We start from the raw sequence: 57,671 nt of genomic DNA on the forward strand, positions 1-57,671 counted from the left end.
TTGCCTTGGGCGCCTACCTCGTGTTCGGCACCCTGCTGGCCGTTCCGGATGCCGCCATCGCCGGGTTCGTGCCCACGCTGGATTCTCTCCGCACGCTCCTGCTGGGTGTGGTGTTCGCCTGGAAGGACATGCTCACCGTGGGCGTCCCGGTAGGGTCCGCCAACGGCGTGCTGATTGTTCCGTTCCTGAGCTCGATGATCATGGCCCTCGTGGCAGCCGTGCTGACTTGGCGCGTGCGCAGCCCCTACCTCCCTCTGATCCCGGTGCTGCTCCTCTTCGTCACGGGTATAGCGTTCAGCACCAACGCCGCCTTCCTCACGGTTGAGCGCGGCATTGGCCTGACGGTGCTGGGCATCGCCTGGGCAACCTTCCGCCGCGATGCCCTTCGCAGGTCCTCCACCCGGCGGGTCGCCGTCAACAATCCGCAGGCTGACACGGCCACGGCCAGGAAAGCCTCGCTGCGGCGCCTGGGCATGGCCGCCGGCGTGATCGCGGTCAGCGTGGGTGTCACCGCCCTGTCCGCGCCGCTGGTGACTGCCGGAGACGAACGCAAAGTCCTCCGCAACGTGGTGGTTCCGCCGTTCGATCCCAAGGACTACGTCACCCCGCTGGCCAGCTTCCGCACCTACGTCAAGGACAAGAAGGACGACACCCTGTTCGTCGTCAAGGGCCTTCCGCGGGACGGCAGGGTTCGGCTGGGGGCCCTGGACGCCTTCAACGGGACCAACTACAACATGGACCCCAACGGCTCGGGCAACTTCAGCAAAGTGGGCGACGCCGAGTCCATCAACACGCTGGCGGACACCTCGAGCGTGGTCCCCACGAACGATTACTCCATCGACATCAGCATCGAGGACTATCAGGGATACTTCGTCCCCGGCGGCCGGAAGACCACCGGCATCAGCTTCGACCAGGGCGGCTCCCAGGCGGCGTCCGGCCTGTACTTCAATTCCGGCACGGATACCGCCGTTACCACCAACGGACTGAACCGGGGCGACTCCTACAGCGTGCAGGTCTCGGATCCCGTGAAGCTGGAGCATGGCCAGCTGACGCAGTACGACTTTGCGCAGCTCTCGCTTCCTGACCCGCTGGAAGTTCCTCCGGTGGTGGGTTCGCAGGCCAACGACCTGTCAGCCGACGCTCCGACCGCCATCGACCGGGTCCGCCAGATCGAAGCCCACTTCCAGAAGACCGGTGCGTTCAGCAACGGGCTGGTCAGCGAAGGCCAGCTCCCCAGTGTCTCCGGCCACGGCTCGGCGCGCATCCGCAACCTGCTGACAGCCAAGCAGATGCTGGGTGACGACGAACAGTACGCCGTGGCCATGTCCCTGATGCTGCGCCACCTGGGCATCCCGTCCAGGGTGGTGATGGGCTTCTATCCCGATCCCACGAGCCCCGAAAACGGTGCCGGCGAGGTCAAGATCACCGGCAAGAACGTCCACGCCTGGGTGGAAGTCGCGTTCGAACGCGTTGGCTGGGTCAGCTTCGACCCCACTCCGCCCAAGGACAACGTTCCCATCCCGCCGGACCCGGAGAACAAGTCCAAGCCCAAGCCGCAGGTGCTGCAGCCGCCGCCCCCGCCGCAGGAACCGGCGGACCTTCCGCCGGACTCCTCGCCGGACGCGCTGGATGCGGACCAGAAGAAGGACAACCCCTGGCTCTTCTGGGGTGCACTGCTCAGTGCCCTGGGTGTGGCGCTGATCCCGCTGGCCATCCTCGCGTTGCCGCTGCTGCTGGTCGCGCTGTTGAAATCACGGCGCCGGAAGTCGCGATTCAGCGCCGGTGACCCTGCCCAGCGGGTGGGCGGGGGTTGGAGTGAAGTGGTCAGCCTGGCCACCGACATGGGTGCCGCGGTGGACACGAGGGCCACGCGCCGGGAAAGCGCTGCGGTCCTGGCCGAGGCGTTCCCGGGCAGCCAGTCCGCCACCACCACGTTGGCGCGGCGCGCGGACGCCTCGATCTTCGGCGCCGGGCAGCCCAGCGAGGACGAGGTGCGTGAGTACTGGACCATCGTGGACGGGTCGCTGAAGGAAATGACGGCCACGGTGGGCTTCTGGCGCCGCCAGCAAGCACGGTTCTCGCCGCGGTCGCTCCTCTCCGACGCACGGACCGCCTTGAACACGAAGGACAGCGCCGGCAACGGCGGACGCCGGTTCAGACTTCCGGCACTGCCGTTCGGGAACGCCGCGGGCCGCCGTCGTCCGCCTGCCGGGCCGCCTACGGACGGACCCGGCGCGCCACCGGCCGGCACCAGCGCACCTGCACCTGAAGAACCCCCAACGCAAGGACCCAAACCAGAGTGACCCCCAATGCCGAGCGATGCCCGCGCTGCCAGCAGAACATCCGCACGGGCGCCGCTTTCTGCACCTCCTGCGGGGCGCCGCTGCCCAACCGGTCGGCCCGGAGCCTCCGCAACCAGGAGCCGGCACCCGGAACCGGTGCCGGTCCTAACCCCGGCCCCGGCACCTCGCCGTACCCGGAAGCGGAGGTCCGGGCGGCGCCCGTCGCCGCGCACCGGCCGCCGATTCCCGGTACTATCCCGGTAGTACAAATGCCCCAGGCAACTTCTGCCGCGGGCATCGCGAACGCGGCATCGGCGCAGGGGAGAATCGCGGGTCCGGCAGGGGCGTCCGCGCCAGGGGGAGGAACAGGAATGGCAGGAAACCTTCAGCTTGTCCCGGCAACCGCGGGCAAGCGGCTCGGGGCTGCCGTCGTTGACTGGCTGTTCCCGCTGGCAGTCCTGGTGGTGACCTTCGCCATTGGCTTTGCGGGGATCACCCGCACCCGCAGCGGCGGCTTCATTATTTACGACACCGCCTCCCTGGTGCTGTTCGGCGGCATCGGACTGGGCATCACCCTGCTCTACGCTGCGGTGCTGGCAGGCCTCGAAGCCCGGAGGGGCAAAACACCCGGCAACCTCCTGATGGGGATCCGCAGCACCGACAATGACGGCTACGCGCCCGGGGCCGGCGGGGTCTTCGTGCGCGGACTGCTGACCGGTGCCGGCATCCTGCTGACCATCATCGGAGCCGTCCTGGTGGTGGTTTTCAAGTGGTTCGACGCCGCCTTCTTCATCCTGGGGCCGCTGCTCCTGGTGGCGGCCGTCTGGGCCGTTCTCGTAGTGGTCTCCAACACCTGGGACAAGGACGGGCGCCTGCGCGGCTGGCACGACAACGCTGCCAAGACGCTGGTTTTCGACGTCAAGGCCGGCCGTGATCCGATCACCACGGGCGGCATCCAAGGCCCGTACAGCTTCGCGCCGCTGGACCTGCCGCCCGTGCAGCCGGTGCTCTCGCCGGTCGCGGGTGCCCGCGCGCCCCAGGTCATCGCCCCGCAGGCGCCGCCCGGAGCGGCACAGCAGGCACAGGTGCCGACCGCGCCTGGTCAGCAGCCCGCCCAGCACACGCCCGCGGCGCCCGCTGCAGCGCCGGTCCAGCCCCACCCGGCACCGGCCATCCCGCCTGACGGCCGGACCATCCCGGCGCAGACCGTGTCCTACACCTCGCCGTCGTCCTTTGCGCCGCCGGGTACTCCGGCGCCGGACGCGGCTCCCGCACCGTCCGCGGCATGGCAGTCCGGGCAGCCGGGCACGGGACAGCCGTTCGCCGCGCAGCAGTTTCCGGGACAGCCGCACGTTGACGACGACGTCGAACGCACCCAGGTGCGCCCCGGCACCGCCGGCCCGGCGCCTGTCGCCGTGCTGCGGATCAGGCTGGACGACGGCCGCGACTTCCAGCTCGACCGCAGCGTCCTGGTGGGCCGCAACCCCGTGGGCTCCGCGGGTGAACAGCACGCCCAGCTCCTCGCCGTCGACGACCCCGGACGGTCCATCTCGAAGACCCACCTGCACGTCCTGACTGACGGGGCGGGCATCTGGGTGACTGACCGGAACTCCACCAACGGCAGTGCCGTGACCACGCCCGACGGACTCCGCACACCCCTTGCGGCAGGGGTCCCGACTTTCGTTTCCCCAGGTTCCAGCGTCCACTTTGGCGACCGGACCTTTTACCTAGGACAGGCATGAACCAACAGCCCGCCAGTGTTCCCCCCACCACGCAGCCGGGCCCGGGCCTGAGCCTCAACTGCGGCTACGGAACGGACCGGGGACTCCGCCGCGAGCTGAATGAGGATTCCTTCATCGCGTCGGACCCGGTCTTCGCCGTTGCCGACGGCATGGGCGGCCATGAGGCCGGCGAGATTGCCAGCGGCATGTGCGTCAGGACCCTGGCAGCGATTCCGCAGCTGTCCACGGGGGACCGGAGCGTCACGGCCGCGGTCCTGCAGCAGTACCTGCTGCGCGCGGACAACTCCATCAGGGAAGCCACGGGTGCCCGGGCGGGAACCACGCTGACCGGAGCGGTAGTGGTGGAACAGATGGGCATGCCGTACTGGCTGGTCATGAACATCGGCGACTCCCGGACCTACCGCCTCAGCCAGGGCCGGTTCGAGCAGATCAGCGTGGACCACTCGGAAGTCCAGGAACTCGTGGACGCCGGCGAAATCACGCCCCAGCAGGCCACCGTGCATCCCCGCCGCCATGTGGTCACCAGGGCGCTGGGCACCGGGGACGAAACCGAAGCGGACTACTGGCTGCTTCCGGTGGAGGAGGGGGACCGGGTGATGGTCTGCTCCGATGGCCTCACCTCCGAACTGACGGACGAGCACATCCACCGCATCCTCAGCACGGCCGGCCACCCGCAGGACGCCGTTGATGCCCTCATCCAGGCTGCGCTGCGCAGCGGCGGGCGGGACAACATCACGGTGATTGTGGTGGACGCCCGCAACGTCCTGAACGACGCCGGCGCCGCCACTACGGCTCCACGGCGCGACCCGTCCGCTGAAGACGAGGACACATTGCCCCGCGGACAGGCACCGCAGGCCACAACCCAGCCTCTTCCGCAACAGCAGGACAACTCTGAGCAGGAAAACCCTGCGGTGCAGGAAACCCCTGCAGGGCAGGAGAAAGCGGGGCACGAACCCGCTGCAGGCCAGGATCCCGACGACGGCACGGAGGCCCCGCGATGACCGGCACCAGCTACGTCCCCGGCACCTGGCTGGGTATCGTCCGCTCCCATACGGCGGTCATCCTCGGACCCGATACGCCGCCCGCCCTCGCCGATTCCGTGTGGAACCTCATTGCCGGGAAGACCGAAGTCTACGAAGTCCTGCAGGCCATCACCGGCAGCGCGGGCGGCAACCTGTCCCGGATTCCGCCGTTCGCCATCCTGGACTTCGCCGGACCCCTGCGGGTGTTCCTTCGGGGCGGGCTCGAACTCTCTGTCGAAACACCGGAGGGTCCTGCGGAGCTGAACGGCCGCGACGTCACCACCTGGAGCGAACGCAGTTTTGCCGTTCCCGGTGCCTGCACCCTGATGATCCCGGGTGCGGGCGAAACCGGACAGTCCGAGCTCCGGCTGGGGGAGGGCATGGTGCTGCTGCAGGCGATCCGCCTGGGCGCTGATGCCGGGCAGGGCGCGCTGGAAGCTCCAGGTGCTGCTGAGGGTGGGACTGTCCCCGCTGGCGCGGCGGCCGACGCGGCAGCAGTCCTTGCGCCTGAAACCCTGACCGACCCGGACACTGCGGCCGATCCTGCCGTTGCGGACGCCCCGTTGACGGCTGTTGCCGTCGACTCGTCGGGTACTGCTGAAGTCCTTCCAGAGGCTTCCAGTGCCAAGGATGCCGCTGCCGGCCCGGCCGCTGATCCCGGCGCTCCGGACGCCGGAGCTGCGGCACTGCCCGAAACGGCCATCGCGCCGGGCCGTGCGGAGGTTTCCGTCGAGACTGTGTACGCGGTGCTGGACGAGGACGGCGAATATTCCGGTCACTCCGGCGCCCAGCACGCAGGCGCAGGCGATGAGTCGGGCCGCACTGACAATGATCCTGCCGAAAATGATGCGGCAGGCGATGATCCTGCCGCGCACGGCTCCGTTGAAGGCGGGGCAGCGGACAACGTCTCCGGTAACAACGGCAGCCCGGAAGCGGCAGCCGACGGACCGGACCTGGACGGCGACGCGGACAACGCTTCCGGGGCGGCAGTTCCCGCGGCCGCTGACCTGCCTGCGGCCATCGACCTGACCAGCTCCTACGACCACCTGTGGGAGCGTACGGTCATGCGGAACATCGAGGACGCTGCGGTCCGCGAAGAACCGGCCGAGGACGATCACGGGGCAGCGCCGGCCATTGAGGCCGCAGCCCCGCAGGCTGCCATCGATGCCGAATCTGAAGAACAGCAGGCACTGGAACAACCGCTGCTGCACGACGGAGCCGGCACCCCTGAAGTCCAGGACGGTGCAGGCCTTCCTCCGGCCGCAGCACCCAAACCGGCCACCGGCCTGCTCATCGAGTCGGTGCCGTGGCGGACCGGGGGAGCGGGGAACGCGCAAGCACCTGCCCCGGAGCCGTTCACCCCGGCACCAGCTTCGACCGTGACTCCGCCTGCAGCGCCACCGGCGTTCGGAGCGCCCACCCCGGCACCGCAGCCGGGAACCGCCAGCTACCCTGCGGCGCCCGGGGCGGGGCCATCGGCCAGCGACTTTGACGATGACCATGACGGCCAGACGGTCATGAAAAGCAGCCTCCCCACCGGCCAGCAGGCAGCCGCCACGCCGGGCGGGCCGGCCACGGACGGTCCAGCTCCGGTCAGCGGTCCGCTGGTGTTGGCCCGGGTGTGCCCGCAGGGCCACGCCAACCCGCCCATCCGCTCGGCCTGCACCGAGTGCGGGGCGTCCCTGCCCCAGGACGCCGTCCAGGTGGGCCGCCCCCGCCTGGGCCGGATGCGCCTGTCCACCGGAGAACTGCTGGACCTTGACCAATCCCTGGTGATCGGCCGGCAGCCATCGGTGTCCCGGGTCCAGGGCGGCGGCATGCCACGCCTGGTCCAGGTGCCCAGCCCCGGCGGCGACATCTCAAGGTCCCACGTGGAGGTCCGGCTGGAAGGCTGGCACGTCATGCTCTGCGACCTTAAGGCAACCAACGGCACAGTCCTGGTGCGGGAGGGGCAGCCCCCGCGGCGCCTGGCCCAGAACGAGATGGCCATCCTGCTGGACGGTGACATCGCCGAGCTGGGCGACAACATCTCGCTGCGTTTTGAGGAGATTCCTTGAGTTCCAAACGGCCCGTAGCGCCGCCGCCCCGCATCCCGGGGTTCACTTACATCAGCCTGCTCGGTTCCGGCGGGTTCTCCGACGTCTACCTTTACGAGCAGGACCGGCCGCGCCGGAAAGTCGCCGTCAAGGTGCTGCTCTCGGACCTGAAGACCGAGGGCGCCCGCCGCCGCTTCGAGTCCGAAGCCAACCTGATGGCCCAGCTGTCCTCCCACCCCTACATCGTCACCATCTTCGAAGCGGAAGTGACGGAGGGCGGGCACTCGTACCTGGCCATGGAATACTGCTCACGGCCCAGCCTGGACGTGCGGTACCGCCGCCAGCGGTTCAGCGTGGACGAGGTGCTGGCCGTCGGCATCCAGGTGGCTTCCGCCGTCGAAACGGCGCACCGGGCCGGCATCGCCCACCGCGACATCAAGCCCGCCAACATCCTGGTGACGGACTACAACCGCCCTGCCCTGACCGACTTCGGCATCTCCGGCACCCTCGCCGGTGACGGCGACGACGACTCCGGCATGTCCATCCCGTGGTCGCCGCCCGAACAGTTCCGGGACGGCAGCGTGGACGGCGTCATGGTGGACGTGTGGGCGCTCGGTGCCACGCTCTACACGCTCCTGGCCGGCCGCTCACCCTTCGTGATGCCCGGCGCGGACAACTCCCAGCGCGAGCTGATCAACCGCATCAGCAACACCGCGCTGCCGCGCCTGGGCCGCGCGGACGTACCCGAATCCCTGGAGCTGGCCCTTGCCACCGCCATGGCCAAATCGCCCCAGTCACGGTATTCCTCCGCCCACGCGTTCGCCCTTGCCCTGCAGCGCATCCAAGCGGAGCTGAACCTGTCCGTCACCCCCTTCGAGGTCCTCGAAGAACCGCAGCAGGATGAGAACCACCCGGACGAGGGAACCGAGGAGACCCGGGTCCGGAGTATCGCGTCGATCGACCCGGAGCGCACCGGCAGCGCCCCCACCTTCCCGGCACGCACGTGGCCGCAGGCTCCTGGCTCCGGGGCAGGAGGCGCCGGTACCGGAAACACAACGGCGGGGCCGGGCAGCCAAACCGGTGCGCCGCCGTCGCGCTTCACCGCCCCTGCCGCCGGAACCTGGCCGCCCGCCACCGCGGAAGGACGGAATGCGGCCACGCAGGCCCGCCTCCCCGGGAGCAACTTCGGCAAGGCGGCAACGGACGACGACGGCCCGCACGAATGGTCCCAGTCCACCGTCCTGCGCGGCAGCGGCGGCGGCCAGCCCAATTACGGGGCGCCGGTCCACGGCGCCGAGGACGCACACACCAGTTCCGCCGACGCCACCGTGCACCGGCCCGCGCCTGGTGACCGGCCGGCCGAAGGGCCCGGGGAAGCACCGGAACAGGACCACGGCAAACGGAACCTGTGGCTCGCCATAGCCGGCGGCACCATCCTGGCCCTTGCCGCGGTGGTGGGGATCGTGGCGGCCAACTCCGGCGGCGGGACGCCCAAGGCAGTGGAAACCCAGCAGGCGTCCAAGCCGCCTGCGGACGCCCTGGATAACGGAACCGTCCCCGACGTCGAGGGGCTGGCCGGGGCTGCCGGCAGTGACGGCAACGTGGCGTTCACCTGGAAGAACCCGCAGCCCAAGGACGGCGACAGCTACAAATGGCGCGTCTACACCATCGGCGGTGGCGGCGAGTTCCAGTCAGTGGCGCAGCCGCCGGTCCAGGTCAAGGCAAACCCCTCCGGGCAGACCTGCGTCCAGGTGATGATTGTCCGCACCGACGGCGCGTTCTCCCCGCTGGAACAGGGTTCCATCGCCTGCACGGGCTCATGACGGCCGGCACGCTTGCCTGCCCGTCCGTTCTGCCGGCGGGCACGCCGGCCGTATTAATACTTACGCTCTTGAGGAGGCACAGAATATGGGGGATCTAGCAATAGATTTCTGTGGTGAATGGTACGAGCCCTCGGATGAGGACGTCTTCAACATCGGCCGCGAGGGCGACCTTGAAGTGGACGACAATCCGTACCTGCACCGGCAGTTCCTGCAGGTCGCCCGCTACGACGGCATCTGGTGGCTCAGCAACGTGGGCGGCATGCTGTCCGCCACGGTGGCGGACGCGTCCGGCGGGATGCAGGCCTGGCTGGCGCCGGGCGCCCGGATCCCGCTGGTCTTCAGCCACACCAACATCATCTTCACGGCCGGGCCCACCACCTACGAGTTCGCCGTCCACCTGAGGACCCCGTCCTTCCGGCAGGAAGCCAGGGACGGTGACAGCAGTGGCGACACCACCATCGGCCCGGTGGTGTTCACCGACTCCCAGAAGGCACTGATCGTGGCCCTGGCGGAGCCCATGCTGCGGCGCGAGGGCACGGGCTTCAGCGCCATCCCGTCGTCCGCTGCCGCCGCAAAGACCCTGGGCTGGGCGCTGACCAGGTTCAACCGCAAACTTGACAACGTCTGCGACAAGCTCGACCGCGTGGGCGTGGTGGGCCTGCGCGGCGGCGGCGGCAAGCTCGCCACCAACCGGCGTGCCCGCTTGGTGGAGCACGCCGTCACCTCCCACCTGGTGACCCCCGATGACCTGTACCTGCTGGAAAAGATGAGGGGTGTGGACGAAGGATGAGGATCCGGCTGACACTCCGCCGGGACCCGGCGGAAACCAAGGACCTGGCCGTCACCGTGGACGGGCTGGCCACAGTGGCGGACATTGCCACGGTCCTGTGGGCCGCGGACCCGGACCGGAAGGGACGCCCCGCACCGGACAACCTGTCCCTCCGTATCGATGAGGCCTTCGTTGGCGGCGGCATCAGCGGCAACGTCCTGGCCAGGGAAGACAACCTCCTGGAGTCAGGCCTGCGGCCTGGTTCGGTGGTTTCGCTGGCCCAGGTCAGCGAGCAGTTCCATGAGGCCGGTGCCGGGCGCGGTCCTGCCGCGGCCACCCTTCGGGTGTTGTCCGGGCCCGACGTCGGCAAGGAATTTTCGCTGCCCACCGGCACCAGCTACATCGGCCGGGACCGGGACGTGGACATCCGGCTGACCGACCCCCTGACCTCCAAGCGGCATGCCCGCATCACCGTGGCCGAGGGCGTCGAAATCGTGGACACCAACTCCGCCAACGGCCTGCTCATGGATGGCCTGCCGGTGACCCGTGCACGGCTTAACTCGTCCGACACCGTCACCCTGGGCGACACCACCGTCACGGTGGTGCCGCTGGGCCACAACCGGGCGGCAGCACCGACGTCGCCCCTGGTGGACTTCAACCGTTCACCCCGGGTGGTTCCGCGGTTCGAGGAACCCAAGCGGGTGGTCCCGTCCGGACCCAAGCGGCCCGAGGACCACCCCTTCCCCTACATCATGCTGATAGCGCCGCTGATGATGGGCGGGGTCATCTTTGCGGTCACCCGCAACCCGCTGTCCGTGATCTTCATGATGATGATGCCGCTGTTCATTATTGGCCACTACGTGGACCAGAAGATGCGCAACAGGAAGCAGCAGAAGGAAGGCCATAAGCACTTCCGTGCGTCGATGGCCGCCTTCCGCGAGGACATCACCGAGCTGCAGAAGGTGGAGCGTGCCGTCCGGCTGCAGGAGGCACCGTCCGTCAGTGACACCGTGGACGCCATCTACAAGCTCGGCCCGCTGTTGTGGACGCACCGCCCCGAGCACAAAACCTTCCTGGGGCTGCGGTTCGGGCTGGGCACCGCACCGTCCCGTGTCAGGCTCGAAGAACCGTCCAATAACGACACCGAGGTGCAGTACGCCCGCGAAATCCAGGACTGCCTGAAACAGTTCCGGGAAATCGAAGGCGTCCCCATCGTCTCGCAGCTGCGCACCTCCGGTTCCCTGGGCATCGCCGGCGCCCGTGGCCTGGTGGATGACGTGGCCCGCGGCATCGTCCTGCAGCTGGTGGGCCTCCACTCGCCCGCCGAAGTGGTCCTCACGGCCATCACTTCGGCGCAGTCACGGGAGCGTTGGGACTGGCTGCAGTGGCTGCCGCACGTCGGCTCCGGCCACAGCCCACTGTCCGGAGACCACCTGGCCGCAGGGTCCGCCGGCGGCTCCTCGCTGCTGGCCAGGCTTGAAGACCTGCTCGACGCGCGGGAGGCCGCCGTCAAGCGGCAGGCGCCCGAGCTGCGCCAGGAGATGGACCCCGCTAAGCACGAACTCGAAGCACCCGTGCTGCCCACGGTGCTGCTGATCGTTGAGGACGACGCGCCGGTGGACCGCGGGCGCCTCACCCGGCTCGCCGAACGGGGACCGGACTCGGGCGTACACGTCATGTGGGTGGCCACCGATATCCAGGCCCTCCCGGCTGCCTGCCGGGACTTCATGGTGGTGGACGGCGATCACGGCACCACCACCGGCCAGGTCCGCCTGGGCAGGCACACCTACCCTGTGAGCTGTGAAAGCGTCGACGCCGAGCTGGCCGGCCAGCTGGCCCGCATGCTCGCACCGGTGGTGGACGTGGGCAAGCCCGTCAACGATGACTCCGACCTTCCCCGCGCCGTTTCCTACGCCACGCTGATCGGCAAGGACTTCCTGGACAACCCGCAGGCGGTGGCCGAACGCTGGTCGGAGAACAACTCCGTGCACTCCTCCGCGGTGGCCAACCGCAAGGACAACGGCACGCTCCGCGCCCTGGTGGGATCCAAGGGCGTCGAGCCGCTGTACCTGGACCTGAAGAACGAAGGGCCGCACGCCCTGGTGGGCGGTACCACCGGTGCCGGTAAATCGGAGTTCCTGCAGTCCTGGGTGATGGGCATGGCATCCGCCTACAGCCCGGACCGGGTCAGCTTCCTGTTCGTGGACTACAAGGGCGGTGCAGCCTTCGCCGACTGCATCAACCTGCCGCACACCGTAGGTCTGGTCACGGACCTGTCCCCGCACCTGGTGCGGCGGGCCCTGACGTCGCTTCGCGCGGAACTCCACTACCGCGAGCAGCTGCTTAACCGGAAGAAGGCAAAGGACCTGCTGGCCCTGCAGCGCGAAGCCGATCCCGAGGCGCCGCCGTACCTCATCATCATCGTTGACGAATTCGCGGCGCTCGCCAACGAAGTTCCAGAGTTCGTTGACGGCGTGGTGGATGTGGCCGCCCGTGGCCGTTCCCTCGGCCTGCACCTCATCCTGGCCACCCAGCGCCCGGCCGGAGTCATCAAGGACAGCCTGCGCGCCAACACCAACCTGCGCGTGGCGCTGCGCATGGCGGACGAGGATGACGCCACGGACATCCTGGGAGTCCCGGACGCAGCGTATTTCGATCCGGGCATCCCGGGCCGCGGAGCCGCGAAGACCGGTCCCGGCAGGATCCAGGGTTTCCAGACCGGCTACGCCGGCGGATGGACCACCGAGAAGCCGCAGCGGCCGCAGATCGACATCGTGGAGATGGCCTTCGGATCGGGTTCAAGCTGGGAGGCGCCGGCGCCGGAAAAGCCTGTCGCGGCCGAACCTGCAGGTCCCAACGACATCGCCCGGATGACCGCCAACATCGTGCGGGCGGCAGACGTCCTTGCCATCGCCCCGCCCCGAAAGCCATGGCTGGACGAGCTTGCCAAGACCTACGATTTCTCCAAGCTGCCCAATCCCCGCACGGACGAGCAGCTGCTCCTGGGTGTGGCCGATGACCCTGCGCGCCAGGACCAGCCCACCGTGTTCTATGAACCGGACCGGGACGGCAACATGGCCATCTACGGTACGGGCGGCTCGGGCAAATCCGCCGCGCTGCGCGGTATTGCCATCGCCGCGGCGGTAACGCCCCGCGGCGGCCCCGTGCACGTGTATGGCATCGACTGCGGCTCGTCAGGCCTGCGGATGCTCGAAGAGCTGCCGCATGTGGGCGAGGTCATCAACGGCGACGACGTCGAACGGGTGGGGAGGCTTTTGCGCCTCCTGCGCGACATCGCCGAACAGCGTTCCGCCCGCTTCGCCGAGGTCCGGGCGTCCACCATCGTCGAGTACCGCAGGCTCGCCAACCGGCCGGACGAAAAGAGGATCTTCGTCCTGGTGGATGGCATGTCCGCGTTCCGCGAAGCCTACGAACACAGCCGCCTGTCCGGGCTGTGGGACATCTTCCTCCAGCTGGCCACCGACGGCCGGACCCTCGGAATCCACCTGGTGGTCTCCGGCGACCGCCCCAACGCCGTCCCGGCCTCGCTGCTCGCCTCCATCCAGCGGCGCCTGGTGCTGCGCATGTCCTCCGAGGACGACTACATCTCGATGGATGTTCCCCGGGACGTCCTCGGCGCCACGTCCCCGCCGGGACGCGGGCTGCTGGACGGACTGGAAGTCCAGCTTGCCGTACTGGGTGGGAACTCCAACCTGGCGCTGCAGGCACGCGAAGTCCACAAGCTCAGCGAAGCCATGCTCCGCCAGGGCCTGGACACCGCCCCCGGCATCGAGCGGCTCCCGGACCAGGTGGACCTGGACGTCCTTCCCGTCGGCAGTCCGGAACTGCCCGTCATCGGCGTCGACGATGAGACACTCCAGCCCGCCGAGATCATGGCCCGCGGACCGCTGCTGGTGGGCGGCCCTCCGGGCGCCGGCCGGACCGTGGCGTTGGTCACCCTCGCCTATGCCCTCCGCCGCTCCAACCCGGAGGCGGAACTGATCTACATCGGTGCCCGGCGTTCCGCCGTTGCCTCGCTGCCGCTGTGGAACCGCTCAGTGGTGGGTCCGGATGACCTGGCCGAAGTAGTGGAGGATCTGGTGGAGCATTCCTCCGGCAACCCCGGACGGCTGGCCATCTTCATCGAGGGCCTGACGGAGTTCACCGACACCATGGCCGAATCCGGCATGGCGCAGCTGGTCACGGCCTCCATCAAGGCTGATCAGTGGGTGGTGGGCGAATCCGAGTCGTCCACCTGGTCCTCGGCCTGGCAGCTCGCCCAGCCGTTCAAGTCCGGCCGCCGGGGCCTGCTGCTCAACCCCGGCGACATCGAAGGCGACAGCCTGCTCAACACCTCGCTTGGACGGATCAGCCCTGAATTCATCCCCGGCCGCGGGTACATTGTGGGCCGCGGAAAGGCCCGGAAAATCCAGGTGGCGCTGCCGCCGGAAAACCGGGACTGAAACACTTAGCACAGGAGGGCCGCACAATCGATGGATTTGCGGCCCTCCGGCGCGTTGTAGAAGACTGGACAGGCTCCAAAAAGCCGCAGTGGGGGGACTGCGGGCCCTGAAAGGTAACAATGCCCCCCTCTTCTCCGGCGCTCCGCGCAGTCCTCGCCACGGCGTCCGCAGCCGTCCTGGCCGCCTCGATAACCCTCCCCGCCGGAGGCGCCGCTTTGGCGGATTCACCTGAACCCACGGGATCGGCAACCGCCACCACGGCGCCCGGCTGTGAAGATGACTGCAGCCAGGAACCCACCAGCCCAGCCACAGAGCCCGTCCGGCCCACCAGGACGAAGCCGGCCGACCGGCCGGGCTCGCCCACGCCGGCTTCTCCCGCCCCGCAGCCGGTGCTGCCGACCACGCCTGCCCCCACCTCCACGGGTTCCGTTGCGCCGCCGCCGGCCACCAGCCGCCCCGCCGCAACAGGTGGCCCGGGTGCCGACGGCACGAACCCGGGCGGGCAGGCCTCCGAACCGGCAACGTCCGCAGGCCCTGGCGACGCAACCACCAGCCCGGGCGGCACCGCGCCCGCGTCCGGTGCGCCGTCGTCGGACTCCGGCTGGGACACGCCGGTGACCACATCCGTCAAGGCAACCCAGGCCGCAGCAGTGTCCCGCGCGGAGATGTCCGGGCGCGGCGGCCCGGACCTTCCCGCTGTGGCCGCGGGCGTCCTGCTGGTGGGTGCCGGCGGCGGTGCGTTCACCTGGTGGATCAGGAACCGGCCGCGCACCCACTGACACCGCTGGCTGCCTTACCGGTAGGGCAAGATAGGTCTGTGAGCACAGGAGAAGGCACCGCAGAACAGACCGCCACCGGGACCCCCGAGCAGAACGGACGTGGGAGCACCCCGTCCGATGCCATCCGGGAGGAATACGAGAACCTGTCGGACCTCATCAGGAAATACCGGTTCGCGTACTACCAGGACGACGCACCCCTGGTGTCCGACGCTGAGTTCGACACCCTGTTCCGCCGCCTGGAGGAGATCGAGGCGCTGCATCCGGAACTGGTGGCCAATGATTCGCCCACCCAGGAAGTGGGCGGCGAGGCCTCGGCAGCCTTCGCCGCCGTCGAACACCTCCAGCGGATGTACAGCCTTGAGGACGTCTTCTCCATCGAGGAACTCGAAGCCTGGCTCAACCGGGCCGAAGCCAGCATCGCCAAGTTGGGGGACGGCACCGCACAGGCTTCCTGGCTGACCGAACTCAAGATCGACGGACTCGCCGTCAACCTGCTTTACCGCGACGGAAAACTGGTCCGGGCCGCCACCCGCGGCGACGGCACCACGGGTGAGGACATCACCCACAACGTCCTCACCATCAAGGAGATCCCGCAGCAGCTGAGCGGGGAAGGCTACCCGGCGGAAGTGGAAGTCCGCGGCGAGGTGTTCATCCCCTCCAAGGCGTTCGCCGAATTCAACGAAGCCCTGATCGAAGCGGGCAAGGCCCCGCTGGCCAACCCCCGGAACGCAGCGGCAGGCTCGCTCCGGCAGAAGGACCCGGCAGAAACCGCCAAGCGGCCGCTGAAGATGTTCGTCCACGGCATCGGCGCCCGTGAAGGACTCGAAGCCCGCAGCCAGTCCGAAACCTACGCCCTGCTCAAGGAATGGGGCCTGCCCGTCAGCCCGTATTTCGAAGTGCTGGAGGCCCGCGCCGACGTCCTGGGGTTCATCAGCAAGTACGGCGAGCAGCGCCACAAACTGCTCCACGAAATCGACGGCATCGTCATCAAGGTGGACGACTTCGCCACCCAGCGGGCACTCGGCTACACCACCCGCGTGCCGCGCTGGGCTGTGGCGTACAAGTACCCGCCGGAGGAAGTGCACACCAAGCTGCTGGACATCCAGGTCAACGTGGGCCGCACCGGCAGGGTGACCCCCTTCGGCATGATGGAACCGGTCAAGGTGGCCGGCTCCACGGTGGAGATGGCCACCCTGCACAACCAGGATGTGGTCAAGGCCAAGGGCGTTAAGATCGGCGACATCGTGGTCCTCCGCAAGGCCGGTGACGTCATCCCCGAAATCGTGGGGCCCGTCCTGGCCCTGCGCGACCAGCAGGATCCGCCCGTCCGCGACTTCGTGATGCCCACCGAATGCCCCGCGTGCGGCACGCCGCTGGCGCCGGCCAAGGAAGGGGACGTGGACATCCGCTGCCCCAACGGGAAGTCCTGCCCGTCCCAGCTCCGTGAGCGGGTCTTCCACCTCGCCGGACGCGGCGGGTTCGACATTGAAGCGCTGGGCTGGGAAGCCGCGATCGCGCTGACGCAGCCCGCGGAGCCGGACGTGCCGCCGCTGACATCGGAGGCCGCCCTGTTCGATCTCACGCGGGAAGACCTTGCCGACGTGAAGATCCGGCGCGAGAAACGCTCCAAGGGGGTTGCCACCGGCGAGTACGAGCTGGTGCCCTACTTCTACAGCAAGGGCACGGCCAAGTCCCCGTCCAAGCCCACCGCCAGCACCGAGAAGCTGTTCAAGGAACTGGACAAGGCCAAGAGCCAGCCGCTGTGGCGGGTGCTGGTGGCACTGTCCATCCGCCATGTGGGACCCCGCGCCTCGCGCGCACTCGCCCAGGCCTTCGGCACCATGGACGGGATCCGGGCAGCCTCGGAGGAGGACCTGGCCCACGTGGACGGGGTGGGACCCACCATCGCTGCCGCGTTGAAGGAATGGTTCACCGAGGACTGGCACCGCGAGATCGTGGACCGCTGGGCTGCCGCCGGCGTCCGGATGGAGGATGAACGGGACGAGTCCACACCCCGCACCCTCGAAGGGCTCACCGTGGTGGTGACCGGCTCGCTGCCCAACTTCAGCCGCGACGAAGCCAAGGAAGCCATCCTGGTCCGCGGCGGCAAGGCCTCCGGGTCCGTCTCGAAGAACACCAGCTACGTGGTGGCCGGAGAAAGCGCCGGCACCAAGCTGGACAAAGCCGAACAGCTGGGTATCCGTGTGCTCGACGAGGACGGCTTCCGGCTGCTGCTCGACGGCGGCCCCGCCGCGGTGGGGGACACCGCGGAAGTCGACGGCGACGACGCCTCGGAGGAGAGCGCCGCGCCGGCGGAAGAAAACGCAGCAGCAGTGGAGGAGGAGGCATGACCGGGCCGGAGGAATTGCTGGACGTCGCGAAGGAGGCAGCCCGGGCAGGTGCCCGGGTCCTGTCCGGACGCAACGGCGAAACACTGGGCGTCAGCAACAAGGGGGCGGCCGGCGACTGGGTCACCGCCTTCGACCTTGCAGCAGAGAACGCTGTGCGTGAGGTCATCACGGCCGCCCGCCCGGGGGACAGCATCACCGGTGAAGAGCACGGGACTACGCGCCCTGCGAACCCCACCGGCTACCGCTGGTCCATCGACCCGCTGGACGGCACCACCAACTTCATCCGGAACATCGTCTACTACGCCACCTCCGTGGCAGTGGCCGATGCCGACGGCGCCTGGCTGGCCGGCGTCGTCAACGCACCCGCCCTGGGCCGCGTCTACTACGCTGCCCGCGGCGCCGGCGCCTGGCTGGAGGAAGGCGGCCGGACCACCCGGCTGGACGGTCCGGTGCCTGGCCGGAAGGGCCAGATCCTGGCCACGGGCTTCAGCTACGACCCCGCGGTCCGGTCCCAGCAGGCCACCCACTTCGCCGAACTGGCCGACGGCTTCGCCGACGTCCGCCGGCTCGGCTCGGCGGCGCTGGACCTCTGCATGGTGGCCGACGGGACGCACGACGCCTACGGCGAACGGGGCCTGAACGAGCACGACTTCTCGGCCGGCGCCCTCATCGCCGAGGAAGCCGGGTGCTGGGTACGGCGTCCGCGGCTCACCAGTCCGCTGGACGGCGGCCCTTCAGACCAGGAACGGCTGGACGCCTGGACCTGTGCTGCCGGCCTGGAGCTTTCGGGCAGGTTCCCGCTCTGACCGCGGCACCCGGTTCCGGCGGCATGCCCGGACTGGGCGGCATGCGCAGAGTGATAGATCAATCACGGAAAACGCTGTTTCAGTCCGCCGGCGCGCCCGGCAGCACTACCATTGACGGGTGCATCCGCAGATAACCATCCGCAGCGCCGTCGAATCCGATTACGACGCCGTTGCCCGCATCACCCGCGACTCCTACCTGGCCGCCGGCTACTTCGAGGACGCCGCACACCCTTACATGGTCAAGGTCCAGGACGTCGCGGACCGCGCCGGCCAGGCCACCATCTGGGTCGCCGAACGCGGGGGAGCGGTGGTGGGATCGGTAACCCTGGCGCTGGCCGGCGAGCCCTATGCGGACATCGCCCTGCAGGATGAGCTGGAATTCCGGATGTTGGTGGTGGACCCCGCCGTGCAGCGCAGCGGCGCCGGCCGGGCCATGGTGGAGGCCATCATCGAACACGCCCGGTCCCTCCCGGGCATCAACGCAGTAGCCCTCACCACGGGCCAGACCTGGGAAAGCGCCCACGGCCTCTACCGCACCACCGGCTTCCGCAGGGTCCCGGAACGTGACTGGCTGGTTCCCGGAACCGACATAAAGCTGCTGGTTTACCGGCTGGACCTTTAGCCGCCCTACAGTGGTGCCAGCCCGCATTCCATTGTTGAAAGGCACCACTATGCGCAAAACCTACGGCACCGGTTCCGTCTGGGAACAGTCACTTGGATACTCCCGCGCCGTCCAGGTGGACAACACCCTGTACATCTCGGCCACCGCGGCAAGCGGCGAGAACGGGATTGTGGGCGAAGACTTCTACACCCAGACGCAGTTCATCCTGCAGAAGCTGGGCGATGTCCTCGCCGATGCCGGGTTCGGTTATGAGGACGTGGTCCAGTCCAAGCTGTACCTGACGGACATCAGCCAGTGGGAAGACGCCGGCCGCGCCCACGGCGAGGTCTTCGGCGAGATCCGCCCCACCTTGTCCCTGGTGCACGTTCTGCCGTTCCTCGACCCCAAGATGCTGGTCGAAATCGAACTGGTGGCCCAGAAAAGCGCCTGAGCTGCCCTAACGGTCTGCCGGCGTCAGGCCGCCGGCAGACCGTAGCGGTGCTCCGGCCTGCCGGTGGTCCCGTACCGGAGCTGGATGTCGACTGCGCCATCGTCGGCAAGCGATGACAGGTACCGTTGCGCCGTGGCCCGCGAAACGCCCACCCGCGCCGCGACCTCCGCGGCGGAGTACTGCTGGCCCGGTTCCAGCGAATCCAGCACCGCCGCCTCGGTGGCGGAGCGCGGTTTTGCCGACGGTGTGACGTCGCCCGGGATGAGTGACCTCTTGGCCCGTTCTAAAGACTCCTGGTCCAGTGCCCCGGGCTGGGCGAGCAGCCGCCGGTACCTCGCGTAGGACCGGAGCTGCTGTGACAGCGCATCTGCCGTGAACGGCTTCAGCAGGTAACCCAGGGCGCCGCGGCGGAAGGCCACCCGGACGGATGCAGAGTCTGACGCAGCGCTGAGCATCACGGTGTCCACGTCCAGCTGCTGCAGCAGGTCCAGCCCTGAGGCGTCCGGCAAGTAGACGTCCAGCAACACCAGGTCCGGCCGGAGGCTGTGGATGGCCTGCAATGCCAATGATGCGGTCCCCACGGGGGCAAGCGCCAGGAACCCGGCCACCGAGTCCACGTAGGCGGCGTGCAGCTTGGCGACGTGGAAGTCGTCGTCCACGATCAGCACCCGGAAGTCGTCAGCCATTCTGGTCCTTTCCCTCATCGGAAGTCCGGGCGGCGGCGCCCGCTGTGGTGTGCGGCAGGGTTGCCATGAATACGGCGCCGGGGCCCCCGCTGCTGCCGCGGTCCAGCACCGTGACGTCCCCGCCCCGGCGGCGCGCCAGTTGCCGGGCGAGGGCCAGCCCGAAGCCCTGCCCGCCGCCGCTGCGGTTGTTCCTGTTGAGTGAGCCCGTGGCGGTGGTGAACCCTTCGGCGAACACCGCCTCCGTGTCCGTTCCCTCTGCCAGCCCGTCGCCCGAGTCGGCCACCACGACGTGCAGCGTGCCGCCGTCGTCGGCCGGCTCGTCCAGCACCTCAAGCTCCACCCATTTCTCCGCTGCGGCGCCGGCCACAGCCGCGTTTACCGCGTTGTCGATCAGGTTGCCCAGCACCGTGGTGACGTCCTGCGCCTCGGTCACCTGGCCCCGGACCAGGGTCTCCGGACCGATCCGCAGGGACACTCCCCGCTCGTCGGCCTCCACGCCCTTGGCGCCCACGAAGGCCTGCAGGTAGGGGTCCTGGAGCAGTTCGGCCTGCTCGACGGGGAACTTCAGCGGCCCGGTGGCGGCCAGGGTGGCGAGGTAGTCGCGGGCTTGCCGGTGCTGGCCGATGCTCATGAACCCGGCCAGCGTATGCAGCTGGTTGGCGAATTCGTGCCGCTGGGCGCGGAGCGCGGTGGACATGGTGCCTACGGCGTCCAGCTGCCGGGTGAGTTCCTGCAGTTCGGTGCGGTCCCGGAGCATCACCACCCAGCCCAGGTCCTCGCGCCCGTGCAGGGCCTTTCGGGCATTGGCCACCAGCACCCGTCCGCCGGCAACCAGCTCCACCGCATCGGCGGCCGGCCGGTCCGGGCTGGTCAGGGAGGCCAGCTGGTCCGGTACCGGGGCGTCTTCCCAGCGCGTGCCAGCCAGGTCCGGCAGCCCCAGCATGCGCTGCGCCGCGGCGTTGAAGACGCTCACCCGGCCGTCCGCGGAAACGCCGATGACGCCGTCGTCCACGCCCTGGAGCACGGCCACCTGGTCGTGGACCAGCGTGCTGATCTCCTCCGGTTCCAGCCCCAAGGTGAGCCGCTGCAGCCTCCGCCGCAACAGGAACGAGCCCAGGATGCCGGCCAGCAGTGCGCCGGCGGCGGTCAGCGCCACGGGTCCGATGTCCCGGGCCACGCTCTGGCCCACCGTTTCCATCGAGTAGCCGACGCTGACCTCGCCCACCACGGTGGAGTTGTCCGCAGCGTAGACCGGAACCTTAGCCCCTGCCGATGCCCCCAGAGTTCCGGTGTTTCGGGTGGTGACTTCCTGTCCGGCCAGGGCCTCGGACGGATCCGTGCTGACCTTCTCGCCGAGCCGCTGGGGGTCCGGATGGGCCAGGCGGATGCCCTCTTCATCGGTAATCACTACGAACAGCGCTCCGGTGCGGGTGCGCGCCGCTTCGGCGGAAAACTGCAGGGGACCGGACGCCAGCTCGGACGCCGGGGGAGTGCCCTGTTCACCGCTGATGGCCAACACATCTGCGCGCACCTCGGGGTCAGAGGCCACCGTGCGTGCCAGGGTCAGGGCCTGGTTTTCCGCCTCACTGCCCACCCGGTCGTAGGTGAGCCAGGTATGGACGGCGGCGCTGAGCAGAACCACCAAAAGCACCACACCCAGTTGCAGCAGGAGCGTCTGGGTGGAAAACCGCAGCGGCGGGCGCGGCACGGAGCGCTGCATGATCCTCCTTGACTGGCACGGGCCGGATGGCTTCCTGGTTACGGCGTCATCAGTGCGGGTCCTTCAGGGCGGGACCGCGTGAGCACAATGAGCAAAATGCTCCCAATAAGCAGTATGCCAATCAATTGAGCCAAAGGCACGGCCGTGACGTCCGCCACCCTACAGTCTGTAGCACGCATCACAACGCTGTGGTGCCGTTCACAAGAAGGAGCCGGCTGTGCTGGTAATACTTGGATTCGCCATGATCGCGGTGTTCATGGTGCTGATCATGACGAAGAAGTTGACGCCAGTACTGGCGCTGATCATCGTCCCCACCGTTTTTGGCCTTTTCGCGGGTGCCGGCCTCGGCATCGGTGACATGGTCCTGGACTCGATGAAGTCCATGACCTCCACAGCAGCCCTGCTGATGTTCGCCATCATCTACTTCGGCCTGATGATCGACGTCGGGCTGTTCGACCCGCTGGTGAAATTCATCCTTCGCAAGCTGGGCAACGACCCCGCCAAGGTTGTCTTGGGCACCGCCCTGCTGGCCGCCGCGGTATCCCTGGACGGTGACGGCTCCACCACCTTCATCCTCACCACCGCCGCCATGCTGCCGATCTACCTGCGCCTGAAGATGAGCCCCGTGGTCCTCACCTGCGTTGCCGGCCTCGCCAACGGCACCATGAACATCGTCCCCTGGGGCGGTCCCACGGCCCGCGCCGCCACCGCCCTGAAGATCGACGTCAACGATGTCTTCGTGCCCATGATCCCGTCGCTGATCGGCGGCATCGTTGTGGTCCTCGCCTTCGCCTGGATCCTTGGCCTGCAGGAGCGCAACCGCCTCCGCAGCACCCAGCCCGAGATCTGGGGCGTGCCCGATACCGCGGCAGAGTTCGACGGCGGCGCTCCCGCCGGCTCGGCTGCCGGTTCCGGCGCGGGCCGTGGACGCAAGGGCAACACCCCCGGCGGGGCGGCCCCCGCAGGTTCCGGCGACGGCTCGGTAGCTGTCCTCGAACGCACCGAAACCCTCGTGGACGACCACGACACCGCCATGGCAGACACCGCACTGGACCCCAACCGCAGCACCTTGCGCCCCAAGCTGTTCTGGTTCAACCTGGGCCTGACCGTGGCCGTCATGGCCATGCTCATCGCGGACCTCGTGCCGCTGCCTTACGTCTTCATGGTGGGCTCCGCCATTGCCCTCCTGGTCAACTTCCCCAAGGTCAAGGACCAGGGCGCCCAGCTCGTTGCACACTCTTCCTCGATCGTGGCCGTGGTCAGCATGGTCATGGCAGCATCCGTCCTCACCGGCGTGCTGACCGGCACCGGCATGGTGGAAGCCATGTCCGCGTGGCTGGTGCAGATCATCCCGTCCAGCATGGGCCCGCTGATGGCAGTCATCACCGGCCTGCTCAGCATCCCCATGACGTTCTTCATGAGCAACGACGCTTTCTACTTCGGCGTCCTGCCGGTCCTGAGCGAGACCGCCGCGCACTACGGCATCGGCGCCGCCGAAATGGCCCGGGCCTCCATCACCGGCCAGCCGTTCCACATGCAGAGCCCGCTGGTGCCGGCCATCCTGCTGCTGGTGTCCCTCGCCAAGGTTGACCTGGGCGACCACCACAAGAAGGTCCTGTGGCGTGCCGCCGTGGTGTCCCTGGTCATGCTGGGAATCGGCATGCTGACCGGAGCCATCGGGATCGGCTAGTCTGTTGCTGCCTGCGGCTGGCCCTCCGGGGCCGGCCAACGGCAGCGAAAGGTGCCCGTCTGACGCCCGCTGGGGGCCGTCAGACGGGCATCTGTGTTTCCCCACTAGAATGGATCGGAAACCAATCCGAACTTTGCAGGGGAGATCCATGGCTGCGATCAACCGTGACGATGTTGCGCACCTCGCGCGGCTCGCTCACATCGAGATGAGTGCCCAAGAGCTGGACAGGATGGCCGGAGAACTCGCCGTCATCGTTGATTCGGTCAAGTCCGTCAGCGAAGCCGCCGGAGACGACGTCCCGGCCACCTCGCACCCCATTCCGCTGACGAACGTCTTCCGCGAGGACGTAGTGGGGCACACGTTCAGCGCCGAGCAGGCACTGTCCGGAGCTCCGGACTCGGACGACAACCGTTTCAAGGTCCCGGCAATCCTGGATGAGGCATAAACCATGAGTGAACAGAACACCACTGCCGAAGGCCTGATCCGCCTGTCCGCAGCAGATCTTGCCGAGAAGCTCCGCGCCGGCGAGGTCACCGCCGTCGAGGTTACCCAGGCCCACCTGGACCGTATCGCTGCCGTGGACGGCGGCGAACGGGGCGTGAACGCGTACCTGCACGTTAACGCGGAGGAAGCGCTCGCCGTCGCTGCCGAGGTGGACGCCATCCGCGCCGCCGGTGGAGCTGAAGCCGAGGCCCTGCACTACCTGGCCGGCGTTCCCATCGCCGTTAAAGACCTGATCGTCACGGTCGGCCAACCCACCACTGCCGGTTCAAAGATCCTTGAGGGCTGGCACAGCCCCTATGACGCCACCGTCGTGGAGCGCCTGCGCGCCGCGAGGATGCCCATCCTGGGCAAGACCAACCTCGACGAGTTCGCCATGGGGTCCTCCACCGAGCACTCAGCCTACGGACCCACCCGCAACCCCTGGGACCTGGACCGGATCCCCGGCGGGTCGGGCGGCGGTTCCGCGGCCGCCGTTGCCGCGTTCGAAGCTCCGCTCGCCCTGGGCACGGACACCGGCGGCTCCATCCGCCAGCCCGGCGCCGTCACCGGCACGGTGGGCGTGAAGCCCACGTACGGCAGCGTCTCCCGCTACGGCGCCATCGCCATGGCGTCCTCGCTGGACCAGATCGGCCCCGTGACCCGCACCGTCCTGGACTCCGCCCTGCTGCACCAGGTCATCGGCGGCCACGATCCCCGCGACTCCACCTCGCTGCCCGAGCCCCTGGCGGACCTCGTGGCCGCCGCAAAGACCGGCAACGTCGAAGGCCTGCGGATCGGCATCATCAAGGAACTGCACGGCGAGGGTTACCAGGCCGGCGTCGAAAACCGCTTCAACGAATCCCTTCAGCTGCTCAAGGAAGCCGGCGCGGAAATCGTCGAGGTCTCCTGCCCCAACTTCCAGTACGCCCTGGGCGCCTACTACCTGATCATGCCGTCGGAGGCCTCCTCCAACCTGGCCAAGTTCGACGGCGTCCGGTACGGCCTGCGCGTCCTCCCCGAAGAGGGCCCCATGACCATCGAACGCGTCATGGGTGCCACCCGCGCCGCAGGCTTCGGCGACGAGGTCAAGCGCCGCATCATCCTGGGCACCTACGCCCTGTCCGCCGGCTACTACGACGCCTACTACGGTTCGGCCCAGAAGGTCCGCACCCTGGTCCAGCGCGATTTCGAGGCCGCGTTCGCCAAGGCAGACGTCCTCATCTCGCCCACGGCCCCCACCACGGCCTTCCGCCTTGGCGAAAAACTGGACGATCCCCTGGCCATGTACCTCAACGACGTCGCCACCATCCCGGCCAACCTGGCCGGCGTTCCCGGACTGTCCCTGCCGGGCGGCCTCGCGGACGAGGACGGACTGCCCGTAGGCATCCAGCTGCTGGCCCCGGCCCGCGAAGACGCCCGTCTCTACCGGGTGGGTGCCGTGCTGGAATCGCTGCTTGAAGCCAAGTGGGGCGGCCCGCTCCTGGCCCAGGCCCCCGACCTCGCCGCTGCGCAGGCCCTTGAAGCCCAGGAGGCAAAATAATGAGCACCGACACCATCCTGAGCTTCGAAGAGGCCATGGAGAAGTACGATCCCGTCCTGGGGTTTGAGGTCCACGTGGAGCTCAACACCAAGACCAAGATGTTCTCCTCGGCACCCAACGTCTTCGGTGACGAGCCGAACACCAACGTCAACGAGGTGGATCTGGGGATGCCCGGCGTCCTGCCGGTGGTCAACAAGACGGCCATCGAATCGTCCATCAAGATTGGCCTCGCGCTGAACTGCAAGATCGCCGAATACTGCCGCTTCTCCCGGAAGCAGTACTTCTACCCGGACACCCCCAAGAACTTCCAGACCTCGCAGTACGACGAACCCATCGCGTACGACGGCTACCTGGACGTGGAACTTGAGGACGGCACCGTCTTCCGGGTGGAAATTGAACGCGCCCACATGGAGGAGGACGCCGGCAAGCTGACCCACATGGGCGGTGCCACCGGCCGGATCCAGGGTGCCGATTTCTCCCTGGTGGACTACAACCGTGCCGGCGTGCCGCTGGTGGAGATCGTCACCAAGCCGATCGAGGGCGCCGGCTCCCGCGCACCGGAGCTGGCCAAGGCCTACGTTGCGGCCGTCCGCGAGATCGTGAAGAACCTCGGCGTGTCCGACGCAAAGATGGAACGCGGCAACGTCCGCTGCGACGCCAACGTCTCGCTCCGCCCGCACGGCCGCGAGCGCTTCGGCATCCGGTCCGAAACCAAGAACGTCAACTCGCTGCGCGCCGTCGAACACGCCGTCCGCTACGAGATCCAGCGCCACGCTGCCGTCCTGGACTCCGGTGAGCCCGTGATCCAGGAAACCCGGCACTGGCACGAGGACACCCGCACCACCACCTCCGGCCGCGCCAAGTCCGACGCCGACGACTACCGCTACTTCCCTGAGCCGGACCTGGTTCCTGTAGTCGCATCCCGCGAATGGGTGGAGGAACTCCGCGCCACCCTGCCCGAGCCGCCGGCCGAGCGCCGTAAGCGACTCAAGGCCGACTGGGGCTACTCGGACCTGGAATTCCGCGACGTCGTGAACGCCGGTGTCCTGGACGAGATCGAGGAGACCATCGCCGCCGGCGCCACGGCTTCCGTGGCCCGCAAGTGGTGGATGGGCGAGATCGTGGGCCGCGCCAAGGCGGCCGACGTCGATCCCGGCCAGCTCGGCGTCCAGCCCGCCACCATCGTGGAACTGAGCAAGATGGTGGAAGCGGGCAAGATCAACAACAAGATGGCTTCCCAGGTCCTCGACGGCGTGCTCGCCGGCGAAGGCACCCCGGAGGAGATCGTCGAGAAGCGCGGCCTCGCCGTCGTGTCCGACGACGGGGCCCTCCTGGAGGCCATCGACGCCGCCCTTGCAGCGCAGCCCGATGTCGCGGAGAAGATCCGCGGCGGCAAGGTGCAGGCCATCGGTGCGATCGTCGGCGGCGTTATGAAGGCCACCCGTGGCCAGGCCGACGCCGGCCGCGTCCGGGAGCTCATCCTGGAGAAGCTCGGCGTCACCGCCTGACACCCCCACCCAACTGGGTCGCAGTTAATGTCGTTTTGAGCCTTCAGAACGACATCTACTGCGACCCGGTTGGGCTTTAAGGACCTTCTCGGGGACCGCCGGAGAATGCCCATACCCACAGTCACCCAGTAGTCCTACACTGGAGCGGTCGGGGCACTGGCGTCCCGACCCGCAGGCGGAAGGACGTGGCGGCGATGGCAGCGCAATACCCGGGAACACGGAAAGCCCTGATCGTGGGTGCAGTGGCCCTGTCGCTGAGCGGGGCCGGTGCAGCGCTGGCCTGGTCCGCAGACCCGCCCTCAGCCACTCCATCGCCAACCCCGTCAGCCTCACCGTCAACGCCGGGCCAGGACGGCAGGCAGGCCAAACCCGACAAATCCCAACGCGCCCAGTTCCAGCACGGCGAGAGCATCGTGAAAAAGGCGGACGGAACCTTTCAGACGGTCATTGAGCAGCGGGGCACCGTGGAGGCCGTCAGCGGCACGTCCGTCACCGTCAGGAGCGAGGACGGCTTTACCCAGGCTTACACAATCAATGCGGACACCAGGGTCGCCAAAAACGGCACCATCGCGGACATCGCTGTCGGCGACGTGGTCCGGATCTCCGGGATCAAGGACGGCGGCCAGGTTACTGCCCAGCGGATCACCGAGGGCGGCGGCGACCGTCCGGGTCCAGGCCTGGGCCGCGGCCACGGACACGGCGGAAACGGCAACGGACACGGCAGGGGGCACGGCCAGGGCCAGGGAGCCCCATCTGGCTCGGGCGCCTGATCCGCGCCGCTGCGCCTGTCAGCCCTGCTTCACCAGGCCCGCCATGATGTCCTGCAGCGCCTCGCAGACCGTCATCACCGACCGCCGCTTCAGGTTTTCCGGGCGCGCCAGCAGGTCGATCCGCCTGCGGGTGCTGATTCCCTTCAGCGGACGCAGCACGATGTCCGGGTGCAGGACGGGGCCGGCGGTGTACCGGGGGAGCAGGCCAATCACGCCGCCGGCGGCCACCAGCGCCGCGACGGTGGAGTAGTCATTGATGCGGTGCACGATGTTCGGTTCCTGGCTGGAGACGGCCGCGACGGCGGACAGGACGTCGGCGGGGGAGTACCCGGAGTGGCTGGTCACCCAGGCCTCGCCGCCGACGTCGTCCGCTGTGACCGCGGCCTTGTCAGCAAGGGGATGCGCGGCCGGCAGGGCCACATCCAGGGGTTCGTGCAGCAGCGGCACCACCGTCACGCGTTCGGTGGGCCAGCCAGGGCTGTGGTCCATCCGATGTGCCAGGACGAGGTCGTACCGGGCGGTCAGTGCCAGAAAATCCTGCTGCGCCACGTCCTCGTCGGACAGTTCGAGCTGGGGCTGCCCCGGGCCTTCCAGGACCCGCGCGAGCGTGGCGAACACGGCCTGGCCGGCGCTGTGGAAGCCGCTGACGGTGACGCGGCCGCCGCTCGAACCGTGGTAGCTGCCGATCGCCGCCCGGGCGTCGGCCATGGCACTGACGACGGCGGCCCCGGCATCCGCGAGCACCTGGCCTGCGTCCGTCAGCACCAGGTTCCGCCCCTCCTTGCGCGTGAGTGGAACATCCACGGAACGCTGCAGGAGCGCCAATTGCTGGGAGACTGCGGACGGGGTGACCATGAGGGTATCGGCCACGGCCTTGACGCTGCCCAGGGCTCCGAGCTCGCGGAGGATTTCAAGCTGGTGGATCTCCATCCGATCAGTCTACGCATTAGTAATTGCTACATCGTCGATTGAGAAGATTCTCATTGTGCTAAAGCGTTGGCAGGGCTGTAATGGGGACAGGCAGGATCCTGCCGAGCACGTGACGAAGAAGCGAGGAAGCCGATGAAGGCTCTGTACAAGGCGGGCCCGCAGGCCGGCTTCGAGCTGGTTGACCGCCCCGAACCCGAAGCCGGGCCGGCCGATGTGAAGATCCGGGTGATGACCACGGGGATCTGCGGGACCGATCTACACATCCAGTCCTGGGACGCCTGGGCACAGGGCATGATCGAAGCCCCGCTCATTGCCGGGCACGAGTTCTATGGCGAAGTGGTGGAGGTGGGCGCCGACGTCCGCGACGTCAGGGTAGGGGACAGAGTCTCCGGCGAGGGCCACATCGTCTGCGGGATCTGCCGCAACTGCCGCGCCGGCCGCCGCCAGATGTGCATCCACACCGTCAGCGTCGGCGTGCAGCGTGACGGAGCCTTTGCCGAGTATGTCGTCATACCCGAGACCAACGTCTGGGTCCACCACGATCCTTCGGTCACCCCCGAACTCGGTGCGATCTTCGATCCCTTCGGCAACGCCGTGCACACCGCGCTCAGCTTCCCGCTGGTGGGCGAGGACGTCCTCATCACCGGAGCCGGGCCCATCGGACTCATGGCCATCGCCGTCGCCCGCCACGCCGGGGCCCGCAAGATCGCCATCACCGATGTCTCCAAGCCGCGCCTAGAACTGGCTGCCAAGCTAGGTGCGGACCTCACCATCGACGTTTCCGCCACCCGCGTCCGGGATGCCCAGCGCGAACTGGGAATGCGCGAAGGGTTCGACATCGGCATGGAAATGTCCGGCCACCCTTCCGCCCTCCCGGAAATGATCGACAACATGAACCACGGCGGCCGGATCGCCATGCTGGGCCTGCCCAGCCAGGACATCACCATCGACTGGGGCAAGGTGGTCACCCACATGCTGACGCTCAAGGGCATCTACGGCCGGGAGATGTACGAAACCTGGTACGCCATGAGCGCCATGCTGTCCTCCAACCCCGTCCTGCACGCCGGCATCTCCGCCGTGGTCACGGACACCCTCCCTGCCACAGACTGGGAGAAGGGCTTCGAAATCGCCCGCAGCGGCAGCGGCGGCAAAGTTGTCCTCGACTGGACCCGATTCTAAGGAAACCCATGTATACCTCCCTCAAGGACCAGCTCCGCGACGAACTGGAAGAGATCCGCACGGCAGGGCTTTTCAAGAACGAGCGCAGCATCAGCTCGCCCCAGTCCAGCCACATCACCGCAGGCAGGATCGGCGGCCCCGGCGCGGACGTCCTGAATTTCTGCGCCAACAACTACCTCGGCCTGGCGGACCACCCGGACATCATCGGCGCCGCCAAGCACGCCATGGATGAACGCGGCTTCGGCATGGCCAGCGTGCGCTTCATCTGCGGCACCCAGGACCTGCACCTGGAGCTTGAATCCCGCGTCTCGCGGTTCCTGGGCACCGAGGACACCATCCTGTTCTCCAGCTGCTTCGATGCCAACGGCGGGGTGTTCGAATCCCTCTTCGGCCCCGAGGACGCCATCATTTCCGATGCCCTGAACCACGCGTCGATCATCGACGGCATCCGGCTCTGCAAGGCGCAGCGGTACCGCTACGCCAACCAGGACATGGCGGACCTCGAGGCCAAGCTGGCGGAAGCGAAGGACGCCCGCCGCCGCATCATCGTCACCGACGGCGTGTTCTCCATGGACGGATTCCTCGCCCCGCTGGAAGCCATCTGCGACCTCGCCGAAAAGTACGGCGCGCTGGTGATGGTGGACGATTCGCACGCCGTGGGCTTCATGGGTGGCACCGGCGCCGGAACGCCCGAGCACGCCGGAGTCTCCCACCGGGTGGACATCTACACCGGGACTTTCGGCAAGGCGCTGGGCGGCGCGTCCGGCGGCTACGTGTCAGGCCGTTCCGAAATCGTGGCCATGCTCCGGCAGAAGGCCCGCCCCTACCTGTTCTCCAACTCCCTTGCCCCGGCCATCGTCGCCGCCACCATCAAGGCACTGGACCTGGTGGAAAACTCGGCGGACCTCCGGAGCAGGCTCTTCGAGAATGCTGCCCTCTTCCGCCGCCGGATGACCGAGGAAGGATTCGACCTCCTTCCGGGCGAGCACGCCATTGTCCCGGTCATGTTCGGCGACGCCGTCCTGGCCGCCAAGATGGCCGACCGGATGCTCCAGCACGGCGTCTTCGTCACCGCGTTCAGCTTCCCCGTGGTGCCGCGCGGCGCCGCGCGGATCAGGGTCCAGCTCTCGGCCGCACATTCAGCGGAGGACGTCGAAACGTGCGTCCGCGCGTTCGTCGCCAGCCGCGCGGAAACAGCCGGCTAAGGGCGCCTGCATCTACCGGCTACCGGACGGCGATATCTCTGCAAGGATGATGGCATGGCAGCTCATTACGATGTCCTGATCGTCGGCGGCGGCATCGCCGGCCTGTCCCTCGCTTCGGCGTTGGCAGGAAAGTGCAATGTGGCCCTGGTGGAGGCGGAGCAGGAATTGGCGTACCACACGTCCTCCCGCTCCGCCCGCCAGCTCATCCCCAGTTATGGCCCACCGGTGGTGCAGGAGCTGACCGCCCGGACCCTGGAGCTGATGGCCGCCCGCGACGCCGAACTGCCCGAGCCGGTCCTGACACCGCGCAGCTTCATGCTCATCGGCACTGAGGAGCAGGTGCAGGCGGAGGCCAGCGGCTCCATGCGGCCCATCACCCATGCCGAAGCGCTGCAGCTGTGCCCGGCACTGGTCCCCGAATCCTTTGCCGCGGCCGGGCTGGATGACGGATCCTTTGGCAGCAACGCACCGCTGCTGCTGGAGGACCACCGACGGCGGGCCGTGGAGGCCGGCGCGGACATCATTACCGGAGCCAGGGTGCATTCCGCCCAGCAACTCGGCTCAGGCTGGCAGGTAGGTGCCGGTGCCGAGGGTTTCGAAGCCAGGGTGCTGGTGAACGCGGCGGGAGCCTGGGCCGACGAACTCGCCGTTATCAGCGGCGTGGAGAAGCTCGGCCTCCAGCCGTACCGGCGCACCGCGGCGATTGCCGCCGTCGAGCGCCCCCTTCCGGAGGGCAGCCCCATGGTGGCGGCAGCGGACAATTCCTTCTACTTCCGGCGCGAAGGCGACGACGTACTCATCTCCCCGTCGGAACACGTGCCCAGCGGGCCGGAGGACGCCCGGCCCCGGCCGGGCGACGTGGAGCGGCTGGTGGAGCGGCTGAACGCGGTGACCACCCTGGGTATCACCGGCGTCCGCAAGGCCTGGACGGGGCTCCGTACCGAGGCGGCCGACGGCGTCCCGGTAGCAGGATTCGACGCAGAGGCACCCGGCTTCTACTGGCTGGCGGGGCAGGGCGGCTACGGCTTCCAGACCTCGGCCGCCATTGCCGAACTGGCCGCGGGCCAGATCCTGGGCGGTACGCCGGGTGGTCGGGCAGGCGCAAGTCCGGAATCCCGGACAGCGCAGGCGCTCGCGGCCACGCGCTGGTCCATCCGGCGTTGAAGAATGAGAGCATGAGCCTCCTAATCACCAACATCGCCGAGCTGATGACCCAGGACCTGGAGCGCCGGGTCCTGAAGGATGCCGCGGTGGTGATCGAGGGCGAACGCATTGCCTGGATTGGACCGGCGTTGAGCGCTCCAGCCGCTGACGACGCCGTCGACGCCGGGCGGCGCGCCCTGCTGCCCGGCTGGGTGGACTCCCATACGCACCTGCTGTTCGCAGGGGACCGGACGGCAGAGTTCGAGGCGCGGATGGCCGGGGAATCGTATTCGGCCGGCGGGATTGCGGTAACCGTGGACGCCACCCGGGACACCTCCGATTTCGATCTCACCCGGCTGGCCCTGGGCAGGGTGGCCGAGGCCGTATCCCAGGGCACCACGTACCTGGAAACCAAGACCGGCTACGGCCTCGACGTGGAGCAGGAGGCCCGCAGCGCCCGGATTGCCTCCACTGCCGCGGACCAGGCCACCTACCTCGGCGCCCACCTGGTACCTGCCGGCCAGGACGCCGACGAGTACACCGACCTGGTGTGCGGGCCGATGCTCTCGGCGGTCCGGCCGTATGTGCAGTGGGCGGACGTCTTCTGCGAAAAGGGCGCCTTTACCGAGGACCAGTCCCGCCGCGTGCTGCAGGCCTGCAGGGAAGCCGGGCTGGGCCTCCGGGTTCACGGCAACCAGCTCGGCGAAGGGCCGGGCGTCCGGTTGGCAGTTGAACTGGGTGCCGCGAGCGTGGACCACGTCAACTACCTCGCGGGCGCCGACGTCGAGGCCCTTGCCGGAACCTGGTCCGGCTGGGACCTGGCTTCCGGGACGGGGGTGCGCGGGACTGTGGCCACCTGCCTGCCGGCGTGCGACCTGTCCACCCGCCAGCCGCTGGCCCCCGCCCGCGCCCTCCTGGACGCCGGCGTCCAGGTGGCCCTTGCCTCCAACTGCAATCCTGGAACGTCCTACACCAGTTCCATGGCCTACTGCGTGGCCACCGCGGTGCTGCAGATGAAGCTCAGCGTGCACGAGGCCGTCCGTGCGGCCACTTATGGCGGCGCGCTGGCGCTGCACAAGGATCGCGGCACCGATGCCGACGGCCAGCGTGCCGTGGGTTCCATCGCCGTCGGACACCGGGCCGACCTGCACCTGCTGAACGCCCCCTCTGCCACCCATCTCGCATACCGCCCGGGCATGCCGTTGACGTACGCTGTGTGGCGGGCAGGGGTTCGGGAGCGGTAACCAGCTCACCCGCTTGCTGCATTTTGACGTTAGATGATCTTTTCTGGTCTGTTATGATCATAAAACGTCATCCGGAGTGGTGGCCGTTGTACTGAGAGGCCCCGCATGACCCGCACCGACCGCCTTACCGCCATCCTCGACTTGCTTGCCAGGACCGGCCAGGTGGAAGTGGATGAGATCGTCACTACGCTCGGAGTTTCGCCCGCCACTGCACGCCGGGACCTGGACAGCCTTGCCAAACGGCGGCTCCTGACCCGCACCCGCGGAGGCGCCACCACCGGTGCCCTTGCCTACGACCTGCCCGGCCGCTACAACCGGGACGACCACGCCGAGGCGAAGGAGCAGATTGCCCGTGCGGCGTCGGCCCTGATCCGGCCCGGAGCTGTCATAGGACTCTGCGGCGGCACCACCAGCACGGCGTTGGCCCAGATCCTGGCCACCCGCGAGGACCTGAATGCCCCGTCCAACCAGTCAACGTTGACCGTTGTCACCAATGCCATCAACATTGCCGGGCAGCTGGCGGTGCGGCCCAACATCAAGGTGATGGTGACCGGCGGCATCCTCAATCCGAGATCCTACGAGCTGGTGGGTCCGTACACGGACATCATCATGCAGAAGGTGGTCCTGGACATCGCCTTCATTGGCGTGAACGGCATCGACCCCGAGGTTGGCCCCACCAACACCGGGGAGGGCGAGGCCTCGGTGAATGCTCTGCTGGCCAGCCGGGCCCGGGTGTCCTACGTCATTGCCGACTCCTCCAAAGTGGGGGTGCGGGCCTTCGCCACGATGGACGGCTACGACTTCACCCGCCTGATTACGGACTCCGGCATCTCGCCGCGGGACAAGGCCGCCTTCGAAGCCAACGGCACCGAGGTCATCGTCGCGGAGGCGTAGCAGGGGTGCGCCGTTGCCGTGATCGGCTGCCTGCGGACCGGTTTTCGGGCCTGACGGGTTGCCGGCAGTCACACCTGCCACTGCCGCTGCCCGTAGCGCCGGGCACCCAGTGCTCCGGCCGCGCCAAGCAGTGGGCGCGCCAGAAGCTGCAGGGGACGGTGCCGCAGCGTGTTGATGATCCGGACGGGTCCCAGCGACTCCCGGATGGCCGAGCGCGCCCGGGGGACGATGGTGCGCTGGTAGGCCGCGAGCTCAGCTGAGAGGGGCCGGCCGCCGAGATGCCGGCGTAGGGCTGCTGCGAGGTCCGCGGCGTCGCAGATGGCGGTTGACGCGCCCCGGCCGCCGGTGGGCGGCATAGCGTGGACGGCGTCACCCAGCGCCGTCACCCGCCCGGGTGTCCATCCGGCCAACGGGCCCGAAGGATCGGCCGCCCGGAACCGGAACGCTTCGGTGAGGGCCGGGTCTGATGCTGCCACGTGCTGTTCCAGCCAGGGGGACCACCGTCCCAGAAGGCCCAGGGCCTGCTGGATGAATACCTCGGGTGGAGCATTCCTGGTGTCCGCCAGCCGGTCACTGCGGGCGATGGTTCCCCAAATGAGGGCGGGCCCGGACGGCACGGTGGCGGTGTGCGCACTGCTGACAGGCCGTGAGGGCGGTCCGTACAGCGAAAGGAAGACCCCGGTGCCGTCCGGCCCAAAAGCGAGTGCGGGCCCTGCGCCGAGATACGTGGGTGCGCCCGGTGACCCAAACCGGGACCCCAGCGGAGACCACCCGGCGATGCCGGTCAGCCCCAGGTCCCTGGCGGGTGGCTGGCCCGGCAGGGAAGCGACGACGGCCGAACCGGCACCGTCCGCTCCAACGACGAGGTCCCCTTCAATGACGCTGCCGTCGGCAACGGTGACCGCCGCGCCGTTCCCGTCTTCGGCCACGGTCCGGACCGTGGCGCCGAAGCGGACCAAGTGATGGAGGTCGCGGGCAAGGAGGACCCGAAGGACCTGGCGCTGCGCGAGGATCCGGTCCGTGCCCTCGGCTTCGGGGGCGACGGCGATGGGCCGCAGGCGCTGGTCGGCGACCGTGAACTGCCGGAACGCCTGTTCAGTGTCCGAAACCGATCGCAGTTCCTCTACGAGCGCTGTGGGAAGTATCCTCCCGAGAGCCCCGCAGGCCTCGTGATTGATGCTGATGCGGTAACCGGCTGTTGCCGCCGCATGGGCATCCTGCTCGAGCAGGACAACGTCGGCTTGCCCGCGCAGGGCATGTGCCAGCGTGAGGCCTCCGATGCCGGCACCGCAAATGATGATCCTCACAGCAGATGGTATCCATAGCGGAAGGCTTCCTGCCGTTTCGTCTGTGGCGCCATCAGCCCCGGCCCAGGAACTGCAGGCAAGATAGGAGCATGCTGGTTCCCTCCCGCCGCCGCCTGGCGTTCGAAGTCTGGATTGTCCTGGGCCTGTCCCTGGGCCAGTCTGCCGTGTATTCGGTAGTGCAGCTCCTGGACAAGATGACCCGGGCACCGCTGGCCGAGGGAACCTCTACGCTCAACCGGTCCCAGAGCACCCGCGAATACTTCGACCTGACCTATCAGCTCCTGGATATCATCTTTGCCCTCGTCCCGGTCCTGCTGGTGCTGTACTTCCTCTCGGGTCCCCGGCAGGCGGCCGCCGGGGAGCTGGGCGCGGGGTCCGGATCAGCCTTCAGGAAACTGGGCCTCAATTTTGCCCGTCCCGGCAAGGACCTGCTGCAGGGGGTGGGGCTGGCAGCGCTGATCGGCATCCCGTCATTGGGCCTTTACGCTGCCGGGCGGGCACTGGGAATCACCACCGCCATCATCCCCAGCGCCTTGGACGCGTATTGGTGGACCGTACCGGTGCTGGTCCTGTCCGCCATCCGGCATGGCATCGTGGAGGAAGTCATCGTGGTGGGCTACCTCATGAACCGCTTCGGCAAGTTCGGGTGGAGCGTGCCGCTGTCGATTGCCGTCAGTGCGGTCCTGCGCGGCAGCTACCACCTGTACCAGGGGTTCGGTCCCTTCATCGGGAACGTGGTGATGGGTATTGTCTTCGCCTGGATCTACACGCGGACCAGGCGCGTCATGCCGCTGGTCATCGCGCACGCCCTGCTGGACATCGTGGCGTTCGTTGGCTTCAGCCTCTTCGGCAAGGCTGTCGGCCTGGGGTAGGGCGGCCCTGGCCGGGAAATGGATTCGGCCGCCATGGGGTGGTGACGCCGTTGTCACCACCCCATGGCGGCCGAAGCTGGTGCGGGCAGGCGCCCGCGGTTGTGGTCCGGCATGGAACCGGACCACAGGTGGAGGGTCAGAGGGTGACGGCTCCGTTAGCGGTTTCGAACGTGACGGACAGGATGCCGGGGGTGCCGTGCGGGGCCACCCACTCGACAGCCACGTCTTCCAGCGGCTTCTCCACCGGCTCGCCCAGCCATTCGGTGACCCGCGAAGCGGAACCGGCGATGGTCAGGCAGCTCATCTTGAGGCTGCTGTCATAGGCGTTGGACGGGTGCAGCGACGGGTCGCCTTCCCACTTGAGCATGTACGGAACCTGGGGGTCCGCGATGAGTCCCAGGATGCCGATCTGCTTCCACACAAGCTCGCGGCCGTCCGGGAACTTGCGGTTGCCGTTGACGGCCGAGCGTCCGAGCCGCTCCTCGAAGGGGGCGAGGTCGTCAACTTCGACGCACCAGCCCATCCATCCGCCGCCGGCCGCGGAACGGGCACGAACGGCCTGTCCGAAGGGGGCCTTGTCCGAGGCGGGGTGGTCCAGGACCTCCACCACTTCGAGGTACTTATGGCCCGCGAGCGGGATGATCATATTCCGGGTTCCGAACCGGGGATGTACCCCGCCTTTGACTGCCTCAACGCCGAGGGCAGATGCAATTCGTTCGGTAGTGGCCGCGAGGCCATCGTGTTCACAGGCGTAAGAGACGTGATCCATGCGCATGCCAACATCTTGGCACTTTGTGATCGGGCTCTCAGCTTAGGCTTGCCTTACTCGAAATTTCCATTTTCTTGGGGATCAGTTTTCTGCCCTGCCGGCAGCCGCGGAGACCATGTTCGTCACAATCCTGTCCGCCGCCGCCAACGTGTTCCTACACTGGGCGCAGGTCATGAGTGCCAGCGCCAAGCCCCGGCTTGCTGGCCGGCAACCCTCCATCCGCGGTGGGGTGCCCCGGGTGAGGACCTGGTTGCCCGGCAACGGCCGGGCGGCAAGCGCGGCCCGTGGTGCTCACAGCATGCCGGGCCCACGTCAAAGGAGCCTTGAATGTCCAACGGTTGGTCCTTCGAAACCCGCCAGATCCACGCCGGCCAGGAGCCCGACGGCGCCACCGGCGCACGGGCCCTGCCCATCTACCAGACCACCTCGTTTGTGTTCCCCAGCGCCGAAAGCGCGGCCAACCGGTTCGCGCTGGCGGAACTGGCCCCCATTTACACCCGCATCGGCAACCCCACCCAAGAGGCCGTGGAGCAGCGCATCGCCAGCCTCGAAGGGGGACTCGGTGCACTGCTGCTCAGCTCCGGCCAGGCCGCTGAAACCTTCGCCATCCTGAACATCGCAGAGGCGGGCGACCACATAGTGGCCAGTCCCAGCCTGTACGGCGGTACCTACAACCTGTTCGCCCACACACTGAAGAAGTTCGGCATTACCGTGACGTTTGTAGCGGACCCGGACAACCTGGACCAGTGGCGGGACGCCGTGCAGCCCAACACCAAGCTGTTCTTCGGTGAGGTGGTCTCCAACCCGCGCCAGGACGTCCTGGACATCGAGGGTATTTCCGCGGTGGCGCACCAGGCCGGCGTGCCACTGATCGTGGACAACACACTGTCCACGCCCTACCTGGTCCGGCCGCTGGAGTGGGGCGCGGACATTGTGGTCCACTCGGCCACCAAGTACCTGGGCGGACACGGAGCGGCGATCGCCGGCGTCATCGTGGACTCGGGCAAGTTCGACTTCAGCAAGGACCCGGAGCGGTACCCGGGCTTCAACACCCCGGACCCCACCTACAACGGCCTGGTCTACGGCAGGGACCTCGGGGAGAACGGTCTCCTCGGCGCAAACCTGTCCTATATCCTCAAGGCGCGCGTCCAGCTCCTGAGGGACCTGGGCTCGGCCGTCTCGCCGTTCAACGCCTTCCTGATCGCCCAGGGCCTGGAAACGCTGAGCCTGCGTGTGGAACGCCACGTGGCCAATGCCACCGAGGTGGCCCGCTGGCTGGAAGGCCGGGACGACGTCGAATCCGTTGCCTACGCAGGCCTGCCGTCAAGCCCCTGGTACGAGCGCGGCCGCAAGTACGGGCCGAAGGGGACAGGCGCCGTCGTCGCGTTCAACCTTGCCGGGGGAGCCGAGGCGGGTCAGCGGTTCGTTGATGCCCTGGAGCTGCACTCCCACGTCGCCAACATCGGCGACGTCCGTTCCCTGGTGATCCACCCTGCGTCCACCACCCACAGCCAGCTGACCCCGGAACAGCAGGCGGTTGCGGGCGTGACGCCCGGCCTGGTGAGGCTGTCCGTGGGCATCGAGCACATCGATGACATCCTGGCGGACCTTGAGGCGGGTTTCCGGGCCGCCAAGGGCGCGCTTCACTAGGCCGCAGACGTACGACGGCGGGAGGCCGGCCGGGCGGCCGGCCTCCTTGCAGCCGGGCTGCTGTTTGGGGGAAAGCGGAGCCGGTAAGTCATAACCAGTCATATGCTTGGCGATCAGCGGGGGGTGTTTCGTACACTCGAAACAGGTCATGAGTGCCAGTGACAGCCCCGGCTTGCTGGCCGGCAACCCTCCTTCCGCGGCGGGGTGCCCCGGGTGAAGACCTGGCCTGCCGGTAAACGACGGCGGGCAAGCGCGTAGAAGAGGTCTTGCCATGACGGTTACCGTCGCACGTACAACCGCACCCGAACACGGAATTGTCCGCCATGCCGCCATCGGGGGCCTGCAGCTCGAGGGCGGCGGATACCTGCCGGACGTCACCCTCGCCTACGAAACATGGGGGACGCTGAACGCCGATGGCAGCAACGCCATCCTGGTGGAGCACGCCCTGACCGGCAGCACGCACGTGACCCGCGGGGATACCGATGAGGAAGGCTGGTGGGAGCACCTGGCCGGGCCAGGCGCCCCCGTGGACACGGACCGCTTCTTCGTGGTCTCCATCAACATCGTGGGCGGCTGTTACGGCTCAACCGGGCCCTCCTCGCCGGGCCCGGATGGAAAGCCGTGGGGCTCCCGGTTCCCCCTGGTAACCCTCCGGGACAGCACAGAGGCCGAAGCCCGCCTGGCGGACCAGCTGGGCATCAGAAGCTGGTATGCGGTGCTGGGCGGTTCCATGGGCGGAGCCCGGGCGCTGGAATGGGCCGTGACGTTCCCCGAGCGCGTGCAGCGCTGCGCCGTCATCGCGGTGGGAGCCGCCAGCACGGCCGAACAGATCGCCTTCGCCCAGGCCCAGACCCTGGCCATCCGCCAGGACCCGAACTTCAACGAAGGCGACTACTACGGCGGTCCCTGCCCCGAGGACGGCCTGGCGCTCGCCCGCCGCATCGCCCACATTACCTACCGGTCTGCTGCCGAGCTGGAGCACCGCTTCGGCCGCGAAGCCCAGGCTTCGGAGTCGCCGCTGCAGGGCGGGGTCCTTGCCGGCCGCGGCCGCTACCAGGTGGAGAGCTACCTGGACCACCAGGGCAGCAAGCTCGTCCGGCGCTTCGACGCCAACAGCTACATCGCCCTCACCGAGACACTCATGAGCCACGACGTCTGCCGTGGCCGCGGAAGCCTGGCCGACACCCTCGCCCGGACCAGCGCCCGGTTCTTCGTGGCAGCCGTGGAATCGGACCGGCTCTACTTTCCGTCCCAGTCCCACGAGCTGGCCCAGGCGCTGCCCGGCGACGTTGGCGTCCACCTCATCCAGGCGCCCATCGGCCACGACGGCTTCCTTACCGAAATCGGTCAGCTGGGAGCCCAGCTCCGCTCGGATTTCCTGGCCTAGCAGCGCACCCGGCTCATAAATAAGAGGCCTGTCCGCGGATCCGAACCCTCAAGGGCCGGGCTGAGCGAACAAGCCTCTGATTTTTGATCCCCCGGGACGTGACAACACTGGGGGGAAAGGGGAAGGGAACCCGCGGCCCTGGACTAGCCGTTCATGATTTCGCTGCGGCGGGCCATGTAATCCTCCATGGACATTTCGCCGTTGCTGTACTTCTGGTCCAGTTCCGCGAGCTTCCGCGCACGGAATCCCTGCGGGGCCGACGGCGGCGGGGGAGTGGCGGGCGCGGCCGGCTGTTCAGGTGCGGGGTACCCGGGCTGCTGCTGGCCGGACTGGGGCTGGTTGTAGGGAGACTGGCTGAACTGCTGCTCCCCATACGGCGGCTGACCGAAAGGCTGCCCGCCCTGGGCCTGGCCGAAGGGCTGCCCGCCCTGGCCGGGGACTGGCGGCTGGCCGTACTGGTAGGGGCCCGGCTGGGGGACGTTCGGCGCCTGCTGGCCGATCTGCCGGTATCCGCCGGAGAAGTAGTCCTGCTGGGTGTACCCGTCGCGCGGCTGCCTGCTCTGCGGCCCGGCTGAACCGGGGAACTGGCCACCCGGGTCCTGGCTCCCGGGGTATTGGCCGGCACCGGGGAACTGGTCCGGGTAGCGGCCCTGGAAGCTCTGGTCGTAGTTCCGCTTGGCCACCGACTTCCGGTACATGCGCATGGCCATCGGGATCACGAATGACAGGATGATGATCCAGAAAAACAGGTTACTCACGGTGCTGCGCCTCTCGAGTGGGTCTTTCCAGCTTAACGGTCACGGACCGGATGCCGTTCCGTCGCCCACCGGCAAGCTGTCGCAGGGCAGGGCAGAGCGGGCAGGCCTTGCTAGCGCCGCCCCGCGTCGGCCGTCCCCAGCGGACCTTCCCCCGAGCCCAGGGGGACGCCCGGCCCAAAGGCGGGGCCTGGCGTCGGGCGCTTGGCCGTGATACCGTCACCCGAGGACTGGTGGCGCAGGCGGCGCAGAACCCACGGCACAAAGTACTCGCGGGCCCAGACGAGGTCGCCCGAGCGGGCCTCCCGCCAGGTGCTCGGCGGCAGCGGCTTGGGGTGGCGGGGTTCGAGCGTGTGCTTCACGTTCAGGGACTCGAGCACCATGGCTGCGATGGTGTGGTGGCCCAGCGGGGAGAAGTGCAGGCGGTCCTGGTCCCACATCTGGGGATCGCTGAGCTGCCGCAGGGACCACATGTCCGCGATGACGGCGTCATGCCGCGCCGCTACGGTCCGCAGGTTCTCGTTGTAGATGGCCACCTTGCTGCGGATCCGCCCCAGCACGGAGGAACCGGTGTCAGGCCCGTTGAACAGGACCACGGTGGCTCCGCCCATGGACAGGATCTGCACCACGGAATCCAGCTTTTCGGCCAGGGCATCGGGGTCTCCGCCGGGGCGGATCAGGTCATTGCCGCCGGCGGACAGCGTCACCAGGTCGGGCTTGAGCGCCAGCGCCGGAGCGAGCTGCTGATCAACGATCTGCTGGAGCAGCCTGCCGCGGACTGCCAGGTTGGCGTAGGCGAAGTCGGGCAGTGTCCGGCCCAGTTCTTCGGCCACGCGGTCGGCCCAGCCGCGGTAGCCGCCGGGGCTTGAGGGTTCGGGGTCGCCGATGCCCTCGGTAAAGGAGTCGCCCATGGCCACGTACCGGGTCCAGGGGTGGGATCCGGTGTCCGTGATGGGGCCTTGGAGGGAGCTTGCGTCAGTCACGCGTCCTATCCTGCCTTCCGCCTCGCTGCCTACGCGAACGTAGGTTGTTACTTTCGGGTAACTGTAAGAATGGAAACCATGACTGAAGCCGAAGTATTTCCTGCCCCCGTCGTCCTGTGGTCACACCCTGAAGGGGAGCGGGACGGCAAACCCCTGCTGGTGCTCCTGCACGGGTACGGCGCCAACGAGCAGGACCTGCTGAGCCTCGCGGACCTTCTCCCCGGCGGGTTCGCCGTCGCCTCCGTCCGGGCCCCGATTGCCATGGGCCCGGGCTTTACGTGGTTCCCGCTGACGGCCTCGATCGATTATTCGCTGGACCGGGTCAAGGAGGCCTCGGCGTACGTCCTGGACTGGATCGACACCATCAAGGCAGGGCACCCCTCGGTGTCCCTGCTCGGCTTCTCCATGGGCATGGCCATGGCCACCACCCTCCTACGGCAGCGGCCCGCGGATTTCGCCGCCGTCGTCGGTCTTTCAGGGTTCGTGGTGGACGCCGGCGACGACCCCTCGTTCAAGGACGCCGAACTGGACGGCACCGTACCCATGTTCTGGGGCCGGGACCAGCAGGACCCGGTAATCACGGAGGACAAGATCGACTACACCATGGGCTGGGTGCGCAAGCACGTCAAGCTCACCAAGGTGCTCTATACGGGAATGTGGCACGGCATCAACCAGCAGGAGATCGGCCACGTGGGCGAATTCCTCACCCACGAGGTCCTGAAGAAATAGGGCGTACGACGGCGGGCGGCGGCCCGGGCGCCAAGTCCTGTCGCCGCGGATCGGGCGCAGCCGGGGTGCCGGGAGTGTCAGGCCTCCGGCGCGACCACCCGCACGGTCTGGCCGTTCACGGTGACGGTGTCGCCGTTGTGCAGCTGGCGGCCGCGGCGGTCGTCGATCTCGCCGTTGACCTTCACCAGCCCGTTCTTAATCAGCTCAGCGGCTTCCACGCCGTCCTCCACGAGGTTGGCGAGCTTCAGCAGCTGGCCCAGCCGGATCATGCTGTCGCGGATGGGGACGTCGTCAACGGGGATGCTCATAGAGCAATAATGCCTGACGTAAGGTGGATCCAATGACCTCCACCTCCCGCCTGCCCGTGCTCGCAGGCCTGCCGCTGGCGGTGGGCGCAGGCCTTGCCATTCCCGTCCAGGGCCGGATCAACGGGGCCCTGGGTGCCCGGCTGGACGACGGCATCAGCGCCGCGGTGGTGAGCTTCAGCACAGGACTGCTGGTCATGATCCTCATCTCACTGCTGCTGCCCCGCGGCCGGGCCGGCCTTGCCCGGATCATTCCCGCTGTCCGCAGCAGGGCGTTCCCGCCCGCCTACGTCCTGGCCGGCGGCATCGGTGCGTTGTTTGTGTTCGCGCAGACGTTCACCGTCGGCATCCTGGGCGTGGCGCTCTTCACCGTAGCCACCGTCACGGGGCAGACGGTCAGCGGCCTGCTGGTGGACCGGCTGGGCCTGGGCCCCGCCGGCAAGAAATCCGTCACCGGCATCCGCATTGTCGGCTGCATCCTCACCATCGCCGCTGTGGCCTGGGCCGTGTCCCCGCGCTTTGCCGCACCCGGCCCCGGAACGGAGTCCGGCGGCGGGGCTGCCGCGCTGCTGCTGCCCCTCCTGTTGCCCGTGGCGGCGGGCTTCCTCATGAGTTTCCAGCAGGCGATGAACGGCACCGCAACCGTTCACTACGGCACCCCGATCGCCGCCACGCTGGTCAACTTCATCGCCGGCTGCCTGGTCCTCTGGACCGTGCTGGGCATCAAGGTGCTGGTAGCGGGCCCCGGAAACCCGCTGCCGGGGGAGTGGTGGTACTACCTGGGCGGTCCCATGGGCTGTGTGTTCATCGGCCTGGGTGCCCTCCTGGTCCGAAGCCTCGGCGTCCTGGTCACCGGCCTGGGCATGATTGCCGGGCAGCTGCTGGGTTCACTGGCCCTGGACGTGCTCGTGCCGGCCCCGGGCAGCGTGGTGGCCCTTCCCACCGTCCTCGGCACCATCCTGACCCTGGCAGCCATCATCCTGGCAACACTGCCGTGGCCGCGGGGCGCGCTCCGCGGACGGCGGCCGGTAGGCTAGGAAACGCAGCTTTCACGCATCCCTTCACCCGCCCCGCCAGGGCACCGGACGTGCTCAACGTCCGCTGCCGTGCGTGGCCTGAAACCCGCGGACCGCACCCAGCGGCCCTGTAGAAATTGGAGTTACCCCCATGGCAGCAAAATCCGTCCTCGACCAGGTCATTTCCCTCTCCAAGCGGAGGGGCTTCGTGTTCCAGGCCGGTGAGATCTACGGAGGTTCGCGTTCAGCCTGGGACTACGGGCCCCTCGGCGCCGAACTGAAGGAAAACATCAAGCGCCAGTGGTGGCAGTCCATGGTCCGCGGCCGCGAGGACGTGGTGGGCCTGGACTCCTCGGTCATCCTCCCCAAACAGGTCTGGGAAGCGTCCGGCCACGTGGAAGTCTTCTCCGACCCCCTGGTGGAGTGCCTGTCCTGCCACAAGCGGTACCGCGCCGACCACCTCGAGGAAGAGTACGAGGAAAAGAAGGGCCGCCCGGCGGAAAACGGCCTGAAGGACATCGCCTGCGCCAACTGCGGCACCCGCGGCGAATGGACCGAACCGCAGGAATTCTCCGGCCTGCTCAAGACCTACCTGGGCCCCGTGGCCAGCGAGGAAGGGCTGCACTACCTTCGCCCGGAAACCGCGCAGGGCATCTTCGTGAACTTCAACAACGTCCTCACCACCTCGCGGAAGAAGCCACCGTTCGGCATCGGCCAGATCGGCAAGTCCTTCCGCAACGAAATCACCCCGGGCAACTTCATCTTCCGCACCCGCGAGTTCGAACAGATGGAAATGGAGTTCTTCGTCGAGCCCGGAACTGACGAAGAGTGGCACCAGTACTGGATGAAGGAGCGCATGGCCTGGTACACCGGCCTGGGCATCCGTGAGGAGAACCTCCGGTTCTTCGAGCACCCGCAGGAAAAGCTCAGCCACTACTCCAAGGGCACCACGGACATCGAGTACCGCTTCGGGTTCCAGGGTTCCGAGTGGGGCGAACTGGAGGGCGTGGCCAACCGCACGGACTTCGACCTCTCCACGCACGCCAAGGCTTCCGGCACGGACCTGAGCTACTTCAACCAGGCCACCAACGAGCGCTACACCCCCTACGTCATCGAACCCGCCGCCGGCCTGACCCGCTCCTTCATGGCGTTCCTCATCGACGCCTACACCGAGGATGAGGCACCCAACGCCAAGGGCGGCGTCGACGTCCGCACCGTGCTCAAGCTGGACCCGCGCCTGGCCCCGGTCAAGGCCGCCGTGCTGCCGCTGAGCCGCAACGAGGCCCTGTCTCCGAAGGCCAAGGACCTCGGTGCCCAGCTCCGCAAGAACTGGAACATCGACTTCGACGACGCCGGTGCCATCGGCCGCCGCTACCGCCGCCAGGATGAGATCGGCACCCCGTTCTGCATCACCGTGGACTTCGACACCCTTGAGGACCAGGCCGTGACCATCCGCGAACGCGACACCATGAGCCAGGAGCGGGTCTCCTTGGACAAGGTGGAGGGCTACCTGGCCGCACGGCTGATCGGCGCCTAGCCATGGCCATCGAATACCGCGAATGGCGGGACGGTGACGATCTCGCACTCCTGGAGATCTGGGGCGGCCCGGAAACAGCGCAGGCCCGGCAGTTCCGCGGCGCCCTGGCGCCGTCCTCCAATGGGACCGGCGGCATGCCGTGGCGGCGCTGCATCGTTGCCGAGGACGTGATCGACGGCGTCGGCATCCCCGTGGCCGCCGGCGTCGTCTATGAAGCGGCGCTGCACCCCGAACGCCTGTGGAGCTACATCGAGGTGGCCCGGGACCACCGGCGCGCCGGCATCGGTGCCACGCTCCTGGCCATGCTGCGCCGCGAAGCCGCCAATGCGCCGTCGGGCGTGGCCAAGCTCCGAGCCAAGGTGGAGCCCGGCACCCCGGGGGCCGCCTTCGCCTCCGCAGCCGGCCTCGCGCCCATCCAGCGCTCACGCCTGGTGGTTGTGCAGCCGGGCGCCCTGAAGCTGCCGGTCTTCCCGGACACGGATCATGGCGGCCGGCCGGTCAGCGGTGAGAACGCCGGCTCCGACGTGGTGATGGACCTGGCCACCGGATCGGTCGAACTGACCGACGTGGTGGGCCGGTACTACACCGCCATCCACAGCTGGGATTCGCCCGGAGTGCTGTCCGTTGGCCAGGTGCAGAAGCTGTTCCTGGACGAACTCACCGGAGCCCACGGCGCCATCGTCCTACGGGCCCAGCCCGAATCGGCGTTCGGCCAGGGTGTTGCCCCCAGCAAGAAGGGCCGCATCCGGGCATTCGCCGTCAGCTACGCCGCCCCGGCAACCCCGGAAGCGCCGGACGCCGGTGAGGGCCCCGGGGGCCAGGACGCTGCCGCGCCGGGAGCACCCACGGACGTGTTCGTCGGCCACGATCCGGCCTTGGCGGCCGATGATGCTGCCGAAGCCGTCCGGGACATGCTGTCCCTCATCGCGTACCAGCACCCGGTCATGCTGGAGCTCGACGATTCGATGTCAGCCCTGCGCGCCGCCGTCGAACCCCTGTTGGAGAACGGGAAGGCCCGGCTGGCCGCGGCGGAGACCCTGGTGGTCTCCGAGTAGGGAGTACCGGCCCGCAGCCCAACGTGATGGCGCCGGTTGCCGTTCTGCCCAGTCAGAACGGCAACCGGCGCCAGGTGCTTAAGGCGACAGCTGCAGCGGTTACTTCCTGCGGGGACCACGACGCCGGCCGCGGGCTTCGTCGTCGCTGTCCAGGATTTCCCGCTCGGCGTTGGTGGGTGCGCCGCCGCCCAGCTGCGCCGGCATCCACCATGCGCGGGGCTCCGGCTGCAGCGGAAAGTCGGCAATGCACCGCTCGATCCCGTCCTGGAGTGTGTCCCGCAGGGACGCCGTGGCTGCCTCGGCGTCCACATCCGGCGCGTAGGTCAACGCAGTGCCCACGTGGATCCGCACCGGTGCGTGCCAGGCCCGGCGCGGGGAGAATCCATGGCCGCGGGTCAACAGGCGGTGCGCACCCCAGACGGACACGGGAATCACCGGCACTCCGGCTTCGGCAGCCATCCTGACCGCGCCGGTCCTGCAGCCGCGCACCGTGAAGCTGCGGCTCACGCCCGCTTCCGGAAAGACGGCCAGGTACTCGCCGGCGCGCAGCTTCGCGACGGCCTCATCGTAGGCGCCGGTCCGGGCCGTGTAGCCCACCACCACGTGGCCGCTGGCGCTGACCGCCGGGCCCGCGAACCAGTGGTCGGCCGCACCCTGGTGGATCAGGAAGCGCAGCTGCGCCCGTGCGTGCTTCCAGAGCAGCAGTTCGGTGACCGCGAAGTCCAGGTATCCGAAGTGCGTCACGGCAAAGACCGCTCCGGTGCCGGGGACCACTGTGCGGGACACCCCGCTCCCCGGCCCCGCCGGAGGCAGGTGCCCGGTTCCGGTACTGATGACCCTGATCCGGAAAGCCCACCGGAGGAATAGCCCGGTGCGCACGATTAACCGGTAGAAACGGTCATTGGGCGCCGGTCGCCAGGGCATGGCTGCCTCCTTCCACGGGGCGTACAACGGATGGCAGGGAGGGCGCGTGCTCCGGCACCCTGACGTCGCTGCGGATCACAGGGTGACGTGCACTGACCCTTCGGGCAGCAGTTGGCCGAAGGCGCGGGCCGGCCGCACCGGAGCGCCGGTGCTTTCGGCAAATGCCCGGATAACGAATCCGGTGGCCAGGATGTGCCAGATCCTGACCTTGCGAAGCATGAAGTGGCCAACTCCCTTGAGTGAGACGTACTGCATGCTGGCTGCTTCTGCGGTGGCGCGGCGCGCGAACGCCAATGACTGCCGCGGGCTGGTCATGTGGTCAGTGGTCCCGTGCACGATCAGGACCTTACGGCCGGCAACCCGCTCGGCCGGCGCTTCCGGGCTCAGCCACGGGGCCAACGCCACTACTGCCGCCACCTGCGGGTGGTCCGCGGCGCAGACGGCTGTGAGTCCGCCCATGGAGTGCCCCACCAGGAAGACGGGAACCCCCGGGTGGCTTTCCTCGATTTGCTGCAGCGCCCACTTCGCATCCTGCAGGGGCGACATGTCGTTGCCGTTCCATCCGCGGACGCTGTTGCGGAGGGACCAGACGGCCAACCCGTGCTTCCGGCCCGCGCGGTGCAGGTGCCGGGCGAAGGGAACCATCCTGGCGGGACTCAGGTGGCGGGCCTCCACGGGTTCCCGGCTGCGGGCCTTGCCACCGTGCAGCACCAAAGCCACCGCCTTTGTTGGTCCGGACGCCTCGAGGACGCTCAGTACAGGCCGGTGCAGGGGAACGACTGGCCGCTGCCCGGTCTGCACCCCGCCGTTATCCTTCATGCCACGGTTGCCCACGCCGGTACCTCCAAGTCCGAATGGTCCATTTATCAACCCTATGGTGCCCCACGTAGAGTTCAACGTATGAGGTTCAACTGCTGATGGGCGCAGGACACTCCCACGCTTCCACAGACCATTCGGAGCCGACGGTCCAGGCGATGGCTGCCCGCAGGAAAGCCAACCGTATCCTCGCCGCCATCCTGATTCCCATCACCCTGCTCACCCTCGCCGGGATGGCCATGCTGTGGCCCTCCGGAAGCAAGGAGGGCATCTCGCTGGCCAACCCCTACTCCACGGCACCCGGGGTGACTTTCGATACCGGGACCATCAAGAACGTGGCCACGGAAAACTGCATGCAGGGCGTAGCCACCCAGGAGCAGGGGCAGGGCGGCCGGCCCCAGCAGGGATCGGGCCAGCAGCCCCAGGGGTCCAACTGCACGTTCGCGTTCACCGAACCGGACCTGGGCGGCAGCCCCGTCAAGGTGGTCATCAACCCGGACGTTGCCACCTCGCACGGGGTGAAGCCCGGCGACCGGATCCGCTACCTCAATCTCTCCAACGCCCAAGGGGCGGCCTCAACGCAGGGCTCGCCGGCCTACATCTTTGTGGACTTCGTCCGGACCCTCCCCATCGTCCTGCTGGCCATCCTGTACGCCTTCGTGGTCATCGCCGTCGCCCGCTGGCGTGGCCTCCGCGCCCTCATTGGCCTGGTGGGTGCCTACTTCGTGCTGGCCAGCTTCATGCTGCCGGGGCTGGTGGAGGGCAAACCGCCGCTGCTGCTGGCCCTGGTGGGATCCACTGTGATCATGATCGGGGTGCTCTACTTCGCCCACGGCTTCTCCGCCCGGACCTCCACCGCGTTGCTCGGGACGATGTTCGGGCTGGCGATCACCGCCCTCCTGGCGTGGTGGGCAACGAGCGCCGCCAACCTCGCCGGGGTAGGCAACCACGACGCCACCACCCTGATCAACACCTCAGCGAACATCTCCATTTCGGGGGTGATCCTGTGCGGGCTGATCATCTCCGGGCTGGGTGTCCTCAACGATGTGACCATCACCCAGTCCTCAGCAGTGTGGGAACTCTACGAGCTGGCGCCCAACAGCAGCGCACGCAAACTGTTTACGTCGGCCATGCGGATCGGCCGCGACCACATTGCCTCCACGGTTTACACCATCGCGTTCGCCTACGCCGGAGCGGCCCTGCCCATCCTCATCATCGTCATGCTGTACGACCGGCCGCTGGGGGAGACCCTCACCAGCGCCGAACTCTCCGAGGAAGTCATCCGTACCCTCGTCGGATCGATCGGCCTGGTGCTGGCCATCCCGGTGACCACCCTCATCGCCGTGCTGGTGGTCAAGGCCACCGGCATCCGGCAGGAAACTCCCGCCGTCGCTACCACTGCGCGCGCCAACGCTGAACCGGGCACGCCGCGGACTGCGCCGTCCGGATTCCGCCGGCGTGCAGCAACGGAATGGGCGGACGACGGCGGGGGGTCGCCTTCGGACGGAGTCGAGGACACGGGCGCGCTCGCCGCAGCGGCCCTCGAGGCACGGTCCCGCAGGGGTGCGGAACACCCTGGCGGCACCGCGGAAAGCGGCGGAGACGCAGACGGCCCTGACAGCTCTGACGGCTCCGGCGATGGCACCTTTCCCACCCGCAGGGGCCGCAGGGCCGGCCGCGGCTGACTGCCCCTGCTGGCAGTCGTCCTACTGGTAGTCGTCCTACTGGTAGTCGGCAAGCCAGAGGTCCGGGCCGAACACTTCGTACTGGATGTCCCTGGCCGGTACGCCCAGGCCCACCAGGGCGCTGCGCACCGACTGCATGAAGGCCACCGGGCCGCACAGGTAGTATTCGGCGTCGGACGGCAGTTCCACGTCGCGGACGTTCATGAAACCCGTGTGCACGTTGGCATCGGCCCCGGCACCGGCCCCGTTCAGGAACCAGGCATTGAGGGACGCGCCCGGAAGTGCGGCGATGTCCGCCGTGACTTGGTTCCGCAGCGCGAAGGACTCTGGGGAGTCGTCCGCATGGAGGAACGCCACCGTCCGCTGCGAGCCGGCCTTCACCAGGTGGGACAGCATCCCTGCCATGGGGGTGATGCCGATGCCGGCGCTCGCCAGCACCACCGGCCGGTCCGTGTATTCCAGGACTACATCGCCAAACGGGGCCGAGAGGGTCACCTCGTCGCCCACGTTGACGGAGTCGTGCAGGAGGGTGGACATCTCGCCATCCGGTATCCCGGCTGCTGTGCCGTCGCCGCGGACACGTTTGACCGCGAACCGCCGGTGCTGGCCGTCGTCGGCCTGGGTGAGGCTGTACTGGCGGGGCTGGAGGATGCCGTCGGGCATCTGCATCCGGATCGTCACGTACTGGCCGGGCAGCGAGGGTTTGACCTCACGTTCGTCGATGCGCTCAACGACGAAACTGACAACATCATCGGTCTCCTGGATTTTTTCGGCCACCCGCCAGGTGCGCCAGATGGTCTCCGGGCCCAGGCGGACCGCGTCATAGAGCCCGCGCTCCTTGTTGATGAGCATGTTGGCCATCAGCCAGTACACCTCGTCCCAGGCTGCCGCCACCTCAGGCGTGACGGCGTCGCCCAGGACATCCACGATGGCCCACATCAGGTTGTCGTGGACCACCTGGTACTGGTCAGGGGCCAGCCCCAGGGAGACGTGCTTGTGCGAGATTCGGGACAGCAAATGGTCCGGCAGGTGCGTGGGATCATTCACCAGGAACCCTGCGAAGGCGGCCACGGAGCCGGCCAGTGCCTGCTGCTGCCGCCCGTCCGCCTGGTTGCCGCGGTTGAACAAGCCGTCCAGCAGTTCCGGATGCTCCTGGAACATGTGGGTGTAAAAGCGTGACGCGATCTCCCGGATGTTCTCTCCGACGACGGGCAGCGTCGCCCTGACCACCGGCAGTGACGTGTCTGAGAGCATCGTTAATCCTCCTGATCAGCCAGGCCCGGGAGGACCCGTTCGGGGCCACGTTAACACCGGGTCCCGGCCGGCAACAGGACCGATCGGCACTGGTGCCGGCACCCGATTTGGCCGGATTTGCAACAATGGAACAGTGACTGTTGCAGCAACCCCACCCACCGCCCGGCTGGAACTCCCGCCCTTGAAGCTGGGTCCCCTCACCGTGGACACGCCGGTAATCCTGGCTCCCATGGCAGGGATCACCAATTCCGCTTTCCGTCGTTTGTGCCGTGAATACGGCGGCGGCATGTACGTGGCGGAAATGGTCACGTCCCGCGCGCTGGTGGAGCGGACCCCCGAGTCCCTCCGGATCATTTCGCACGACGACGACGAGAAAGTCCGCTCCGTCCAGCTCTACGGGGTGGATCCCGGCACAGTGGGCGCGGCCGTCCGGATGCTGGTGGAAGAAGATCGCGCGGACCACATCGACCTGAACTTCGGCTGCCCCGTACCCAAGGTGACCCGCCGCGGCGGCGGTTCCGCCCTGCCGTGGAAGATTGACCTCTTCACCTCCATCGTGCAGACCGCCGTCAGGGAAGCCTCCAAGGGCAACGTTCCGCTGACCATCAAGATGCGCAAGGGCATCGACGATGACCACCTCACGTACCTCGACGCCGGCCGGATCGCCCGCGATTCCGGTGTCGCCGCCGTCGCGCTCCACGGCCGCACCGCGGCGCAGTTTTACTCCGGCCAGGCGGACTGGTCGGCCATCGGCCGCCTCCGCGAGGCCCTGCCGGACATCCCGGTGCTGGGGAACGGCGACATCTGGTCCGCCGAAGACGCTGTCCGCATGGTCCGCGAAACCGGCGTGGACGGCGTGGTGGTGGGCCGCGGCTGCCAGGGCCGGCCGTGGCTCTTCGGCGACCTCCAGGCAGCGTTCGAAGGCAGCGACATCCGCCACCGGCCCAACCTCCGCCAGGTGGCAGAGGGCGTCTACCGGCACGCCGAACTGATGGTGGAAACCTTTGGTGACGAGGGGAAAGCGCTGCGGGAAATCCGCAAGCACATCGCCTGGTACTTCAAGGGCTACGTGGTAGGCGGCGAACTCCGCACCCGGCTGGCCCTGGTGACCAGCCTGGAGATCCTCCGCGACACCCTCGCCGAGCTGGACCTGGATTCGCCGTACCCCGGCGGCGACGCGGAAGGCCCGCGCGGACGTGCCGGGTCACCCAAACGGCCCGCGCTGCCCAAGGACTGGCTGGATTCGCGGGCGCTGAACGATGCACAGTCGCGGGACATCGCCGCGGCCGAACTGGACGTTTCCGGTGGCTGAGGTTCCCGTAGCCGAATCTCCGGCCAGCCTGGCCGTGGCCGGAGCGGCCTCCGGTTTTGGCAGCCGGGACTCCGCCCGCTGGGTGGAGGAGCCGCCCAAGAGCACCTACCGCTCGGACTTTGAGCGGGACCGGGCCAGGGTGCTGCACTCGTCGGCCCTGCGCCGGCTGGGGGCGAAGACCCAGGTGGTGGCGCCGGACACGGACGACTTCGTCCGGACCCGCCTCACCCACAGCCTCGAGGTGGCCCAGGTGGGCCGCGAACTGGGCCGCGCGCTGGGCTGCGACCCGGACGTCGTTGACACCGCCTGCCTCAGCCACGACCTCGGGCACCCGCCGTTCGGGCACAACGGCGAATCGGCCCTGAACGAGGTGGCACACGCCATCGGAGGGTTCGAAGGCAACGCCCAGACTCTCCGGCTCCTCACCCGGCTCGAACCCAAGGTGCTCACCGCCGGCGGCCATCCCGCCGGACTGAACCTCACCCGCGCCAGCCTGGACGCGGCGTCGAAATATCCCTGGTCCGCCCTCGAGGCACCGGTGATCCACGGCCGGCGCACCAGCAAGTTCGGTGCCTACGAGGATGACCTCCCCATCTTCAACTGGATCCGGGAGGGTGCGCCCGAGCGGCGCTCCTGCCTGGAAGCCCAGGTGATGGACCTGGCCGACGACATCTCCTACTCCGTGCACGACGTGGAGGACGCCATTGTTGCCGGGCACTTCCAACTGCGGTGGATGGACAACCCGGACCACCGCGCCCGCGTGGTGGGCTACGCCAAGCAGTGGTACCTGCCGCGCAACGACCCCGCCGCCATCGACGCCGCACTGGCCCGGCTCGAGGCCACCGACGTGTGGGTGCGGGAAGCGGACGGCAGCCGCAAGTCCATGGCCGCCCTGAAAAACATGACCAGCCAGCTCATCGGCCGGTTCTGCCAGAGCGCCCTCGAAACGACGCGCTCGGTGTATGGTCCGGGCCGGCTCACGCGCTATGGAGCCGAACTCATGGTTCCGGACGAGACGGTCATGGAGATCGCCGTCATGAAGGGCATGGCCACCACGTTCGTCATGACCACCGAGCACCGGCAACCCATCTATGAACGCCAGCGCGAGGTCCTGCACGCCCTGGTCACCGCCCTGAGCGCCACCGGAGACCGGCACCTGGAGCCGATGTTCGCCGCCGACTGGCGCGATGCCGGGGACGACGGTGCCCGGCTGCGCGTGGTGATCGACCAGGTGGCCTCACTGACCGACGGATCCGCCCTGGCCATGTACGAGCGCCTGGTGGGGAGCCTGCCCTCGCTGTGGTGAGCGGAATGACACGAGGGGCAGGGCTGTCTGTCCACGGGACTAGGATTACTCTGTGGCTGGCCTGATCAAACGTGAAGATATCGACGAAGTACGCCAGCGCACGGACATCAAGGAAGTGGTGGACGGCTACGTCACCCTCAAGGGTGCCGGGCTGGGGACCTTCAAAGGACTGTGCCCCTTCCACGACGAGCGCTCGCCGTCGTTCACCGTCCGCCCGCAGGTGGGCCGGTACCACTGCTTCGGCTGCGGCGAGGACGGCGACGTCATCGCCTTCGTGCAGAAGCAGGACCACAGTTCCTTCCACGAAGCAGTGGAAAAACTCGCCGCCCGCATCGGCTACGAGCTGCGCTATGAGGACGGCGGCACCGGGCCCAGCCGCGAGGAAGTGGGGCGGCGCCAGCGGCTGCTGGACGCCCACAAGATTGCCGATGAATTCTTCCGGGCCCAGCTGCTGACCCCCGGTGCCGGCGAGGCGCGGAACTTCCTCTTCGGCCGCGGATTCGACCGCGCTGCCGCCGAGCACTTTGGCTGCGGTTACGCGCCGCAGGGTTGGGACGCGCTGCTCAAGCACCTGCGCGGCCGCGGCTTTACTGATGCCGAGCTGAAGCTTACGGGCATGTTTTCTGAAGGGAACCGCGGGATCTACGACCGGTTCCGGGGACGCCTCATCTGGCCCATCAAGGACATCGCCGGCGACACCATCGGCTTCGGTGCCCGCAAGCTCTATGAGGACGACCAGGGCCCCAAATACCTGAACACGCCCGAAACCACGCTCTACAAGAAGTCCCAGGTCCTCTACGGCATCGACCTCGCCAAGAAAAGCATCGCCAAGGAGCGCCAGCTGGTGGTGGTGGAGGGCTACACGGACGTGATGGCCTGCCACCTCGCAGGAATTACGACGGCGGTGGCCACCTGCGGCACGGCGTTCGGCACCGAGCACATCAAGATCGCCCGGCGCCTGCTCTCCGACGACGGCACCGGGGGAGAGGTGGTCTTCTGCTTCGACGGCGACGCCGCCGGCCAGAAGGCGGCCCTGCGTGCCTTCGAGGAGGACCAGCGGTTCACTGCGCAGACCTACGTGGCCGTGGAACCCACCGGCGCCGATCCCTGCGACCTTCGCCAGAGCCGCGGGGACGCAGCCGTCCAGGCCCTGATCAGCAGCCGCCGGCCGCTCTTCGAGTTCGCCATCCGGGCGTCGCTGAAGCGCCACAACCTGGACACTGTGGAGGGCCGCGTCGCAGCGCTGAGGGAAGCTGCTCCCGTGGTGGGGCAGATCCGCGACGCCGGCATCAGGCCCGCCTACGCCCGCGAACTGGCGGGATGGCTGGGCATGTCCGTCGAAGAGGCCAACCGGGCCGTGGCTGTCGCCATGAAGCGTGGGGCTGCGGGCCCGCAGGCGGGTGCAGGGGCCGCCGCGGCACAGCAGGGCGGCCAGGCTGCCGGACGGCCCGCGGAAGCCGGCGGGCCCGGCGTTGCTGCCGGACCGGCGTCGGGCGCCGTCCCGTCGTATCACCGCCCGGACCCGAGGGACCCGGTGGCCTCCATGGAGCGCCAGGCGCTGGAGGTGGCGCTGCAGGAGCCGGCGCTGCTCTCCGGCGCCGTCTGGGACCGCTTCTCCGCCGCACGGTTTGCCACCCCGGCCTTCCAGGCCGTCCATGACGCCATGCGCGCCACAGGCCCCGGCATGGTGGCTGAACCTGCGCGCTGGGTGGAGCACGTGATGCACGAGGTCCCGGAGCCGCTGCGGCCGCTGGTGTCCGAGCTGGCGGTAGTGCCGCTGCCGGCGAGCACGGAGGAAGGTGTGCAGAAGTACTGCCGGGACATCCTGTCCCGGCTGTTCGAGCTGCAGATCACCCGGGTCAAGGCGGACAAGATGGGCCAGCTCCAGCGGCTCGATCCGGCTGCAGACCTTGAGGCGTTCCAGCGGCTCAACCGTGAGCTGATGATGCTCGAGATGGAACGCAGGTCCCTGCGGTCCGATGCCTGACCCGATGCCGTGCTGATGCAGTCCTGATGCAGGTTCAATGCGTCGATTTCGCTTCCAGCCCGGGTGTTTGCTAGGCTAATACCCGCTTCATTCCTCCTTAGCTCAATTGGCAGAGCATTCGACTGTTAATCGAAGGGTTGCTGGTTCAAGTCCAGCAGGAGGAGCTTGCACGGAAAAGCCCCCGTCCTCCAATGGAGGACGGGGGCTTTTTGCTTCCCTACACAAAGTCCATTTCAACCTGCAGGAACCTCTCCGCCTCAGCTATCGCAGCCAGGAACGCTTCCTGCTCGGTGGGGGACTTGCGGGGCTGCCGGGGGCTCCATTCATGCGGGGCCGAGTGGATCCGCACGAAGCCTGTATCCGGCGGTGCATAGAAGATGCCGAAACGCTGCACGGGCCACTCCGGGGAGGTTTCCGGGGCCACCAGCAGCGCGGCTTTGAACGCGGGATTGAACCATTGGGCGATCGGCCTGCGGCGGTCCTCGGTGAAGAGCCCGGCGGCGTACAGGGCGGCCGACTGCTCGCCCATCTGCGCGCACGCCCGGTCCCACCACAGGGGCAGGATCCGGGCATCGCATCGCTGCCATGTGGCCGGTAGCTGGGGTCGATCCTGCCAACTGGGCACGGACACATTTTATCTCGCAGCCAATTGGCCCGGTACAGCCACGCGGCTGCTGGCTCCGGCAATTGCTGCGGATGCCGTTCAAATCGGATTCAGCGCCGGTTCCGGCCTCCCGGATTGACCCGGTACAGCAGCGCCGCGCCAACCAGCGAGCCAAGAATGATTCCCATCGCCGGGTTTCCGGCGGCGCGGCCCGCGAAGTAACCCGCGACGGCGCCCAGCACCGCCCCGAGGAAGAGTCCCCGTCCGTTCCGGGGCGGCCGGTGTTTCATGCCCCCATCATGTCAGCTGATGGCCGGGACCGTGCGGGGACGGACCACCAGCCACAGGGCTGCCATGGCCAGCAGGATGCAGACGGCCTGGACTCCTCCCATGCTGGTGCTGGTGATGCCCAGCCACCCCACCACGGGGGAGATGAGCCCGGCCATCATGAAGGTAGCGGCGCCCAGCAGGGAAGCGGCGGTTCCTGCCTGGGAGGCGTGGTTTGCCAGCGCCAGGACCTGCACGCACGGGAACATGAACCCGGTCCCCAGGATGTAGAACCACAGCGGCACCATCACGCCCCACAGGCCGAAGCCCAGGAGGTCGAAGACCACAATCAGGAGGGCCATCAGGAACATCCAGGCCGTCGCTGCAGCGAGGATCCACTGCGGCGGTACCCGCCTGATCAGCCGTGAACTGGTCTGTACGCCGGCCACGATGCCCAGCGAATTGATGCCGAAGAGCAGGCCGTACTCCTGGGCTGAGAAGCCGAACACCCCCTGGAACAGGAACGGCGAGGCCGAGAGGTAGGTGAAGAGTCCGCCGAAGTTCAGGCCCGCCACCATCAGCAGGCCCACGAAGATCCGGTCGCTGAACAGGACCCGGTAGCGCTGCCGGGCCGTCATGCCGCTTTGCCCCCTCTTTTCCGGCGGGAGCGTTTCACGGACCAGGACCAGCGCTGCCACGATCACCAGGGTGCCGTAGGAGGCCAGGAAGACGAAGATCCCTGGCCAGGGCATTACCAGCAGCAGTTGCGATCCGATCACCGGTGCCAGGATGGGCGCCAGGCCGTTGACCAGTGCCATCCTGGAAAACATCTTCACCATGGCGTAGCCGGAAAACAGGTCGCGGACCATCGCCATCGCCACCACGCCGCCGCCCGCAGCGCCCACACCCATGAGCACGCGGAAGATCCCCAGGGTGGTGATGTCCGTGGACAGCGCCGCACCGATCGACGCTGCGATGTGCAGCGCCGTGGCCATGATCAGGGGGTTCCGTCGGCCAAACTTGTCACTGAACGG

The 57,671-nt window shown here is 68.1% G+C and carries 47 protein-coding genes, 1 tRNA gene, 1 pseudogene and 2 riboswitches (2 of these 51 cut by a window edge); of the genes and pseudogenes, 35 read left to right on the top strand and 14 right to left on the bottom strand.

Features of this window, described 5'->3' with window-relative positions; all coding sequences use genetic code 11:
- The 13 genes and pseudogenes from UC32_RS09205 to UC32_RS09260 all read left to right on the top strand — a co-directional run.
- Positions 1–2,303: the 3' portion of a transglutaminase-like domain-containing protein gene (locus UC32_RS09205; RefSeq protein WP_045730928.1), read on the top strand. The gene continues 277 nt to the left of window position 1, outside the view; only the last 2,303 of its 2,580 coding nucleotides appear in the window; its start codon lies off the left edge, out of view; its stop codon occupies positions 2,301–2,303.
- Positions 2,300–2,380: pseudogene (locus tag UC32_RS21100) on the top strand (zinc-ribbon domain-containing protein); the annotation flags it as partial. The gene UC32_RS09205 and the pseudogene UC32_RS21100, both read left to right, overlap by 4 nt.
- Positions 2,381–2,653: 273 nt before the next feature.
- The gene (locus UC32_RS09210) at positions 2,654–4,024 is read left to right on the top strand and encodes an RDD family protein (protein WP_045730929.1); all 1,371 of its coding nucleotides are present in this window, start codon (positions 2,654–2,656) and stop codon (positions 4,022–4,024) included.
- A complete protein-coding gene (locus UC32_RS09215; RefSeq protein ID WP_045730930.1) occupies positions 4,021–5,025 on the top strand; it encodes a PP2C family protein-serine/threonine phosphatase in 1,005 nt (334 codons plus the stop codon). Before UC32_RS09210 ends, UC32_RS09215 begins: the two co-directional genes overlap by 4 nt.
- Positions 5,022–7,103: an FHA domain-containing protein gene (locus UC32_RS09220; protein WP_045730931.1), complete on the top strand. Its 2,082-nt coding sequence runs from the start codon at positions 5,022–5,024 to the stop codon at positions 7,101–7,103. Before UC32_RS09215 ends, UC32_RS09220 begins: the two co-directional genes overlap by 4 nt.
- Positions 7,100–8,905, top strand: coding sequence for a serine/threonine-protein kinase (locus UC32_RS09225; protein ID WP_045730932.1), 1,806 nt, complete (start codon positions 7,100–7,102; stop codon positions 8,903–8,905). Before UC32_RS09220 ends, UC32_RS09225 begins: the two co-directional genes overlap by 4 nt.
- A gap of 85 nt (positions 8,906–8,990) precedes the next feature.
- Positions 8,991–9,695, top strand: a complete 705-nt coding sequence (locus UC32_RS09230; RefSeq protein WP_045730933.1) for a hypothetical protein — start codon at positions 8,991–8,993, stop codon at positions 9,693–9,695.
- Positions 9,692–14,137, top strand: coding sequence for an FtsK/SpoIIIE domain-containing protein (locus UC32_RS09235; RefSeq protein ID WP_045730934.1), 4,446 nt, complete (start codon positions 9,692–9,694; stop codon positions 14,135–14,137). Before UC32_RS09230 ends, UC32_RS09235 begins: the two co-directional genes overlap by 4 nt.
- 119 nt (positions 14,138–14,256) lie before the next feature.
- On the top strand, positions 14,257–14,916 hold the full coding sequence (locus UC32_RS09240; protein ID WP_045730935.1) for a hypothetical protein: 660 nt from the start codon (positions 14,257–14,259) through the stop codon (positions 14,914–14,916).
- Positions 14,917–14,954: 38 nt separating this feature from the next.
- Complete coding sequence (ligA, locus tag UC32_RS09245) at positions 14,955–17,267, top strand: NAD-dependent DNA ligase LigA (protein WP_045730936.1); 2,313 nt, start codon at positions 14,955–14,957, stop codon at positions 17,265–17,267.
- Positions 17,264–18,073: an inositol monophosphatase family protein gene (locus UC32_RS09250; protein ID WP_045730937.1), complete on the top strand. Its 810-nt coding sequence runs from the start codon at positions 17,264–17,266 to the stop codon at positions 18,071–18,073. The genes ligA and UC32_RS09250 overlap by 4 nt, the downstream gene beginning before the upstream one ends.
- A gap of 118 nt (positions 18,074–18,191) precedes the next feature.
- Positions 18,192–18,695 (top strand): GNAT family N-acetyltransferase, encoded by a 504-nt coding sequence (locus tag UC32_RS09255; RefSeq protein ID WP_045730938.1) that lies wholly within the window; start codon positions 18,192–18,194, stop codon positions 18,693–18,695.
- Positions 18,696–18,744: 49 nt separating this feature from the next.
- Positions 18,745–19,125: a RidA family protein gene (locus UC32_RS09260; RefSeq protein WP_045730939.1), complete on the top strand. Its 381-nt coding sequence runs from the start codon at positions 18,745–18,747 to the stop codon at positions 19,123–19,125.
- A gap of 23 nt (positions 19,126–19,148) precedes the next feature.
- Here the strand turns inward: UC32_RS09260 and UC32_RS09265 are convergent, their stop codons facing one another.
- Both UC32_RS09265 and UC32_RS09270 read right to left on the bottom strand, forming a co-directional pair.
- Positions 19,149–19,811, bottom strand: a complete 663-nt coding sequence (locus UC32_RS09265; protein ID WP_045730940.1) for a response regulator — start codon at positions 19,809–19,811, stop codon at positions 19,149–19,151.
- Positions 19,804–21,531 carry a sensor histidine kinase gene (locus UC32_RS09270; RefSeq protein WP_200896360.1) on the bottom strand — a complete coding sequence of 576 codons (1,728 nt, stop codon included), beginning with the start codon at positions 21,529–21,531 and terminating at the stop codon, positions 19,804–19,806. The genes UC32_RS09265 and UC32_RS09270 overlap by 8 nt, the downstream gene beginning before the upstream one ends.
- Positions 21,532–21,748: 217 nt before the next feature.
- Here UC32_RS09270 and UC32_RS09275 point away from each other — a divergent pair, with 217 nt between their 5' ends.
- From UC32_RS09275 to UC32_RS09295, 5 genes are all read left to right on the top strand, one after another.
- Positions 21,749–23,221, top strand: a complete 1,473-nt coding sequence (locus UC32_RS09275; protein WP_045730941.1) for a CitMHS family transporter — start codon at positions 21,749–21,751, stop codon at positions 23,219–23,221.
- A gap of 148 nt (positions 23,222–23,369) precedes the next feature.
- On the top strand, positions 23,370–23,666 hold the full coding sequence (gene gatC / locus UC32_RS09280; protein WP_015936562.1) for an Asp-tRNA(Asn)/Glu-tRNA(Gln) amidotransferase subunit GatC: 297 nt from the start codon (positions 23,370–23,372) through the stop codon (positions 23,664–23,666).
- A 3-nt stretch (positions 23,667–23,669) separates the two neighbouring features.
- Positions 23,670–25,244 carry an Asp-tRNA(Asn)/Glu-tRNA(Gln) amidotransferase subunit GatA gene (gene gatA / locus UC32_RS09285; protein ID WP_045730942.1) on the top strand — a complete coding sequence of 525 codons (1,575 nt, stop codon included), beginning with the start codon at positions 23,670–23,672 and terminating at the stop codon, positions 25,242–25,244.
- A complete protein-coding gene (gene gatB / locus UC32_RS09290; protein WP_045730943.1) occupies positions 25,244–26,752 on the top strand; it encodes an Asp-tRNA(Asn)/Glu-tRNA(Gln) amidotransferase subunit GatB in 1,509 nt (502 codons plus the stop codon). Before gatA ends, gatB begins: the two co-directional genes overlap by 1 nt.
- A gap of 194 nt (positions 26,753–26,946) precedes the next feature.
- A complete protein-coding gene (locus UC32_RS09295) occupies positions 26,947–27,522 on the top strand; it encodes a DUF5666 domain-containing protein (RefSeq protein ID WP_045730944.1) in 576 nt (191 codons plus the stop codon).
- 18 nt (positions 27,523–27,540) lie between these two features.
- Here UC32_RS09295 and UC32_RS09300 read toward each other — a convergent pair whose 3' ends face one another.
- On the bottom strand, positions 27,541–28,452 hold the full coding sequence (locus UC32_RS09300) for a LysR family transcriptional regulator (RefSeq protein ID WP_045730945.1): 912 nt from the start codon (positions 28,450–28,452) through the stop codon (positions 27,541–27,543).
- A gap of 132 nt (positions 28,453–28,584) precedes the next feature.
- On the opposite strand from UC32_RS09300, the gene tdh reads away from it, so the two are divergent.
- From tdh to UC32_RS09325, 5 genes are all read left to right on the top strand, one after another.
- Entirely contained in the window at positions 28,585–29,631 is a 1,047-nt protein-coding gene (tdh, locus tag UC32_RS09305; protein WP_045730946.1) for an L-threonine 3-dehydrogenase, read from the top strand.
- 8 nt (positions 29,632–29,639) lie between these two features.
- Positions 29,640–30,836, top strand: coding sequence for a glycine C-acetyltransferase (locus UC32_RS09310; RefSeq protein ID WP_045730947.1), 1,197 nt, complete (start codon positions 29,640–29,642; stop codon positions 30,834–30,836).
- 54 nt (positions 30,837–30,890) lie between these two features.
- Entirely contained in the window at positions 30,891–32,000 is a 1,110-nt protein-coding gene (locus tag UC32_RS09315; RefSeq protein WP_045730948.1) for an NAD(P)/FAD-dependent oxidoreductase, read from the top strand.
- An 11-nt stretch (positions 32,001–32,011) separates the two neighbouring features.
- Positions 32,012–33,223: an amidohydrolase family protein gene (locus UC32_RS09320; protein ID WP_045730949.1), complete on the top strand. Its 1,212-nt coding sequence runs from the start codon at positions 32,012–32,014 to the stop codon at positions 33,221–33,223.
- Between the two features lie 105 nt (positions 33,224–33,328).
- Positions 33,329–34,117, top strand: coding sequence for a DeoR/GlpR family DNA-binding transcription regulator (locus UC32_RS09325; RefSeq protein WP_045730950.1), 789 nt, complete (start codon positions 33,329–33,331; stop codon positions 34,115–34,117).
- A 68-nt stretch (positions 34,118–34,185) separates the two neighbouring features.
- On the opposite strand, the gene UC32_RS20555 is transcribed toward UC32_RS09325, so the two are convergent.
- On the bottom strand, positions 34,186–35,424 hold the full coding sequence (locus UC32_RS20555; protein ID WP_045730951.1) for an FAD-dependent oxidoreductase: 1,239 nt from the start codon (positions 35,422–35,424) through the stop codon (positions 34,186–34,188).
- Between the two features lie 89 nt (positions 35,425–35,513).
- On the opposite strand from UC32_RS20555, the gene UC32_RS09335 reads away from it, so the two are divergent.
- Positions 35,514–36,296 (top strand): CPBP family intramembrane glutamic endopeptidase, encoded by a 783-nt coding sequence (locus UC32_RS09335; RefSeq protein WP_045730952.1) that lies wholly within the window; start codon positions 35,514–35,516, stop codon positions 36,294–36,296.
- Between the two features lie 136 nt (positions 36,297–36,432).
- Here UC32_RS09335 and UC32_RS09340 read toward each other — a convergent pair whose 3' ends face one another.
- Positions 36,433–37,071, bottom strand: coding sequence for a VOC family protein (locus tag UC32_RS09340; protein ID WP_015936572.1), 639 nt, complete (start codon positions 37,069–37,071; stop codon positions 36,433–36,435).
- 162 nt (positions 37,072–37,233) lie between these two features.
- Positions 37,234–37,349, top strand: a riboswitch (SAM riboswitch).
- 43 nt (positions 37,350–37,392) lie between these two features.
- Here UC32_RS09340 and UC32_RS09345 point away from each other — a divergent pair.
- On the top strand, positions 37,393–38,715 hold the full coding sequence (locus UC32_RS09345) for a bifunctional o-acetylhomoserine/o-acetylserine sulfhydrylase (protein WP_045730953.1): 1,323 nt from the start codon (positions 37,393–37,395) through the stop codon (positions 38,713–38,715).
- Positions 38,716–38,859: 144 nt separating this feature from the next.
- Positions 38,860–38,974, top strand: a riboswitch (SAM riboswitch).
- Between the two features lie 12 nt (positions 38,975–38,986).
- Positions 38,987–40,102 carry a homoserine O-acetyltransferase MetX gene (gene metX, locus UC32_RS09350; RefSeq protein ID WP_045730954.1) on the top strand — a complete coding sequence of 372 codons (1,116 nt, stop codon included), beginning with the start codon at positions 38,987–38,989 and terminating at the stop codon, positions 40,100–40,102.
- Between the two features lie 143 nt (positions 40,103–40,245).
- On the opposite strand, the gene UC32_RS09355 is transcribed toward metX, so the two are convergent.
- Positions 40,246–40,860: a hypothetical protein gene (locus tag UC32_RS09355; protein ID WP_045730955.1), complete on the bottom strand. Its 615-nt coding sequence runs from the start codon at positions 40,858–40,860 to the stop codon at positions 40,246–40,248.
- A 110-nt stretch (positions 40,861–40,970) separates the two neighbouring features.
- Positions 40,971–41,840 (bottom strand): SGNH/GDSL hydrolase family protein, encoded by an 870-nt coding sequence (locus tag UC32_RS09360; protein ID WP_045730956.1) that lies wholly within the window; start codon positions 41,838–41,840, stop codon positions 40,971–40,973.
- A 78-nt stretch (positions 41,841–41,918) separates the two neighbouring features.
- Between UC32_RS09360 and UC32_RS09365 the strand changes: the two genes are divergently transcribed.
- Positions 41,919–42,569 (top strand): alpha/beta hydrolase, encoded by a 651-nt coding sequence (locus tag UC32_RS09365; RefSeq protein ID WP_045730957.1) that lies wholly within the window; start codon positions 41,919–41,921, stop codon positions 42,567–42,569.
- Between the two features lie 77 nt (positions 42,570–42,646).
- On the opposite strand, the gene UC32_RS09370 is transcribed toward UC32_RS09365, so the two are convergent.
- Positions 42,647–42,877 (bottom strand): RNA-binding S4 domain-containing protein, encoded by a 231-nt coding sequence (locus UC32_RS09370; protein ID WP_045730958.1) that lies wholly within the window; start codon positions 42,875–42,877, stop codon positions 42,647–42,649.
- Between the two features lie 32 nt (positions 42,878–42,909).
- Between UC32_RS09370 and UC32_RS09375 the strand changes: the two genes are divergently transcribed.
- The 3 genes from UC32_RS09375 to UC32_RS09385 all read left to right on the top strand — a co-directional run bounded on the left by UC32_RS09375 (position 42,910) and on the right by UC32_RS09385 (position 46,482).
- Positions 42,910–43,911 carry a DMT family transporter gene (locus tag UC32_RS09375; protein ID WP_045730959.1) on the top strand — a complete coding sequence of 334 codons (1,002 nt, stop codon included), beginning with the start codon at positions 42,910–42,912 and terminating at the stop codon, positions 43,909–43,911.
- A 130-nt stretch (positions 43,912–44,041) separates the two neighbouring features.
- Complete coding sequence (locus UC32_RS09380) at positions 44,042–45,427, top strand: glycine--tRNA ligase (RefSeq protein WP_045730960.1); 1,386 nt, start codon at positions 44,042–44,044, stop codon at positions 45,425–45,427.
- Between the two features lie 2 nt (positions 45,428–45,429).
- Positions 45,430–46,482 carry a GNAT family N-acetyltransferase gene (locus UC32_RS09385; RefSeq protein ID WP_045730961.1) on the top strand — a complete coding sequence of 351 codons (1,053 nt, stop codon included), beginning with the start codon at positions 45,430–45,432 and terminating at the stop codon, positions 46,480–46,482.
- Between the two features lie 99 nt (positions 46,483–46,581).
- On the opposite strand, the gene UC32_RS09390 is transcribed toward UC32_RS09385, so the two are convergent.
- Both UC32_RS09390 and UC32_RS09395 read right to left on the bottom strand, forming a co-directional pair.
- Positions 46,582–47,406: a lysophospholipid acyltransferase family protein gene (locus tag UC32_RS09390; RefSeq protein WP_045730962.1), complete on the bottom strand. Its 825-nt coding sequence runs from the start codon at positions 47,404–47,406 to the stop codon at positions 46,582–46,584.
- Between the two features lie 75 nt (positions 47,407–47,481).
- The gene (locus UC32_RS09395) at positions 47,482–48,225 is read right to left on the bottom strand and encodes an alpha/beta hydrolase (protein WP_045731019.1); all 744 of its coding nucleotides are present in this window, start codon (positions 48,223–48,225) and stop codon (positions 47,482–47,484) included.
- Between the two features lie 98 nt (positions 48,226–48,323).
- Here UC32_RS09395 and UC32_RS09400 point away from each other — a divergent pair, with 98 nt between their 5' ends.
- Complete coding sequence (locus tag UC32_RS09400) at positions 48,324–49,907, top strand: YibE/F family protein (RefSeq protein ID WP_235423628.1); 1,584 nt, start codon at positions 48,324–48,326, stop codon at positions 49,905–49,907.
- Positions 49,908–49,943: 36 nt separating this feature from the next.
- Here the strand turns inward: UC32_RS09400 and UC32_RS09405 are convergent, their stop codons facing one another.
- Positions 49,944–51,161, bottom strand: a complete 1,218-nt coding sequence (locus UC32_RS09405; RefSeq protein WP_045730964.1) for a globin domain-containing protein — start codon at positions 51,159–51,161, stop codon at positions 49,944–49,946.
- A gap of 133 nt (positions 51,162–51,294) precedes the next feature.
- Here UC32_RS09405 and dusB point away from each other — a divergent pair, with 133 nt between their 5' ends.
- From dusB to UC32_RS09425, 4 genes are all read left to right on the top strand, one after another.
- Positions 51,295–52,473 carry a tRNA dihydrouridine synthase DusB gene (gene dusB / locus UC32_RS09410; RefSeq protein ID WP_045730965.1) on the top strand — a complete coding sequence of 393 codons (1,179 nt, stop codon included), beginning with the start codon at positions 51,295–51,297 and terminating at the stop codon, positions 52,471–52,473.
- The gene (locus UC32_RS09415) at positions 52,421–53,779 is read left to right on the top strand and encodes a deoxyguanosinetriphosphate triphosphohydrolase (RefSeq protein ID WP_412178020.1); all 1,359 of its coding nucleotides are present in this window, start codon (positions 52,421–52,423) and stop codon (positions 53,777–53,779) included. The genes dusB and UC32_RS09415 overlap by 53 nt, the downstream gene beginning before the upstream one ends.
- A 52-nt stretch (positions 53,780–53,831) precedes the next feature.
- Positions 53,832–55,766: a DNA primase gene (gene dnaG, locus UC32_RS09420; RefSeq protein ID WP_045730966.1), complete on the top strand. Its 1,935-nt coding sequence runs from the start codon at positions 53,832–53,834 to the stop codon at positions 55,764–55,766.
- 91 nt (positions 55,767–55,857) lie between these two features.
- Positions 55,858–55,930: transfer RNA gene (locus UC32_RS09425), tRNA-Asn, on the top strand.
- Between the two features lie 53 nt (positions 55,931–55,983).
- On the opposite strand, the gene UC32_RS09430 is transcribed toward UC32_RS09425, so the two are convergent.
- The 3 genes from UC32_RS09430 to UC32_RS09440 all read right to left on the bottom strand — a co-directional run.
- Positions 55,984–56,391 carry a hypothetical protein gene (locus UC32_RS09430; protein ID WP_045731021.1) on the bottom strand — a complete coding sequence of 136 codons (408 nt, stop codon included), beginning with the start codon at positions 56,389–56,391 and terminating at the stop codon, positions 55,984–55,986.
- An 89-nt stretch (positions 56,392–56,480) separates the two neighbouring features.
- Entirely contained in the window at positions 56,481–56,660 is a 180-nt protein-coding gene (locus tag UC32_RS09435) for a hypothetical protein (RefSeq protein WP_045730967.1), read from the bottom strand.
- A gap of 12 nt (positions 56,661–56,672) precedes the next feature.
- A protein-coding gene (locus tag UC32_RS09440; RefSeq protein WP_045730968.1) for a multidrug effflux MFS transporter crosses the window boundary here: on the bottom strand, positions 56,673–57,671 show its 3' portion. It continues 222 nt past the right edge of the window; the window shows 999 of its 1,221 coding nt (coding positions 223–1,221); its start codon lies beyond the right edge, outside the window — the gene reads right to left on this strand; it ends in the stop codon at positions 56,673–56,675.

The organism is Pseudarthrobacter chlorophenolicus (assembly GCF_000962805.1).
GTDB lineage: Bacteria > Actinomycetota > Actinomycetes > Actinomycetales > Micrococcaceae > Arthrobacter > Arthrobacter chlorophenolicus_A.

Coding starts and splice junctions, on each gene's coding strand:
- UC32_RS09240 (WP_045730935.1), top strand. CDS start 14,257: ATGCCCCCCTCTTCTCCGGCGCTCCGCGCAGTCCTCGCCACGGCGTCC.
- UC32_RS09215 (WP_045730930.1), top strand. CDS start 4,021: ATGAACCAACAGCCCGCCAGTGTTCCCCCCACCACGCAGCCGGGCCCG.
- gatC (WP_015936562.1), top strand. CDS start 23,370: ATGGCTGCGATCAACCGTGACGATGTTGCGCACCTCGCGCGGCTCGCT.
- UC32_RS09265 (WP_045730940.1), bottom strand. CDS start 19,811: ATGGCTGACGACTTCCGGGTGCTGATCGTGGACGACGACTTCCACGTC.
- UC32_RS09415 (WP_412178020.1), top strand. CDS start 52,421: ATGCACAGTCGCGGGACATCGCCGCGGCCGAACTGGACGTTTCCGGTG.
- UC32_RS09325 (WP_045730950.1), top strand. CDS start 33,329: ATGACCCGCACCGACCGCCTTACCGCCATCCTCGACTTGCTTGCCAGG.
- UC32_RS09260 (WP_045730939.1), top strand. CDS start 18,745: ATGCGCAAAACCTACGGCACCGGTTCCGTCTGGGAACAGTCACTTGGA.
- UC32_RS09295 (WP_045730944.1), top strand. CDS start 26,947: ATGGCAGCGCAATACCCGGGAACACGGAAAGCCCTGATCGTGGGTGCA.
- UC32_RS09270 (WP_200896360.1), bottom strand. CDS start 21,531: ATGCAGCGCTCCGTGCCGCGCCCGCCGCTGCGGTTTTCCACCCAGACG.
- UC32_RS09365 (WP_045730957.1), top strand. CDS start 41,919: ATGACTGAAGCCGAAGTATTTCCTGCCCCCGTCGTCCTGTGGTCACAC.
- UC32_RS09220 (WP_045730931.1), top strand. CDS start 5,022: ATGACCGGCACCAGCTACGTCCCCGGCACCTGGCTGGGTATCGTCCGC.
- UC32_RS09310 (WP_045730947.1), top strand. CDS start 29,640: ATGTATACCTCCCTCAAGGACCAGCTCCGCGACGAACTGGAAGAGATC.
- UC32_RS09375 (WP_045730959.1), top strand. CDS start 42,910: ATGACCTCCACCTCCCGCCTGCCCGTGCTCGCAGGCCTGCCGCTGGCG.
- UC32_RS09405 (WP_045730964.1), bottom strand. CDS start 51,161: ATGCTCTCAGACACGTCACTGCCGGTGGTCAGGGCGACGCTGCCCGTC.
- UC32_RS09345 (WP_045730953.1), top strand. CDS start 37,393: ATGTCCAACGGTTGGTCCTTCGAAACCCGCCAGATCCACGCCGGCCAG.
- UC32_RS09435 (WP_045730967.1), bottom strand. CDS start 56,660: ATGAAACACCGGCCGCCCCGGAACGGACGGGGACTCTTCCTCGGGGCG.
- UC32_RS09400 (WP_235423628.1), top strand. CDS start 48,324: ATGGGCGCAGGACACTCCCACGCTTCCACAGACCATTCGGAGCCGACG.
- UC32_RS09335 (WP_045730952.1), top strand. CDS start 35,514: ATGCTGGTTCCCTCCCGCCGCCGCCTGGCGTTCGAAGTCTGGATTGTC.
- UC32_RS09370 (WP_045730958.1), bottom strand. CDS start 42,877: ATGAGCATCCCCGTTGACGACGTCCCCATCCGCGACAGCATGATCCGG.
- UC32_RS09230 (WP_045730933.1), top strand. CDS start 8,991: ATGGGGGATCTAGCAATAGATTTCTGTGGTGAATGGTACGAGCCCTCG.
- UC32_RS09385 (WP_045730961.1), top strand. CDS start 45,430: ATGGCCATCGAATACCGCGAATGGCGGGACGGTGACGATCTCGCACTC.
- UC32_RS09250 (WP_045730937.1), top strand. CDS start 17,264: ATGACCGGGCCGGAGGAATTGCTGGACGTCGCGAAGGAGGCAGCCCGG.
- tdh (WP_045730946.1), top strand. CDS start 28,585: ATGAAGGCTCTGTACAAGGCGGGCCCGCAGGCCGGCTTCGAGCTGGTT.
- UC32_RS09320 (WP_045730949.1), top strand. CDS start 32,012: ATGAGCCTCCTAATCACCAACATCGCCGAGCTGATGACCCAGGACCTG.
- UC32_RS09395 (WP_045731019.1), bottom strand. CDS start 48,225: ATGAAGGATAACGGCGGGGTGCAGACCGGGCAGCGGCCAGTCGTTCCC.
- gatA (WP_045730942.1), top strand. CDS start 23,670: ATGAGTGAACAGAACACCACTGCCGAAGGCCTGATCCGCCTGTCCGCA.
- UC32_RS09315 (WP_045730948.1), top strand. CDS start 30,891: ATGGCAGCTCATTACGATGTCCTGATCGTCGGCGGCGGCATCGCCGGC.
- UC32_RS09380 (WP_045730960.1), top strand. CDS start 44,042: ATGGCAGCAAAATCCGTCCTCGACCAGGTCATTTCCCTCTCCAAGCGG.
- UC32_RS09210 (WP_045730929.1), top strand. CDS start 2,654: ATGGCAGGAAACCTTCAGCTTGTCCCGGCAACCGCGGGCAAGCGGCTC.
- metX (WP_045730954.1), top strand. CDS start 38,987: ATGACGGTTACCGTCGCACGTACAACCGCACCCGAACACGGAATTGTC.
- UC32_RS09390 (WP_045730962.1), bottom strand. CDS start 47,406: ATGCCCTGGCGACCGGCGCCCAATGACCGTTTCTACCGGTTAATCGTG.
- gatB (WP_045730943.1), top strand. CDS start 25,244: ATGAGCACCGACACCATCCTGAGCTTCGAAGAGGCCATGGAGAAGTAC.
- UC32_RS09340 (WP_015936572.1), bottom strand. CDS start 37,071: ATGCGCATGGATCACGTCTCTTACGCCTGTGAACACGATGGCCTCGCG.
- UC32_RS09235 (WP_045730934.1), top strand. CDS start 9,692: ATGAGGATCCGGCTGACACTCCGCCGGGACCCGGCGGAAACCAAGGAC.
- UC32_RS09300 (WP_045730945.1), bottom strand. CDS start 28,452: ATGGAGATCCACCAGCTTGAAATCCTCCGCGAGCTCGGAGCCCTGGGC.